Annotated in this window: 52 protein-coding genes and 3 tRNA genes (1 of these 55 only partly in view); 14 read left to right on the top strand and 41 right to left on the bottom strand. The window is 64.9% G+C overall.

Annotated features, from left to right (window positions below):
* Position 1: 1 nt before the first annotated feature.
* From OK351_RS04090 to OK351_RS04050, 9 genes are all read right to left on the bottom strand, one after another.
* Complete coding sequence (locus OK351_RS04090) at positions 2-1,420, bottom strand: hypothetical protein (protein WP_265156083.1); 1,419 nt, start codon at positions 1,418-1,420, stop codon at positions 2-4.
* A gap of 51 nt (positions 1,421-1,471) precedes the next feature.
* Positions 1,472-2,104, bottom strand: a complete 633-nt coding sequence (nadD, locus tag OK351_RS04085; RefSeq protein WP_265156082.1) for a nicotinate-nucleotide adenylyltransferase — start codon at positions 2,102-2,104, stop codon at positions 1,472-1,474.
* Positions 2,105-2,110: 6 nt separating this feature from the next.
* On the bottom strand, positions 2,111-2,320 hold the full coding sequence (locus tag OK351_RS04080) for a hypothetical protein (RefSeq protein WP_265156081.1): 210 nt from the start codon (positions 2,318-2,320) through the stop codon (positions 2,111-2,113).
* Positions 2,321-2,416: 96 nt separating this feature from the next.
* Positions 2,417-3,706 carry a glutamate-5-semialdehyde dehydrogenase gene (locus OK351_RS04075; protein WP_265156080.1) on the bottom strand — a complete coding sequence of 430 codons (1,290 nt, stop codon included), beginning with the start codon at positions 3,704-3,706 and terminating at the stop codon, positions 2,417-2,419.
* A 21-nt stretch (positions 3,707-3,727) separates the two neighbouring features.
* The gene (gene proB / locus OK351_RS04070) at positions 3,728-4,873 is read right to left on the bottom strand and encodes a glutamate 5-kinase (protein ID WP_265156079.1); all 1,146 of its coding nucleotides are present in this window, start codon (positions 4,871-4,873) and stop codon (positions 3,728-3,730) included.
* Positions 4,874-4,878: 5 nt separating this feature from the next.
* Positions 4,879-6,465 (bottom strand): GTPase ObgE, encoded by a 1,587-nt coding sequence (gene obgE, locus OK351_RS04065; RefSeq protein ID WP_265156078.1) that lies wholly within the window; start codon positions 6,463-6,465, stop codon positions 4,879-4,881.
* Positions 6,466-6,595: 130 nt separating this feature from the next.
* On the bottom strand, positions 6,596-6,850 hold the full coding sequence (rpmA, locus tag OK351_RS04060) for a 50S ribosomal protein L27 (protein WP_265156077.1): 255 nt from the start codon (positions 6,848-6,850) through the stop codon (positions 6,596-6,598).
* A 51-nt stretch (positions 6,851-6,901) separates the two neighbouring features.
* Positions 6,902-7,210: a 50S ribosomal protein L21 gene (gene rplU / locus OK351_RS04055; RefSeq protein WP_265156709.1), complete on the bottom strand. Its 309-nt coding sequence runs from the start codon at positions 7,208-7,210 to the stop codon at positions 6,902-6,904.
* 219 nt (positions 7,211-7,429) lie between these two features.
* Entirely contained in the window at positions 7,430-10,333 is a 2,904-nt protein-coding gene (locus tag OK351_RS04050) for an Rne/Rng family ribonuclease (protein WP_265156076.1), read from the bottom strand.
* Positions 10,334-10,820: 487 nt separating this feature from the next.
* Here OK351_RS04050 and OK351_RS04045 point away from each other — a divergent pair, with 487 nt between their 5' ends.
* The 6 genes from OK351_RS04045 to OK351_RS04020 all read left to right on the top strand — a co-directional run bounded on the left by OK351_RS04045 (position 10,821) and on the right by OK351_RS04020 (position 15,065).
* Positions 10,821-11,441 (top strand): vitamin K epoxide reductase family protein, encoded by a 621-nt coding sequence (locus tag OK351_RS04045; RefSeq protein WP_265156075.1) that lies wholly within the window; start codon positions 10,821-10,823, stop codon positions 11,439-11,441.
* Positions 11,442-11,445: 4 nt separating this feature from the next.
* Positions 11,446-11,841 carry a ribosomal maturation YjgA family protein gene (locus OK351_RS04040; protein WP_265156074.1) on the top strand — a complete coding sequence of 132 codons (396 nt, stop codon included), beginning with the start codon at positions 11,446-11,448 and terminating at the stop codon, positions 11,839-11,841.
* Between the two features lie 138 nt (positions 11,842-11,979).
* Positions 11,980-12,561 carry a GNAT family N-acetyltransferase gene (locus tag OK351_RS04035; RefSeq protein WP_265156073.1) on the top strand — a complete coding sequence of 194 codons (582 nt, stop codon included), beginning with the start codon at positions 11,980-11,982 and terminating at the stop codon, positions 12,559-12,561.
* Positions 12,554-13,111, top strand: a complete 558-nt coding sequence (locus tag OK351_RS04030) for a GNAT family N-acetyltransferase (protein WP_265156072.1) — start codon at positions 12,554-12,556, stop codon at positions 13,109-13,111. The genes OK351_RS04035 and OK351_RS04030 overlap by 8 nt, the downstream gene beginning before the upstream one ends.
* A gap of 140 nt (positions 13,112-13,251) precedes the next feature.
* Entirely contained in the window at positions 13,252-14,565 is a 1,314-nt protein-coding gene (locus OK351_RS04025; RefSeq protein WP_265156071.1) for an AI-2E family transporter, read from the top strand.
* A gap of 329 nt (positions 14,566-14,894) precedes the next feature.
* Positions 14,895-15,065, top strand: a complete 171-nt coding sequence (locus tag OK351_RS04020; protein ID WP_265156070.1) for a hypothetical protein — start codon at positions 14,895-14,897, stop codon at positions 15,063-15,065.
* Positions 15,066-15,147: 82 nt separating this feature from the next.
* On the opposite strand, the gene ndk is transcribed toward OK351_RS04020, so the two are convergent.
* The 6 genes from ndk to OK351_RS03990 form a co-directional block, all read right to left on the bottom strand.
* Positions 15,148-15,564, bottom strand: coding sequence for a nucleoside-diphosphate kinase (gene ndk, locus OK351_RS04015; protein ID WP_265156069.1), 417 nt, complete (start codon positions 15,562-15,564; stop codon positions 15,148-15,150).
* Positions 15,565-15,597: 33 nt separating this feature from the next.
* Complete coding sequence (locus OK351_RS04010; RefSeq protein ID WP_265156068.1) at positions 15,598-16,038, bottom strand: DUF4233 domain-containing protein; 441 nt, start codon at positions 16,036-16,038, stop codon at positions 15,598-15,600.
* Between the two features lie 5 nt (positions 16,039-16,043).
* Complete coding sequence (locus OK351_RS04005; RefSeq protein ID WP_265156067.1) at positions 16,044-17,393, bottom strand: bifunctional folylpolyglutamate synthase/dihydrofolate synthase; 1,350 nt, start codon at positions 17,391-17,393, stop codon at positions 16,044-16,046.
* Positions 17,390-20,629, bottom strand: coding sequence for an isoleucine--tRNA ligase (ileS, locus tag OK351_RS04000; protein WP_265156066.1), 3,240 nt, complete (start codon positions 20,627-20,629; stop codon positions 17,390-17,392). Before ileS ends, OK351_RS04005 begins: the two co-directional genes overlap by 4 nt.
* A gap of 339 nt (positions 20,630-20,968) precedes the next feature.
* The gene (locus OK351_RS03995; RefSeq protein WP_265156065.1) at positions 20,969-21,127 is read right to left on the bottom strand and encodes a hypothetical protein; all 159 of its coding nucleotides are present in this window, start codon (positions 21,125-21,127) and stop codon (positions 20,969-20,971) included.
* 41 nt (positions 21,128-21,168) lie between these two features.
* Positions 21,169-22,353, bottom strand: a complete 1,185-nt coding sequence (locus OK351_RS03990; RefSeq protein WP_265156063.1) for a hypothetical protein — start codon at positions 22,351-22,353, stop codon at positions 21,169-21,171.
* A 252-nt stretch (positions 22,354-22,605) separates the two neighbouring features.
* On the opposite strand from OK351_RS03990, the gene helR reads away from it, so the two are divergent.
* Entirely contained in the window at positions 22,606-24,774 is a 2,169-nt protein-coding gene (gene helR / locus OK351_RS03985; RefSeq protein ID WP_265156062.1) for an RNA polymerase recycling motor ATPase HelR, read from the top strand.
* Between the two features lie 74 nt (positions 24,775-24,848).
* Here helR and OK351_RS03980 read toward each other — a convergent pair whose 3' ends face one another.
* The 11 genes from OK351_RS03980 to OK351_RS03930 form a co-directional block, all read right to left on the bottom strand.
* Positions 24,849-26,303, bottom strand: a complete 1,455-nt coding sequence (locus OK351_RS03980) for an FAD-dependent oxidoreductase (RefSeq protein WP_265156060.1) — start codon at positions 26,301-26,303, stop codon at positions 24,849-24,851.
* A gap of 18 nt (positions 26,304-26,321) precedes the next feature.
* Positions 26,322-27,101, bottom strand: coding sequence for a uroporphyrinogen-III C-methyltransferase (gene cobA, locus OK351_RS03975; RefSeq protein WP_265156059.1), 780 nt, complete (start codon positions 27,099-27,101; stop codon positions 26,322-26,324).
* Complete coding sequence (locus tag OK351_RS03970; protein WP_265156058.1) at positions 27,094-27,954, bottom strand: ABC transporter permease; 861 nt, start codon at positions 27,952-27,954, stop codon at positions 27,094-27,096. The genes cobA and OK351_RS03970 overlap by 8 nt, the downstream gene beginning before the upstream one ends.
* Positions 27,929-28,669 carry an ABC transporter ATP-binding protein gene (locus OK351_RS03965; RefSeq protein ID WP_265156057.1) on the bottom strand — a complete coding sequence of 247 codons (741 nt, stop codon included), beginning with the start codon at positions 28,667-28,669 and terminating at the stop codon, positions 27,929-27,931. The genes OK351_RS03970 and OK351_RS03965 overlap by 26 nt, the downstream gene beginning before the upstream one ends.
* Positions 28,666-29,751: an ABC transporter substrate-binding protein gene (locus tag OK351_RS03960; protein ID WP_265156056.1), complete on the bottom strand. Its 1,086-nt coding sequence runs from the start codon at positions 29,749-29,751 to the stop codon at positions 28,666-28,668. Before OK351_RS03960 ends, OK351_RS03965 begins: the two co-directional genes overlap by 4 nt.
* Entirely contained in the window at positions 29,738-31,036 is a 1,299-nt protein-coding gene (locus tag OK351_RS03955; RefSeq protein ID WP_265156055.1) for a sulfate adenylyltransferase subunit 1, read from the bottom strand. Before OK351_RS03955 ends, OK351_RS03960 begins: the two co-directional genes overlap by 14 nt.
* A gap of 1 nt (position 31,037) precedes the next feature.
* Entirely contained in the window at positions 31,038-31,961 is a 924-nt protein-coding gene (gene cysD / locus OK351_RS03950; RefSeq protein ID WP_265156054.1) for a sulfate adenylyltransferase subunit CysD, read from the bottom strand.
* Positions 31,962-31,980: 19 nt separating this feature from the next.
* Positions 31,981-32,694: a phosphoadenylyl-sulfate reductase gene (locus tag OK351_RS03945; protein ID WP_265156053.1), complete on the bottom strand. Its 714-nt coding sequence runs from the start codon at positions 32,692-32,694 to the stop codon at positions 31,981-31,983.
* Positions 32,691-34,394, bottom strand: a complete 1,704-nt coding sequence (locus OK351_RS03940) for a nitrite/sulfite reductase (protein ID WP_265156052.1) — start codon at positions 34,392-34,394, stop codon at positions 32,691-32,693. Before OK351_RS03940 ends, OK351_RS03945 begins: the two co-directional genes overlap by 4 nt.
* 67 nt (positions 34,395-34,461) lie before the next feature.
* Positions 34,462-35,187, bottom strand: coding sequence for a sirohydrochlorin chelatase (locus OK351_RS03935; protein WP_265156051.1), 726 nt, complete (start codon positions 35,185-35,187; stop codon positions 34,462-34,464).
* Positions 35,184-35,960, bottom strand: a complete 777-nt coding sequence (locus OK351_RS03930; RefSeq protein ID WP_265156049.1) for an SDR family oxidoreductase — start codon at positions 35,958-35,960, stop codon at positions 35,184-35,186. Before OK351_RS03930 ends, OK351_RS03935 begins: the two co-directional genes overlap by 4 nt.
* Before the next feature lie 161 nt (positions 35,961-36,121).
* On the opposite strand from OK351_RS03930, the gene valS reads away from it, so the two are divergent.
* Positions 36,122-38,740, top strand: coding sequence for a valine--tRNA ligase (gene valS / locus OK351_RS03925; protein WP_265156048.1), 2,619 nt, complete (start codon positions 36,122-36,124; stop codon positions 38,738-38,740).
* Between the two features lie 608 nt (positions 38,741-39,348).
* Here valS and OK351_RS03920 read toward each other — a convergent pair.
* From OK351_RS03920 to OK351_RS03870, 11 genes are all read right to left on the bottom strand, one after another.
* A complete protein-coding gene (locus OK351_RS03920) occupies positions 39,349-40,443 on the bottom strand; it encodes a hypothetical protein (protein ID WP_265156047.1) in 1,095 nt (364 codons plus the stop codon).
* Positions 40,444-40,584: 141 nt separating this feature from the next.
* Positions 40,585-41,193 (bottom strand): mycothiol-dependent nitroreductase Rv2466c family protein, encoded by a 609-nt coding sequence (locus tag OK351_RS03915; protein WP_265156046.1) that lies wholly within the window; start codon positions 41,191-41,193, stop codon positions 40,585-40,587.
* Positions 41,194-41,238: 45 nt separating this feature from the next.
* Positions 41,239-42,531 (bottom strand): ATP-dependent Clp protease ATP-binding subunit ClpX, encoded by a 1,293-nt coding sequence (gene clpX / locus OK351_RS03910; protein ID WP_265156045.1) that lies wholly within the window; start codon positions 42,529-42,531, stop codon positions 41,239-41,241.
* A 170-nt stretch (positions 42,532-42,701) separates the two neighbouring features.
* Complete coding sequence (locus OK351_RS03905) at positions 42,702-43,358, bottom strand: ATP-dependent Clp protease proteolytic subunit (protein ID WP_265156044.1); 657 nt, start codon at positions 43,356-43,358, stop codon at positions 42,702-42,704.
* A 45-nt stretch (positions 43,359-43,403) separates the two neighbouring features.
* Positions 43,404-44,003 carry an ATP-dependent Clp protease proteolytic subunit gene (locus OK351_RS03900; protein WP_265156707.1) on the bottom strand — a complete coding sequence of 200 codons (600 nt, stop codon included), beginning with the start codon at positions 44,001-44,003 and terminating at the stop codon, positions 43,404-43,406.
* A gap of 255 nt (positions 44,004-44,258) precedes the next feature.
* Complete coding sequence (gene tig / locus OK351_RS03895) at positions 44,259-45,608, bottom strand: trigger factor (RefSeq protein WP_265156043.1); 1,350 nt, start codon at positions 45,606-45,608, stop codon at positions 44,259-44,261.
* Between the two features lie 93 nt (positions 45,609-45,701).
* Positions 45,702-45,776, bottom strand: a tRNA-Pro gene (locus tag OK351_RS03890).
* 160 nt (positions 45,777-45,936) lie between these two features.
* Positions 45,937-46,011 (bottom strand) — tRNA-Pro (locus tag OK351_RS03885).
* A 355-nt stretch (positions 46,012-46,366) separates the two neighbouring features.
* A tRNA-Gly gene (locus OK351_RS03880) sits at positions 46,367-46,440 on the bottom strand.
* Positions 46,441-46,578: 138 nt separating this feature from the next.
* On the bottom strand, positions 46,579-47,538 hold the full coding sequence (locus OK351_RS03875) for an Fpg/Nei family DNA glycosylase (RefSeq protein ID WP_265156042.1): 960 nt from the start codon (positions 47,536-47,538) through the stop codon (positions 46,579-46,581).
* A gap of 2 nt (positions 47,539-47,540) precedes the next feature.
* Positions 47,541-48,014, bottom strand: coding sequence for a ribose-5-phosphate isomerase (locus tag OK351_RS03870; protein ID WP_265156041.1), 474 nt, complete (start codon positions 48,012-48,014; stop codon positions 47,541-47,543).
* 243 nt (positions 48,015-48,257) lie between these two features.
* Here OK351_RS03870 and pepN point away from each other — a divergent pair, with 243 nt between their 5' ends.
* From pepN to OK351_RS03855, 3 genes are all read left to right on the top strand, one after another.
* Positions 48,258-50,804, top strand: a complete 2,547-nt coding sequence (gene pepN, locus OK351_RS03865) for an aminopeptidase N (protein WP_265156040.1) — start codon at positions 48,258-48,260, stop codon at positions 50,802-50,804.
* Between the two features lie 77 nt (positions 50,805-50,881).
* On the top strand, positions 50,882-51,367 hold the full coding sequence (locus OK351_RS03860) for an OsmC family protein (RefSeq protein ID WP_265156039.1): 486 nt from the start codon (positions 50,882-50,884) through the stop codon (positions 51,365-51,367).
* Positions 51,364-51,864, top strand: coding sequence for a globin (locus OK351_RS03855; RefSeq protein WP_306349465.1), 501 nt, complete (start codon positions 51,364-51,366; stop codon positions 51,862-51,864). Before OK351_RS03860 ends, OK351_RS03855 begins: the two co-directional genes overlap by 4 nt.
* A 49-nt stretch (positions 51,865-51,913) precedes the next feature.
* Here the strand turns inward: OK351_RS03855 and OK351_RS03850 are convergent, their stop codons facing one another.
* Positions 51,914-52,573, bottom strand: coding sequence for a DUF8185 domain-containing protein (locus tag OK351_RS03850; RefSeq protein WP_265156038.1), 660 nt, complete (start codon positions 52,571-52,573; stop codon positions 51,914-51,916).
* Between the two features lie 134 nt (positions 52,574-52,707).
* Between OK351_RS03850 and OK351_RS03845 the strand changes: the two genes are divergently transcribed.
* Positions 52,708-53,640, top strand: coding sequence for an acyl-CoA thioesterase (locus OK351_RS03845; RefSeq protein ID WP_265156037.1), 933 nt, complete (start codon positions 52,708-52,710; stop codon positions 53,638-53,640).
* Positions 53,641-53,698: 58 nt separating this feature from the next.
* On the top strand, positions 53,699-54,319 hold the full coding sequence (locus OK351_RS03840; protein ID WP_265156036.1) for a P-loop NTPase family protein: 621 nt from the start codon (positions 53,699-53,701) through the stop codon (positions 54,317-54,319).
* Positions 54,320-54,340: 21 nt separating this feature from the next.
* Here the strand turns inward: OK351_RS03840 and OK351_RS03835 are convergent, their stop codons facing one another.
* The gene (locus OK351_RS03835) at positions 54,341-54,847 is read right to left on the bottom strand and encodes a flavin reductase family protein (RefSeq protein ID WP_265156035.1); all 507 of its coding nucleotides are present in this window, start codon (positions 54,845-54,847) and stop codon (positions 54,341-54,343) included.
* 134 nt (positions 54,848-54,981) lie between these two features.
* Here OK351_RS03835 and soxR point away from each other — a divergent pair, with 134 nt between their 5' ends.
* Positions 54,982-55,452, top strand: coding sequence for a redox-sensitive transcriptional activator SoxR (gene soxR, locus OK351_RS03830; RefSeq protein WP_265156034.1), 471 nt, complete (start codon positions 54,982-54,984; stop codon positions 55,450-55,452).
* A gap of 60 nt (positions 55,453-55,512) precedes the next feature.
* Here soxR and ettA read toward each other — a convergent pair whose 3' ends face one another.
* Positions 55,513-57,195 (bottom strand): energy-dependent translational throttle protein EttA, encoded by a 1,683-nt coding sequence (gene ettA, locus OK351_RS03825; RefSeq protein ID WP_265156033.1) that lies wholly within the window; start codon positions 57,193-57,195, stop codon positions 55,513-55,515.
* Positions 57,196-57,307: 112 nt separating this feature from the next.
* A protein-coding gene (locus OK351_RS03820) for a single-stranded DNA-binding protein (RefSeq protein WP_265156032.1) crosses the window boundary here: on the bottom strand, positions 57,308-57,671 show its 3' portion. It continues 110 nt past the right edge of the window; only the last 364 of its 474 coding nucleotides appear in the window; the start codon falls outside the window, past its right edge; the stop codon is at positions 57,308-57,310.

Genomic DNA, 57,671 nt, shown 5'->3' with positions numbered 1-57,671 from the left:
GTCAGTTGCTGAGCATCATGATGATCCCCGCCACCAGGGCAATGCCACCGACTGCCAGGGCAGCGATCATGGCCAGGAACATGTTGTTCGCCCGGCGCACCCCGGCGGTCTGCGCATCCAATGGCTGCAGCCCCTGGGCCTGGACGGCATCAACACGTGGAAGATCCACTACGTCGAATGCGGCGTCCTCGGCTACCACGGCACTAGCCGTGGCAACCTGCGGCTTGCTGGCCTTCGGTGATTTCGCTGCCGCCTTGGACGCTGGTTGCACAGCAGGCTTGGGCGCAGGCTTGCCCGCTGGTTTAGGCGCAGGCTTACCCTGCGCCTTGCCCGCGGGCTTCGCCGCCGACTTATTCGCAGCTGGGGCCTTCTTCTTGGCTGCAGGACTCTTGGTACCGGCAGTGAAGTCCAGGGACACGCTCTCGGTCGGTGGGCCGGAAACGCCCGAGCGGGCGACCTTGTCCTCGAATTCGCGGATATTGCCCATGGCACCGGTGAAGGGGTCCGGTGAGGTGACTTCCTTGCCGGCCTTGACGTTTTCCTGGCGAATCCGCTCTCGCTCGGCCGCACGACGGGAAATGATGGCGGCACGCGCCGCCATTTCGCGCTGATGCGCCAGGACTTCCAGGTCGATTTCGTTGTCGTCATCGCGCAGCAGGTTTGGATCCACCGGCGGGGCCGGAGCAAGCTGGCGGCGCGCCGCCAGGGCCTCCTCGACACTCATCACGGTGGTTTCCGGCGCGTCTTCCTCAGCGGTAGACCGCGGCTTGGACACAGCCGCGCCCGGCTTCTTCACTGGCGATTGACCGCCGTCGTTTTTCTGTTGCTCGGCCAGTGCCTGCAAACGCAACTGGCGGCGGGTCAGTGGCTTGGGATCCTCGGCGGCTTCCACCGTCGGGACGTTGGTGGTCAGCTGCGAGACCTCTTCCTGAAGGCGCCGACGCTCCCGCAGTGCCTCGCGATCACGGGCACGACGCAGCGATGCCCGCTCCCCCAGTGCGGGTTCGGCCGGGTCGGATACCGGGACCTGTGCGGGCTTGGCTGCCGGTGCGGCGGGTCCTGGCTTCGCCTTGGACGGGGTTTGAGCGGTTGGCCGACTCGTCTCCGGCTTGGGCGCGGGAGGTGTTGCCTTGGCTTTGGCTGGTGCCGCAGGTTTGGCGGGGGCTCCGGTGGACGGCTTGGCCGACGGGGCCGATTTCTTGGCTGGGGTGGGGCTCTTCGCCGGGGCCGTGGCGGCAGGGGGCTGCGGCTTCGCTGCCGGCGGGTTCTCGGATGCCTCGGCCGGGGCCTTCTGCCCTCGGGCCGCTTGTTCCCGGGCTTCCTGTTCAGCCTTGCTGCTGGCCAGCAGGGCTTCCATTTCGGCCCGCCGCTTTTCACGCAGAGCTCGCCGGCTTGAAGCCGGCTGCGTGTTATCGCTCATCCTGTCCTTCTCCCGACCGCGTAGACGATTAACTGCACCCTTACCTAGTGATTATGCCGTGTTCGGGGTGTTCCCCTGGGGGTGCGACTCGGTATACAAGCCATATTTTGCAATGTACTGCACCACACCGTCCGGCACTAGATACCATACCGGTTTCCCTGCCGCGACGCGGGCGCGACAGTCGGTGGAGGAAATCGACAGGGCCGGGATCTCCAGTTCCGAGGCACTGTCCTGGGCGACTTCCGGCATCTGGTGTCCTGGCCGGGTCACCCCCACGAAATGCGCCAGCTCCCACAGCTGATCGGCATCCTTCCAGCTCATGATCTGGCTCATCGCATCGGCGCCGGTGATGAAGAACAGTTCCGCGTCGAGACGCTGGGCCTGCAGGTCACGCAGGGTATCGATGGTGTAGGTATCCCCACCCCGATCGATATCGACCCGGCTGACCGTAAAACGTGGATTGGAGGCGGTGGCGATGACCGTCATCAGGTAGCGCATTTCCGCCGGGGTGACGACACGGTCGGCCTTCTGCCACGGTTGGCCGGTCGGCACGAATACCACTTCATCCAGGTCGTACTCCGCGGCAACTTCGCTGGCTGCCACCAGGTGCCCATTGTGGATGGGGTCAAAAGTACCGCCCATGACGCCGAGGCGAAATGGGCGGTTCTGTGCTGGAGGATTCACTAGTGGCTAGTGCTTGGTCTCGTGCACCTTGGTTTGGCGGTGGATGTCATGCGGTTCGGGCTTCGCCACGTGGCGGTTGCCGACGTTGGTGTACGACAGGGTCACCAACAAGCCGATCATCAGCGCCAGGAAGATTCCGCCGCCAATGAGCAGGGCCCAGGTGTCGCCGGATAGGCCGGATTCGGTAGCTGCTACAGCCAGGTTCAGAGCGTTCAAGTAACTCTCCAGATACTCATTGTGATCAACGGCCGACCATCGATCAACCACTTACGATACGTTCTTCTACATCCTACCGAAAACGGTTGACAGAAACTATTTACGAATATGCCCGTCACCCTGTACAACCCATTTCGTGGTTGTCAGTTCGGCCAGGCCCATCGGACCGCGGGCGTGGATCTTCTGGGTCGAGATCCCCACTTCAGCCCCCAACCCCAACTGGCCGCCATCGGTGAAGCGTGTCGAGGCGTTGACGATCACGGCGGCGGAATCGATTTCCGCGATGAAACGCTCGGAACTTTGCAGGCTGCCGGTGATGATCGCCTCGGTATGGCCGGTGGAGTAGGTACGGATATGTTCCAGCGCCTCATCCATGTCGCTGACCAGCTTCACCGCGATATCCAGATCTAGGTATTCATTGGCCCAGTCGTTCTCATCGGCGGTGACCGGCTCCAAACCGGCGGCTAGTTCCCCGGCCCGCGCCTCGGTGTGCAAGCGCACCCCCGCCTTGCTCAGTTCCTTGAGTACCGGCAGCCCGGCCGCGGCATCCTGGTGGATCAGCAGGGTTTCGACGGTATTGCAGACGCTGGGCCGCTGGGTCTTGGCGTTGAGCAGGATGTCGATGGCCATCTCGGTATCGGCACTCTGGTCGATGTAGATGTGCACATTGCCTTCACCGGTTTCGATGACCGGAACCTTGGCGGTGGTCACCACCCGTTGGATCAGTTCGCGGCCGCCGCGTGGGATCAGTACGTCGATCTTGCCGCGCGCACCCATCATCGCGTCCGCCCCGGCACGCCCGAACTCGTCCACCGAGATCACCAGGTCGCGTGGCAGCGACACCTTCTCCAGCGCATCGCGGATCAGGCCGACCAGGGCCAGGTTGGAGTTCAATGCCGCGGAGCCTCCGCGCAGCAGCACCGCGTTGCCGCTCTTGAGCGAGAGCCCGGCAATATCAACGGTCACATTGGGGCGGGCCTCGTAGATGGTGCCGATCACCCCCATGGGCACGTTGACCTGGCGCATGCGCAGGCCGTTGGGCAGGGTTTCACCGCGCACCACCCTGCCCACGGGGTCGGGCAGTCCGGCCAGTTCCTCCAGCGCGCCAATCAGCCCGTCGATCCGGGCATCGTCCAGTTTCAGCCGGTCCAGCATGGCCTTGGAGGTGCCCTCGGCTCGTCCGGCTTCCAGGTCCTCGGCGTTGGCCTGCAGGATCCGTGACCGGTTCTCATCCAGGGTCTTGCCGATCTGGCGCAACGCCCGGTCCTTCCAGTCCCGGTTGGCCCGGGAAAGCACACGTGAGGCCTTCCGGGCGCGGGTCGCCAGGGTGCTGACGGCTTCCTCGGCGGACTGGGTGCTGGTGCTGCTGGATGCTTCGAGACTCATGTATCCATGATAGGAACAGGCCTACAGCAAGGCTAGATCATCGACATGTACCACGGAGCGTTCGTAACCTTCACCCAGCCAGGTGCTCAGCTGGTTGGTGGTGCGCCCCAGCATCGCCGGCAGTTCGTGGGAAGCGTAGTTGACCAGCCCGCGGGCGAAGACCTTGCCATGCTGATCGCAGATCTCCACCGCATCCCCGGCCTCGAATTCGCCTTGTACTGCCGTGATCCCGGCGGCCAGCAGGGAGTTCTGCCCGCTGCGCACGGCCCGGGTCGCCCCGGCATCGATGCTCAGCTTGCCGCGCGGCTTGGCCAGGTGTGCCAGCCACACATCGCGGGCGGAGCGGCGGGTGTTGCGGGCGGCAAACCAGGTGCCCACATCGCGTCCCCGCAATGCGGCGGCAGCGTTATCGGCGGAGGTGACCAGTGCCGGGATCCCCGAGGAGGAACTCATGACCGCGGCTTCCACCTTGGTGACCATGCCGCCGGTTCCCACTCCGGCTTCCCCGGCCGACCCCAGGTCCACCGCATCGAGGTCGGATGGATCCTGGATCACCGGGATCCGGGTTCCGCCATGGCGCGGATGGGCGTCGTACACCGAGTCGACATCGGAGAACAACAGCAGCGCATCGGCCTTGACCAGGTGGGCCACCAGGGAGGCCAGCCGGTCGTTGTCGCCGAAACGGATCTCGTGGGTCGCCACGGTGTCGTTCTCGTTCACGATCGGCAGCACGCCCAGGTTCAGCAGGCGCACCAGGGAACGCAACGCGTTGGTGTAGGTCTGCCGGCGGCGCAGGTCATCGGCGGTCAGCAACACCTGGGCCACGGTGATCCCATGGCCGGCGAACTCGGTGGTGTACTGGGCCAGCAGCAGGCCCTGGCCCACCGCCGCGGCCGCCTGCTGGGTGGCCAGGTCCCTCGGCCGCTTGACCAGACCCAACGGGGCCAGGCCGGCGGCCACGGCTCCGGAGGAGACCAGGATGATTTCCGTGCCGGTGCCCGCGGCAGCGGCCAGGGCATCAACCAGCGCCTTCAGCCGTTCGCGTGAGATGCCGCCGTCCATGGTGGTCAGCGAGGATGATCCGACCTTCACCACCAGACGCTGGGCCTTGGGCAGCTGGCTACGGGAGGTGATGGCCGATAGCGTCTTCGTTGCCCGTACGCTCATGGATCTCAGTCTTCCTTAGTCTCTTCCGGTTGCGCCTCGGTGGGCTTGGCCCCGGACCGTTGCACGCTTTCGGTCCAGATCCCGGCCTTGCGCTCGGCTTCCAGTTCGGCGCGCGCCGCGGCCTTGGCCGCCTTGCGCTCTTCGTGTTCGGCACGCTTCTGTTCGCGGGTGGGGCGGCTGCGGTCTTCCAGACGCACATCCTCGCCACGACGCCCACCACCGAGCAGTTCGGCCCCGGCGGCCATGGTCGGCTCCCAGTCGAAGACCACGGAGTTCTCTTCCGCGCCGATGACCACCGCGTCCCCGGGCAAGGCGCCGGCCTTGAACAGCCCGTCCTCCACCCCGAGACGGTTCAACCGGTCGGCCAGGTAGCCAACGGCCTCGTCGTTGGAGAAGTCGGTCTGCATGATCCAGCGTTCGGGCTTCTCACCGACCACCCGCCACAGCGGTTCCAGGTTCTGCTCCTCACGGCGAATCATGAATTCCTTCTTGTTCACCGAGCGGGGACGGATCACCGGGACATCGACCACCGGGGCGGCGTGCTCCACCGTGGAGCGTGCCTCGGTAACCAATTCAGCCATGGCAAAGGACAATTCACGCAATCCGTTACGCGACAGGGCGGAGATCTCGAAGACCCGGTAGCCGCGCTTTTCCAGTTCCGGACGCACGAATTCGGCCATATCGGCCCCGTCGGGCATGTCCACCTTGTTCAGTGCGATCAGCTTCGGGCGTTCGGTCAGCGGCACAATGGTCCCGTCGGTGCCGGCGAAGGAGGAGTCCACCGCGTAGGCGGCCAGCTCGGATTCGATGACTTCCAGATCGGTCAGCGGGTCGCGATCCGATTCCAGCGACGCGCAGTCCAGTACGTGCACGATCGCCGCGCAGCGTTCGACGTGGCGCAGGAACTCGTGCCCCAGGCCCTTGCCTTCGGACGCACCGGGGATCAGGCCGGGCACATCGGCCACGGTGTAGCGGACCTCGCCGGCCTGCACCACCCCGAGATTCGGGACCAGGGTGGTGAACGGGTAGTCGGCGATCTTCGGCCGTGCTGCGGACAGGGCGGCGATCAGCGAGGACTTGCCGGCCGAGGGGTAGCCGACCAGGGCGATGTCCGCCACGGTCTTCAGCTCCAGCACCACATCCTGCTCCTGGCCGGGAATACCCAGCAGGGCGAAGCCCGGCGCCTTGCGCTTGTCCGAGGAGATGGCGGCATTGCCCAGCCCGCCCTGGCCGCCGGCCGCGGCCAGGTACTCGTCCCCGGGGTTGACCAGGTCGGCCAGGATGTCCCCGTTCCGGTTCTTGACAATGGTTCCGGCGGGAACCGGCAACACCAGGTCCTCGCCCTGCTTGCCGGGGCGCAATCCGCCCTTCCCGGGCTCGCCGTTGCCGGCCTTGCGGTGCGGCAGGTGGTGGAAGTCCAGCAAAGTGGTCACCTGCGGGGAAACCCGCAGCACGATGTCTCCACCGTTGCCTCCGTTGCCGCCGTCGGGTCCACCTAGGGGCTTGAATTTCTCTCGGCGGATGGAAACACAGCCATGCCCGCCATTACCGGCTGTGACATGTAGTGTTACGCGATCAACGAATGCGGCCACGGGATTCTTCTCCTTGAATAAGGGGATGCGAGTGTTCCTCGCCATTAAGTCTAGCTAAACGCACGCAAGGGGTGGGCCGGAAACCCGGCCCACCCCTTGACGTACTAAAAGTTTTGCCTGATGCCTGGAATTAGGCGGCAGAAACCACATTCACCACTCGGCGACCACGACGGGTACCGAATTCAACCGCACCGGCGGTCAGGGCGAACAGGGTGTCGTCCTTGCCACGTCCCACGCCGGCGCCCGGGTGGAAGTGGGTGCCACGCTGGCGAACAATGATTTCGCCTGCGTTGACTTCCTGGCCACCGAAGCGCTTGACGCCCAGGAACTGCGGGTTGGAGTCGCGACCATTCTTGGTCGAGCTCGCACCTTTCTTACTTGCCATAGCTTAAACCTCTTTCGCTACAAATATTCTTGTCTAAACGATACGCCCGGACTAGGCGATCGAGGTGACCTTGACCTTGGTCAAAGCGGCACGGAAGCCCTGGCGCTTCTTGTAACCGGTCTTGTTCTTGTACTTCTGGATAACGATCTTCGGACCGCGAAGGTTTTCCACAACCTCGGCGGTGACCTTGACCTTGGCCAGCTCGGCGGCTGCGGAAGTTACCTTCTCGCCGTCCACCAGCAGCAATGCCGGAAGTTCAATGGAGCTGCCTGCGGCAGCCTTAAGACGGTCAACGGTGATGAGGTCTCCTACGGAAACCTTCTCCTGGTGGCCGCCTGCGCGGACAATTGCGTACACCACGTGGGTACTCACTTCTACTCGACGTTTATTGTCTTACCGGCGCAGAAATCGACCCTTATTCCTCCAGCGAGGGAACGATCCGGGGATCTCATGCGCTTGTGCCTTGACGCCGAGCGGAAAATCCGTGATCTTGGCGTTTAGCACCGATGAACCAGATTACGCTAGGAAACGCTGCCGGGGCAAATGGAAACCGCCCCGGCGCGCCCTGCGTGATCAGGATCATCTTTTCAGTTCGCGTACCGGAACCCCCACTCCGAGCATGACCGGCGCTGCGGTCGGCTCGGCGGAGGCACCGCTTGGCTTACTGGTTGTATCCATCTGCACCCGGTTTCCCGACGCAGTGGCTACCTCGCCCACGATGACTTCGGCGTTCGCATCCCCCTGAGCCGAGACGGCTCGGCGGCTGCGACGCTTGGGCTTCGTGGAACTCTGTGGGGCCGCGGCCACCGGTGCTGCCACCGGTTCCGCAGCGGGCTGGGCACCGCTGGAAGGCATCGCCAGTCCGGTCAGTACCGGCTGGTCCTGTTCCGCGGCCACCTTGCCGGTGTCGCGACTGGAGGCACGGCGTGGGCCGCGTCCTGCGCTGCGGGACTCGGCCGCGGGTTGCGCTGCGGCGGAGTCCTCGGACTGGTCCGGCGCGGGCTCGTCGTGCGTTGCACCGCTACGTGAACGAGAGCGCGAACGGCGACGCTGCTTGCGTGGACGTCCCCCCTCCGAGGAGTCCGCGGATGGCTCGGAAGCCCCCTCGCCCTGCGGGAGGACTGCTTCCAGCTCCTCCAGGCTCGCCGGAGCCTCGGCGCCGGCTGTGCCCTCGGCCGGATCGGCGGCCTCGGCAAGATGTGACGCGGCGGCGATACTGGCCAGCGCGCTGCGGGTCGCCTCGGTCTTCTGCGAGTCCTGCCCCTCGGCTGCCGGGCTCTCTGCCACCTTGGTCTCTTCCGGGCCCTGGCTGCCGCCACGACGGCGACGGCTGGACCGGCTCCCGGACTTGGAGTCCTGGGACTTCTTGGAGTGGACTTCGCCCTGGGAGCTGTAGCTCTTGCGGTGCTCCACGGGTTCTTCGTGGGTGATCACGCCGCTGCCGGCGCAATGTTCACAGGATTCGCCGAAAACCTCCAGCAGGCCGGTGCCCATGCGCTTGCGGGTCATCTGCACCAGCCCCAGGCTGGTTACTTCGGCGACCTGGTGCTTGGTGCGGTCACGGCCCAGGCACTCCACCAGACGACGCAGGACGAGGTCGCGGTTGGCTTCCAGGACCATGTCGATGAAGTCGATGACGATGATGCCACCGATATCGCGTAGCCGCAGCTGGCGAACGACCTCCTCGGCCGCCTCCAGGTTGTTCTTGGTCACGGTCTCTTCGAGGTTGCCACCCGAACCGGTGAACTTGCCGGTATTGACATCCACCACGGTCATCGCCTCGGTGCGGTCGATCACCAGCGAGCCACCCGAAGGCAGGAACACCTTGCGGTCCAGCGCCTTGTTGATCTGCTCGTCGATCCGGTACTTGGCGAAGATGTCCTCCTCGCCGGTCCACTGTTCCAACCGGCCCAGCAGGTCCGGGGCCACGTACATCACATAGGCCTCGATGGTGTCCCAGGCCTGTTCACCCGAGACGATCAGCTTGGTGAAGTCCTCGTTGAAGACATCACGTACCACCTTGATGGTCAGGTCCGGCTCGGAGTAGAGCAGTTCCGGGGCCAGCGTCTTGGTGGACGTGGCCTGCTGGTCGATGCCCTCCCACTGGGCGCGCAGCCGGTTGATGTCGTTCATCAACTCTTCCTCGCTGGCGCCTTCGGCCGCGGTGCGCACGATGACACCGGCGTTCTCCGGCAGGTGGTCCTTCAGGATCTTCTTCAGCCGCTGGCGTTCCACATCGGGAAGCTTGCGCGAGATCCCGGTCATCGAACCACCAGGCACGTACACCAGGTACCGCCCGGGAAGGGAGACCTGGCTGGTCAACCGGGCACCCTTGTGACCCACCGGGTCCTTGGTCACCTGGACCAGCACCGAGTCACCGGCCTTGAGCGCATTCTCGATGCGGCGCGGCTGGCCCTCAAGCCCGGCCACATCCCAATTGACCTCACCGGCGTAGAGCACGGCGTTGCGTCCACGTCCGATGTCTACGAACGCGGCTTCCATGGAAGGCAGCACGTTTTGCACCTTGCCCAGGTACACGTTGCCGATCAGCGAATCCTGCTGGGTCTTGGACACGAAATGCTCGGCGAGCACCCCGTCCTCCAGCACACCGATCTGGATCCGGTCCTCGCGTTGGCGCACAATCATCTGGCGCTCCACCGATTCGCGGCGGGCCAGGAATTCGGCCTCGGTGATCACCTGGCGACGCCGTCCGGTTTCCCGCGATTCACGGCGGCGCTGGCGCTTGGCTTCCAGACGGGTGGAGCCGCGTACGCTGGTGACCTTGTTCGACACGTGGGTCTCGGCACTGGCCCGTGGGGCGCGTACCCGGGTGACGGTGTTCGGCGGATCGTCGTGCGAGCCTCCGTCGAGTTCCAGGTCCACATCCCCGCGCCGGCGCCGCCGCCGGCGGCGCGAGGTGACCTCGTCGCTTTCCGACTCGTCGGTTGCCGCGGGGTCCGGGCGCTGCTCGGCTTTGGCCTTGGGCAGGGCGTGGCGCACCACGGTGTGGGCGGCCTCGGGCACCGCGAAGGGGTTGATCATCATGATGCTGCCATGTTCCGCCAGCAGCGCACCGGTGTGGTCTTCGGTTTCTTCGACCACTGGCTGCTGTTCATTGGCATTGGTTTCCTCCACCTGAGCGGTGGCCAGGTCCTTGGGTTCGGTTGCGGCCTCGGCAACTGGTGCCGGGTCCTTCACCTGCTCGGTTTCGGTGTGCGCCGTCCGTTGCGCCTGTTGGGCGCGGCGTTCGGCTTGACGGTTCATCCGCGCGGTGTCGGGGGTGCTCACTTGGGTCCGTCGGGTAACCCGCAACCGGTTGGTCGGGGGTTCCACGCCGGCTGCGGCGTTCAGTTCGGCCAAGGTCATGGCTTGGCGCAGTGGACGTGCAGGGGTTGTGGCAACGGTGGTGCGGCGGGCACGAGTCGAGCGATTGCCTCGTTTATTGCCCCCGGAACCACCCTTGCGTTCTTTTGATGCGCTCATCAGGTTCGCGTACTCCTCTAAAACATTCCGGCGCCGGCGCTTCCACAGACAGCGCAGCAGCCGAAACTCTATTCATTTATGCCTACGGCCGACCGGTGAAGGCCTGCCGGGCATCAAAGTCCTGTGTCATTCCGCCTGGCCTTATTTCCGTGGATGCATAATTGCACCGCGGAATTAAGGCACGGTCAACGGGGGTGCTTTAAAACCGGCTGTTTTCCTTTACAGCCCTTCGATCCGCGGTCTTCGTCCGGGAGGCGCACTTTAGGGGCACTCAACCGGAGCGATACATCGCCAGACGATCTGTCGTTCAAAGTCTCTCGTTGGGTTGAATACAGACTGTGGATCCGCGAACAACCATTTATATTCTCTCATATCCCAGTACAACACGGTTCACCGCTCCTATCTGACACACAGCAAACCCTTCTAGGATTATCAGGACAGCTGCGCTTTCCCGTGCAATTCCACGAACATATGGACTAGACAGAACATGGTTTCTTCCCAAGAGAATTCCTCTGCCCCGGGCGTGTTGCCCTGGTGGGCCACCCACCGCGGATTCGGTATCTTCGCCGTGTTGACGGCGCTGGTCTCCTTCATCGCCTCGGCGATCCTGGTCCTCGAGCGCCTGGCACTGTTCAAGAATCCGGATTACGTCACCAGTTGCGATTTCAGCCCTTGGGTCTCCTGTGGAACGGTGATGAAGTCCTGGCAGGCCGAATTGTTCGGCTTCCCGAACCCCCTGCTGGGGATTGTCGGCTTTGCCGTGGTGATCACCGTGGGCATGTCCGTGTTGGCCGGAGCCCGGTTCGCGCAATGGTACTGGCTGGGCTTCCAGTTGGGCATCACCCTGGCCATGGTGTTCATCGGCTGGTTGTGGTCCCAGGCGCTTTACGACATCAATGCGCTGTGCCTGTACTGCATGGTGGTCTGGGCCATGGTGATTCCGCTGTTTGTGCACACCACCGCGCGCAACATCATTCACGGGGTGATCCCGGCAGGTGACGGGGCCAGGAAGTTCGCGGCCGAATGGTCCTGGGTCATCACCGTTATCCTGTTGCTGCTCACCGCGGCAAGCATCGTGATGCGCTTCCCTAACGCCTTCTTCGGCTAAGGACGTGAATCGGCGACTGCGGATGGGGGTCACCGCACTGGCGGTGATCCCCCTCGGTCTGTTGCTGCGCTCCCTGCCGCTGGGGTTGGTTGCCGACCTGGCCGGCGGGGTGCTGTACGCGGCATTGATCTACCTGCTGGTGGCCTGCCTGGCCCCGCGCTGGCGCCCGGCAACCGTCGCCCTGTGGGCCATGTCCTGGTGTTTCGCGGTGGAGCTGCTGCAACTCAGTGGCCTGCCGGCGGATCTTGCCAGGATTTTCCCCCCATCCAGACTGGTTTTCGGTACCGGTTTCTCCGCACTGGACCTCGTGGCCTACGTGCCCGGCGTGCTGTTCCCCTGGCTGGTCGATCGGCGCCGCTCAGGAATCCTGTCGGGGGCCACCGCCCAGTGTCCCGATTAGGCCCCGGCGTGTCGGGCCCCGACCGGGAGCGTTTTCCCCCGGATTTTCCGCTTGATCCGATCCGGCCATTGCCCCGGCCATCCCCGCCGGTTGTGAGCTATCCCCCACTACGCGGCAAAAAACGACTAAGTTTAAACCATGGCCACTGAGAATTGGAATACCGAAACCGCGCAGGACTACGGCATCAATCTGCTGGTGTCCGAAACCATCAGGCTGCGCGAACTGCAGGAAGAGGACCTGCCGCTTCTGGCCGGCTGGTGGAACAGCCCCGAGTTCATGGCCCTGCAGGGCAACATCGTCCTGCCGCATCCGCGAACCGAAGCCGCGGAGATCTTCCGCACCTGGAGCCAGAACAAGGGGACCAAGGACGGGGTGGGCCTGTGCATCACCTTGCCCGATGACACCCTGGTGGGCCACACGGCCCTGTACAACTACCACACCTCGGCACGCAGCGCCGATCTGATGATGATGATCGGCGGCTCCTACGTCGGCCAGGGCTACGGCACCGAAGCCACCCGGATGATCGTCGACTTCGGGTTCCGGGAAATGGGCCTGAACCGGATCGGGTTGGGCGTGTGGGAGTACAACGAACGGGCCTTGCGCACCTACACGAAGGCGGGATTCCGCGAAGAGGGTCGGGCCCGGCAGGCCGGATTCCACAACGGAAAGTTCCACGACAAGGTGTTGATGAGCCAGCTGGCCGAAGAATACTTTGGCTAAAGCCACATCAGGCGGTGCAGATCGGCTGCGCCTGCGACCGTTGCGGGCCAGCGATCTGGACCCCTTGGCAGGCTGGTGGAACGACCCGCAGACACTGGCCAACCAGACCAACCTGGTGCTCCCGCAGCCGGTGATCCAGCTTCAGCGGCTCTTCGTTTCCTGGAGCGCCAACGAGCGGCACTCGCGCGATGCGGGATTGAGTATCGAGCTCGCCGACGGGCCGCTGATTGGCCATGCCACCCTGTACGGCGGCAATACCCCGGCACGTTCGGCCGAGTTCGCCCTCATCATCGGCCCGGGCTTCCGGGGCCAGGGGCTGGGAACCGCGGCAACCAGGCTGATGCTGCGCCACGGATTCCACCAGCTGGGCCTGAACCGTATCTTCCTGGGCGTCTACGCCTACAATGACCGCGCGCTGCGCACCTACACCGCGGCGGGCTTCCGCCGCGAGGGCCGCGAACGTGATGCGGTCTTCCACGACGGCCGTTTCCATGATCGTGTGCTGATGTCCGTGCTGGCCCGCGAGTTCCAGCCTCCCGCCACATCCTAGACCCCCTCCGGCCAATCCGATCTCCGGTCCGCCGCCGCGCAGTAGCCACATTTAATTCCATCCCTTGGACGTGTCACGGATGGCCGGGTCAACGCTAGCCTATTGTTTAAGTTACCAGTCGTCATTTAGTAGGAGCGAACATGGCTTTCTTCCGCAAGGCTTCATCCGCGAGGAAGGGCACAAGGCCCTCGCCCTCGCCCACCTTGGCTGCGGCCAGGGCCTCGAACCACCCCGAGTTCACGGTTCAGGGATTGTGGACCGATGTGGCCGGGCGCATGGGCATACGTTGCCTGCAGATCCTGATCATCGGCACCGTGGTCGCGTTCCTCGTCGTGGGCATGCTGCGCCTGACCATGATCGTCATCCCGACGCTGATCGCCCTGATCCTCTCCTGCGCCCTCTGGCCGCTGGTGGTGCGCCTACGCAAGGTGCTCTCCCCCATGCTGGCGGCCTGGGTGGTATTCCTCGGGTCCCTGCTGGTGCTCGGCGGTATCGGAACCGGGCTGGTCTTCTCGGTGATTCGCGAATGGCCGACCCTGGTTGACCAGGCCGTTGAGGGCTTCAACCAGCTCAATGAACTGGTCCAACGCCTGATCGGCGATATGCCGTTCACGGTGGACCAGGAACAAATCGACAGCGCCGTGGAAACGGTTACCTCGTTCATCACCAGCTCCCAGTTCGGTGCCGGTGCGCTGAACACGCTCACCGCGGCCGGCAGCTTCGTGACCGGGCTGATCCTGCTGCTGGTGATCCTGTTCTTCTTCCTCAAGGACGGGGACCGGATCTGGGCGTTCTTCATCTCCTGGACCCCGCAGCACTTCCGGCACAAGTGGATCACCTCCGGGGATCGGGCCCTGCACACCTTCGGCGGGTACATTCGCGGTACCGCCATTGTCGCGGCAGTCGACGCCATCGGCATCACCGCCACCCTGCTGATCCTCCAGGTCCCGCTGGCCTTGCCGCTGGGCGTGGTGGTATTCCTTGGTTCCTTCATCCCGATGGTCGGTGCCACCGTCGCCGGCATCCTGGCCACCCTGGTGGCGTTGGTGACCAACGGCCCGATCATCGCACTGATCGTGCTGGCCGCAGTCATCCTGGTCAACCAGCTCGAAGGCAACTTCCTGCAGCCGGTCGTCATGGCCCAGGCGCTGAACCTGCACGCGCTGGTCATCCTGATGGCACTGACCGCCGGTACCGTCCTCGGCGGTATTGTCGGTGCCGTCCTGGCGGTGCCGTTGACCGCTGTGGCCTGGGGCATCATCAAGGTGTGGACCGAGAGGGAAAACCCCGAGGCGGTGACCAAGGCCAAGGAGCAGATCCAGGAAATGGCCGAACTGCGCAAGGAGGATGCCGCACTCCAGAAGCTGGAGCAGAAGCAGGAGAAGGCCGCCGAGCTGGAGGAAGAGGCCGAACAGCTCGTCGAGGACGCCGATAGGCTCGAAGGCAAGAACTAACCCGAATGCCACGCCACCAGGCCCCGCACCCCGCGGGTTTGGTGGCTTTGGCTTTGCCGTCGGGAACTGCCCGGCAGCGGCGCGGGAATGTGACGAGTTAAGGACCCCGGGACAGTCACAACCTCACCCGCCCTTGCCTTTTATGCAGTTGATGAGGTTATTATGGCTCAAGCGCACTATTCTGCGGAAGATTGTACGGATTCGGGGTTTCGCTGCCCGGCGATGGCAACTGGCGGGCCGGGTACCCTGGACGAGTCCTTGGGGCGACCGGAAGCAGAGAAGAAGATGATGCCGCGGGCCCCTGGCCCGGCCGGCAGGAAGGTTACCCCATGCTGATTTCGAACTACGAGAACGCCCCGGAACACCAGGCAACCGGCATTGAAGCACTGGCCACCCGTTCCCCACAGGCCCGCTGCGGCAATGACTCGGACTGGGTTGACCCCGCAGGCCAGTTGCCGGCAACCACCGACCCGGGCAATACCCTCGGCGGATGGCTCTAGTCCTGCCGCACATCCAGCATTAAAGGCGAACGCCCGGCACCTTCCCTGGGAAGGGTGCCGGGCGTTCGCCTTGTCCAGCTGCCTAGTTGCCGAACCAGATGCCGATTTCGCGTTCCGCTGATTCCACCGAGTCGGAACCGTGGACCAGGTTCTGCTGGACCTTCAGCCCCCAGTCGCGGCCGAAGTCGCCACGGATGGTGCCCGGTGCTGCGGTGGTCGGGTCGGTGGTGCCGGCCAGGGAACGGAAGCCCGCGATCACCGCGTGCCCCTCGGCCACGATGGCCACGACCGGTCCGGAGAGCATGAACTCCACCAGTGGCTCGTAGAAGGGCTTGCCTTCGTGTTCCGCGTAGTGCGCGGCCAGCAGTTCGCGGGTTGCCTCCAGCTGCTGCAGCTTGGTGACCTGGTAGCCCTTGGCCTCGATCCGGGCCAGGATCTGTCCGGTCAGGCCACGCTGGACACCATCGGGCTTGACCAGGATCAGGGTGCGTTCAGACATGTATTTACCTCTTCACTTGAAGGATTGCTTCTCTTAGGATTCTACCGGCGGGTTCTTGCGTTCCCATTCGGCCTGTTCCGCCGCGCGGCGCTTGTTCTCCGCATCCATCTGGCCACCCTTGTACAGCGCATACCACCAGCAGGCGGCGAAGGCGGCACCGATGTAGAACATGTCGGGAAGGACGAAACCGCACAGGATGAACATCAGCTGGATGATCCAGCCCATGATCAGACCGGCGGGCTTGCGCAGGAACGCGCAGGTGATGATGCACAGGATCATCATCACCGCACCCCCGCCGAGGATGATGGCCGGGGACACCTCGGAGCGTTTGAGCCCGAAGGTGGCCAGGGTGAAGAACAGCGCGACAAACGCCTCGAGGCTCAGCACCGAGGAAGCCAGCATCACCTTCAGGGAGCGCTGCTTCTTGGGCATGCCCGGACGCCATTCGCGTTGGGCCTTGGTCAGACGTGCCATGGGTACTACCCACGTCCTTTCAACAACAGTGAGATCTCGCCCACCAGCGTAATCGAACCGGTGACCAGCACACCACCGGCCAGGTCCTCGCCGGCCTCGGCCCGTCCGACACTCCATTCGATGGCGTCTTCCAGGTTCTCGGTCACGTACAGGTCCTCTTCGGGCCAGCCGGCCTCGATTGCCAGGGTTGCCAGCTCACCGGCCGGGATCGCCCGCGGCGAGGAGGATTGGGTCAGGCAGAGGTCCTCGACCAGATCCCCGTATTCCTCGCGCATCTGGTAGAGCATCGCCGCGGCATCCTTCTCCTGCAGGATTCCCAGCATCAGCACCAACCGGCTGAATCCGAAGGATTCCTTCACCGCTGCGGCGGTGGCACTGATCCCGTCCGGGTTGTGCCCGGCATCGACCAGCACGGTCGGTGCGGTGCGCACCACCTCCAGGCGTCCTGGGCTGGTGGTTTCGGCGAACCCCTGGCGCACCAGGTCCGCATTCAGTTCGCGCTGCCCACCGCCGAGAAACGTCTCCACCGCGGCCAGAGCCACGGTGGCGTTCTGCGCCTGGTGGGCTCCGTAGAGGGGCAGGAAGATCTCGTCGTAGCGGGCGGCCTGGCCTTCGATCCGCAGCAGCTGCCCGCCCACGGCGACTTGGCGTTCCAGCAGCTTGAAATCCAGGGATTCGAACCCGAAGGGGATCTCCAATTCCCTGGCGCGCTCCAGCAGCACGTCCGCGGCATCCACCGGCTGGATCGCGGAGACCAGGTAGCCGCCGGGTTTGAGGATACCGGCCTTCTCCTCGGCGATCAGTCCCGGGCTGTCACCAAGCAGGTCGGTGTGGTCCAGGGAGATCGGCGTGATCACCGAAACGGCCCCGTCGGCCACGTTGGTGGCATCGGTGATGCCGCCGAGCCCGACCTCCAGGACCAGCACATCCACCGGGGCATCGGCGAAGATCGCGAACCCCAGGATGGTCACCGCCTCGAAGTAGGTCAGCCGGGTCTCCCCCTGCGCCGTCAATTCGGCATCCACCAGGTCCAGATAGGGGGAGATCTCGTCCCAGACCCGCACGAAGGTCTGCTCGTCCACCGGTTCCCCGTCGATGCTGATGCGCTCGGTGACCGAGACCAGGTGCGGCGAGGAGTAGCGGCCGGTGCGCAGGTCATGGGCACGCAGCAGCGATTCGATCATCCGTGCGGTCGAGGTCTTGCCGTTGGTGCCGGTGATGTGGATAACCGGGCAGGCCTTCTGCGGCTCGCCCAGCACCTCCATGGCCCGGAACATCGGGGCCATGCGCGGCTCCATCTTGTTTTCCGGGGCACGGGCCAGCAGCTGCGTATAGACGCGTTCCAGGTCGCTCACGCGTTGATCTCCACCTTCACGGTAGGTTCCTTGGCCGCATTGTCGGTGACCAGCGACAGGTCCACGGTCAGCGTCTCGGAACCAAGCAGTTCCCGGTTGGCTTCCAGGGCCGCGATGACCGTGTCGTTGCCGGAGATCGTGGTGCGGATCCGATCGGAGACCTGCAGGTCCGCGTCCTTGCGGGCGGCCTGGACCGTGCGGATCATGTCGCGGGCGATGCCTTCGGCGGCCAGCTCCTCGGTGACCTCGGTATCAAGCACCAGGAAGCCGCCGTCGATGACCGCGGCGGCGATATCCGCGTCCGCATCCACCACGGTGTCCAGGGTGTATTCCCCCTCCACCAGTTCCAGTCCTCCGGCGGTGACCACACCGTCGGTGACCGACCAGTTACCGGACTTGGCTCCCTTGATCGCCTGCTGCACGTTCTTGCCCAGCCGTGGGCCGGCCGCGCGGGCATTGACCACCAGCTGCTGGCTGATGCCGTAGCTGGCCGCATCCACACCCGCCGCGTCGACCAGGGTCACGGATTTCAGGTTCAGTTCCTCGGCGATGATCGAGGCGTAGGTGCCTTCCAGGCGTTCGGCGTTGACCAGCACCACCTTCAGCTCGGCCAGCGGCAGGCGTACCCGCAGGTTCTTGGCCTTGCGCAGCGAGGAGCCCACCGAGCAGATGCGCCGGGTGGTCTCCATGGTGTCGAGCATCCGCGCATCGGCCGGGAACTGGTCGGCGTCCGGCCAGTCGGCCAGGTGCACCGAGCGTTGCCCGGTCAGCCCGCGGTAGATTTCCTCGGTGGCCAATGGCAGCAGCGAGGCGGCCACCTTCACCAGGGTCTCCAGCGCGGTGTAGAGCGTGTCGAAGGCGTCGGTGTCCTCGTCGAAGAAACGCTGGCGCGAACGGCGCACGTACCAGTTGGTCAGCGTGTCCATGTAGTGGCGCACCGCCTCGGTGGCGTCGGAGACCTCGTAGGCATCCAGCGCCTCGGTGACTTCGCGCACCAGCTGGCCGGTGGCGGCCAGCATGTACTGGTCCAGCGGGTCGGTGGAGCTGAAGGAGAGCCTGGCCTCGTAGCCGGCCCCGCCGTTGGCGGAATTGGTGTACAGGTTGAAGAAGTGCCAGACATTCCACAGCGGCAGCAGCACCTGGCGCACCCCGTCACGGATCCCCTGTTCGGTGACCACCAGGTTGCCGCCGCGCAGGATCGGGCTGGCCATCAGGAACCAGCGCATGGCATCCGAGCCGTCACGGTCCAGTACCTCGGTGACATCCGGGTAGTTCTGCAGGGACTTGGACATCTTCTGCCCGTCCGAGCCCAGCACGATGCCGTGGGAGATCACGTTGGTGAACGCCGGACGGTCGAAGAGCGCGGTGGACAGGATGTGCAGGGTGTAGAACCAGCCACGGGTCTGGCCGATGTACTCCACGATGAAGTCGGCCGGGTGGTGGCCGGTGTCGAACCATTCACGGTTCTGGAACGGATAGTGCACCTGGGCGTAGGGCATCGACCCGGAGTCGAACCAGACATCGAGCACATCCTCCACACGGTGCAGCGTGCCGCCGGCTGCGCAGCCGGCATGGGCCTTGGACAGCTCGTCGATGAACGGGCGGTGCAGGTCCGGTTCGCCCTGGTGGTTCACCGGCAACCGGCCGAAGAAGTCCTTGAGCTCCTGCAGTGAGCCGAAGACCTCGCGGTGGGTGCACTCGACGCCGTCGCATTCCCAGACGGGGATCGGTGAGCCCCAGAAGCGGTTGCGGGAGATCGACCAGTCCCGGGCGTTTTCCAGCCACTTGCCGAACTGGCCGTGCTTGACGTTGCCGGGGATCCAGTTGATCTGCTCGTTCAGTTCGAGCATGCGGTCCTTGATCTTGGTGACTTCCACGTACCAGGAGGAGATCGCGCGGTAGATCAGCGGGGTGCGGCAGCGCCAGCAATGCGGGTAGGAGTGCTCGTAGGAGGCCTGCTTGACCAGCCGGGCGTCGTTCCTGAGCACGCTGGTGATGGTCTTGTTCGCGTCAAAGACCTGCACGCCGACGATGTCGTTCAGTGGTCCCCCGGCGAAGACCGGCAGGAACCTGGCGCCCTCGTCCACGGAGATGATCACCGGGATGCCGTTGTCCTCGCAGACCTTTTGGTCATCCTCACCGTAGGCCGGGGCCTGGTGGACCAACCCGGTACCGTCCGAGGTGGTCACGTAATCGGCGGTGACGATCTGCCAGGCGTTCTCGGTGCCGTACTTCTCGGTATCCGTGTAGGTATCCCACAGCGGTGCATAGCGCAACCCGGCCAGCTGCGAACCGGTGTAGCTGGCGCTGATCGCGGCCGCTGCTTCCCTGGCATCGCTGTAGCCCAGGTCCTTGGCGTAGGAGCCGAGCAGGTCCCTGGCCAGCAGGAACTTCCCGGTGGCTTCCGAGGCTTTCACTCCGGCTTCCCCGGCGGGCACGATGACGTACTCCACCTCCGGGTGCACGGCCAGGGCCTGGTTGGTCGGCAGCGTCCACGGGGTGGTGGTCCAGGCCAGCGCCTGCACTCCGGCCAGCTCGCGGGAGATGGCGCTCTCGCCCTGAAGGATCGGGAAGGTGACGGTCACGGTCTGGTCCTGGACGTTCTTGTAGACATCGTCGTCCATGCGCAGCTCGTGGTTGGACAGCGGGGTCTCGTCCTTCCAGCAGTACGGCAGCACGCGGAAGCCCTGGTAGGTCAGGCCCTTGTCGCTGAGCTGCTTGAACGCCCAGATCACCGATTCCATGTATTCGACGTTCAGGGTCTTGTAGTCGTTCTCGAAGTCGACCCAGCGTGCCTGGCGGGTGACATAGTTCTCCCACTCGTCGGCGTATTTCATCACCGAGGTGCGGCAGGCGTCGTTGAACTTGTCGATGCCCATCTCCAGGATGTGTTCCTTGTCGGCCATCCCGAGCTGCTTCATCGCTTCGAGCTCCGCTGGCAGGCCATGGGTGTCCCAACCGAAACGGCGCTCGACTCGCTTGCCGCGCTGGGTCTGGTAGCGGGCCACCAGGTCCTTGACATACCCGGTCAGCAGGTGGCCGTAATGGGGCAACCCGTTGGCGAAGGGCGGGCCGTCATAGAAGACGAATTCCTCGCCCTGACGCTGGTCGATCGAGGCCTGGAAGGTGTCGTCCTTCTTCCAGTATTCAAGGACGCGCTTCTCAATTTCCGGGAAGCGCGGTGAAGCCGGGGTCGAACCGGTGGGGTCTGTAGTGACCTTCGGATAGAAGCTCATCGAAGAGGCCGTCCTTCAAAGCGTAGGGTCGAAAAATCCTTGCCCACGAGGACGACACATGGCCGCGGTACCACCCCGCTTGCCCTTCCCCCACACCCTGGTGGTGTGCGTGGTCGGGCCGCTTCTCATCAGCTGTGACGGGCTGGTCCCGCTTGGTTCTACTACGCCATCTGCCAGCGGTTCTTCCAAGGACTCCCCGGTGATGGCCGGATCGCAGTCGTTCAGAGCCAAGTCTACCGTCTCCTGGGCAGCGGGGAAATCCAGCTGGCGGGCACCGCGCCGCACAGCCTGTGATCTTGCCCGCGTTCAGCAGGCGGTTCCGCCCCCGGCGGGCTTGGACTAGGAGTCCGAGTCCTTCTTGCGGGTGCCCAGTTCCCCGTCGACTTCGTCGGCGAACTTGGTGTGCGACGCCGTTTCGGGTGACTCCTCCTGCCAGACCTGCTCGAGGTCGGCGGCGAGGTTCGCTTCCTTCTGCTTTTTGTTCTGTTCATTGGCCATGGTGCCAGTCTATCTTCCCGTATGCGGTGGTGGGCAGCCAGTCAGAGGGGTGCTTCGTCTTCCGGGGGTCGGGCTGCCAGGTGATGGGAGGCGTACCTGATGGCCCCGCGGATGGCGGCACGCTCCTTGGCCGCGTGCTTCTTGCGCAGGAACAACATGTACCTGCGGTCGTACCCGGACACCGGGCGGAGGGGTTTGCCGTGGGCCACAAGCCACCGTTGGCCGGTCAGCTGGATCAGCCGCAGGAAGACCAGCAGGTCAAGCAGCAGGAATCCCAGATAGGGAACGGAAACCGGAGCGTTGTTCGGGGTGAACCACATGACCGGCAGGACCGCCAACGCGGCGCTGGCCAGCAGCTTGGCTCCGATCAGGACATAGGCGAAATAGGTTTCCGCGTGGGCGAAACGCGAGTCGAAACGCGCCCCGGCATTGTGCCGGGCAATCATGACCGAGAGCAGTTCCGCCTCATAGGCCCGCACCGTGACAAATCCGGCCATGACCGAGAGGAACGCGCTCACCAGCAGGTGTTGGAGCAGTCCCGTCGGCCCGTGCACACCCAGGAGGTAGAGCAGCAAGCTCACCAGGTAGATCAGGCAGAGCACCACCACCGCCACAAGGTGTTGCCTGCGGATCTGGTGGTGCCCGATGCCCGTTTCCTGCTGCGGGGTCACACCCCACTTGTGTCGGTACCAGCGGTCGTAACGCTCCAACGGGGCATCCATGACGCGTTCCAGGACCGGCTCGACCTGTACGGCGTTGACCTCATCGAGGTGTCCCAGCTGCAACAGCACCGCACCGATGCCCAGGCACACCAGGTGCTCAAGACGTTCCGTTCCCGTGGTGAAGACGATACCCATGGTGCTGAATCCGAGCATGGCAATCACGAAGAGCCGTGCGTTGAGGATGATCCGGGTCTTCACCGGCCGTTCCACCGGGTAGGGCGCCCGCGGGGCCAGGTTCACGGCCCCCGGTGGTGTCAGCGCCAGGGCGATGACGATCGCCACCACGACCCCGTAGGCCGCCAGCAGGATTCCGGCCGAGGGCACCACCACGTGCTCGATCCACCGGCCGACATCGGTCCACACACCGGTCGAGAGCAAGGGCAGCATCAATGGAATGTACAGGCTCAGGGCGAATATGCCCCAGGCTTGGCCGGGCTGGTCCCGGCCGTACAGCCTGGTACCCTCGGCCAGATGCCGAAGTGTGCCGAGAAACGGATTCTTCACCGCACCCCTCCAAGCCCTCGGCAGCACGCCGACTGTCGCGACAAGATGCCATTTGACCTGAGTGTAGGCGAAATTTTGCGGCGCATCCAGAAACCCTGCGGGAAACCGCACCCGGCAGGGGTGCCGGGGCCCGGTTTATCCCCGGTATTTTCAGGATAGCCCACCACCGGGGCCTTGCCGCAAGGCCCCGGGTAGGGCGCATAATCGATGCTTGCCCTTCCTTGGGCTGCCTCGATTCAGGGAGTTGCCGCCATGTCCACCAGCCGAACGACCACAACCTATTTTGATCTTGCCGCGCCCAACCGGCTGTTGCAGATCGTTGGTGACGAGCAACGGTTGCGGGCCGTCGACGAGCGCGTCGCGCAGCTGCGCCAGGAGGTTTCACGCAGGATCGCGGCCCGCGCCAGGGACCGTGCCGGGGTGCTTCAGCAGTCCCTGGAAAGGGATGCGGAACTGGAGCAATTGGGCCGACGGTTGCATCGGCTGCAGAAGCTGGGGGCCGATTCCTGCCTGGGCTTCATGGTGGAAGCGGCCACCGGGCAACGGTGCTATATCGGACGCTTCGGAGTCAGCGACCAGCAGGGTGACCGGCTGCTGGTCGACTGGCGGGCCCTGGCGGCCGAACCGTTCTTCGCCGCAACCCACCAGCATGACCACGGGTTGTCCATGCGCCGCCGGTACCGGTGGCGAGGCGGACGGATCGTGGATTTCTGGGACGAGGTGTTCGACCCGGGCCAGCTGGGCGGCAACCTGTCGCTGGATGGGCATTCGGCCTTCCTGGCATCCCTCGGTGAACACCGGACGGGCCGGATGCGCGATGTCCTGTCCACCATCCATGCGGACCAGGATGCGATCATCCGCAGCCCCTCGGCCGGCGCCCTGGTGGTGGACGGCGGTCCGGGAACCGGGAAAACCGTGGTGGCGCTGCACCGTGCCGCCTACCTGATGCACGCCGATCCCCGGTTGCGCAGTAGCGGCGGCCGGGTGCTGGTGGTCAGCCCGCACGACGCCTACACCAACTACGTCCGTGACATCCTGCCGAACCTGGGCGAGGAGGAGGTGCTGGTCTCGACATTGTCCGGCCTGGTCGCCCACACCGGTGGCCTCCGGGCGGAACCCGACCCGGAGATCCAACGGATCAAGGCGGCCGCGGTCATGGTGCAGGCGGTGGCCCGTGCGGTGGAGGTCTTCGAACAGCCGCCGGATGGGAACCTGCTGATCGAAACCCCGTGGGCGGATCTGCCCCTGGCTCCCGAGCAGTGGCGGATCGCGGTGGCGGGCATCACCCGCGGCACCAGCCACAATGAGGCCCGCACCCAACTGCGCGAGGAACTGGTCGGGCAGCTGCTCCCTTCCTTGCTGGCCAGGGAGCCGGACGGCGAGCTGGTACATGACGAACTGGCCTGCAACCCCCAACTCACCCGGGCCGTGGACGAGTACTGGCCGCTGCTTGATCCGGACAAGCTGTTGCGGGCCCTGTATTCCACCGAAGCCCTGCTGCGCTACAGCGCCCCAGGGCTCGCGCCGCAGGATATTGTCCGGTTGCTCGGTGGCGCGGGCGGCGCGTGGACCGAGGCGGACCTGCCGCTGCTGGATGCGGCCCGGACCCTGGTCGGGGATCCGGGGATAGAGCATCGGCGCAGGCGCCATGCGGCCCGCAGGGATTCGGAAAGACAGCAGGTCGTGCGGGTCATTGACGACCTGCTCGCGGCGGCCGACGACAAGGAGGACCTGGTCTCGCAGCTACTGAGCGAGGATCTGCAGGAACAGCTGTTGGCACAACATGTCGGGCAGGAACCGTGCACCGACCCGCTGACCGGCCCGTTCAGCCATGTGGTCATCGATGAGGCGCAGGATCTCAGTGACGCCCAGTGGGCCATGGTATTGCGCCGGTGCCCGTCCGGGAGCCTGACGATCGTCGGGGATCGGGCGCAGGCCGTCGCCGGGTTCAGCGGAACCTGGCAGCAGCGGCTGCAACGGGCGGGGATCGGGCAGCCGAGGATCGAGTACCTGAAGGTCAACTACCGGAGCACCGCGCAGATCATGAGGGCCGCGGCCGGACAGATCCGACCCTGGCTGCCCGATGCGAATATCCCGGTCTCGATCCGCACCGATGGCGCACCGGTACGCTACGCCTGCCCGCTGTCGCGCGAGCGGATCCTGGAGCGCTGGTTGGCCCGGAACCCGCAGGGCGTGGCCGCGGTGATCGGCCACGGCACGGTACCCGAACTCCCACGGGTCACCGGGCTGAGGCCATCCGAGGCCAAGGGGCTGGAGTTCGACCTGGTCATCGTGGACCGGCCGGAGGACTTCGGCATCGGGCCCGGTGCCGCCGTGCAGCGCTTTGTGGCGATGACCCGCGCCACCGCGCAGCTGGTGGTGCTCAGCACGACCGGCGGTCCGGACACCGACCGGCGCTAGAAGACCAGGCGGCCCGCACCGTACATGCTTCCATGTACGGTGCGGGCCGCCTACGTCAGAGCCTGGGGTGCAGGTTACAGGCTCTCAGCCAATTTTTTTGCCCGTGAGTGCTCCAGCATCTCCTGGCGCGAGACGACCTTGATCCGGTCACGGGTGACCTCGCCGAAGCGGGTCGCCACGGTGCCGGCGTCGGCGCCCAGCTGCTTTTCCTGCTGGTCCAGTTCCAGCCAGCCCTGCCAGTCGGCGAAGTCCACTCCGCGGTCGGCCAGCAGCTCGGCGATGGGCTGGTCCACGGCCGGCTCCGCCAGGGTGTCCAGGTCCGAAAGCAGGTGGGTGATGGTCTCCAGCGCGTCGCCCTTGGTGTGGCCGATCAGGCCCACCGGTCCGCGTTTGATCCACCCGGTGGCGTACAGGCCCGACACGTGCCGTCCATCTGCGTCCAGCACCCGGCCTCCCTCGTTGGGCAGCACACCGGCGGCCCCGTCGTACTCGATGCCGTCCACGGCCGAACCGAAGTAGCCCACCGCACGGTAGACCGCCTGGACCGGGTAGTGGACGAACTCGCCGGTGCCCCGGACATTGCCGGTCCCGTCCAACTCGTTGCGTTCCATTTTCAGTCCGCAGACCTTGCCGTCCTCGCCCAGGATTTCCACCGGCGACTGCAGGAAATGCAGGTGCAGGCGGCGTGAGGCGCTCGGCGCCTCTTCGCGTTCCTCCTGCTCGATCAGCCAGTTGGTCAAGGTGGAGACCATGGTCTTGGTCTGGTTGTTGGACTTCATCGCTTCGTCGGAGGCGGCATCGAATTCGAAGTCCTCCGGGTACAGCACGATGTCCACGTCCTTGGAGTGCGAGAGTTCGCGCAGTTCCAGCGGGGTGAACTTCACCTGGGCCGGACCGCGGCGGCCGAAGACGTGCACGTCGGTGACGGCCGAATCGTTCAGCAGCCGGTAGATATGCTCCGGGATCTCGGTTTCCAGCAGCTGGTCGGCGTGCTTGGACAGGATGCGGGCCACGTCCAGGGCCACGTTGCCGTTGCCGATGACCGCGACCTCGCGGGCGCTCAGGTCCCAGTGTCGGTCGGCATCCGGGTGGGCGTCATACCAGGAAACGAAGTCCGCTCCCCCGTAGGAACCTTCCAGGTCCACACCGGGAATGTTCAGGTCCGCGTCCTTCTGCGCACCGGTGGAGATGATGACCGCGTCGTAGCGTGCCTTCAGCTCCTCCAGGCTCACATCCCGGCCCAGGCCCACGTTGCCGTAGAAGTCGATCCAGTCGTTGTTCAGCACCTTGTGCAGGGCGGTGATGATGCCCTTGATGCGCGGGTGGTCCGGGGACACGCCGTAGCGGATCAGGCCGAAAGGTGTGGGAAGCTCGTCGAAGAGGTCGATCTTCAACTGCAGGGCGCCGGAGGAGACCGCCTCGCTCTTGGCGAGCATGTCGGCCGCATAGATCCCGGCCGGCCCGGCGCCGACAATGGCAACGCGCAGTGCCCGGTTGGACAGGTGCTCTGGAATGCTTAGTTCACTCATCAAACAACTTCTACTTTCTTAGTCAACGAATAGGGCCGGCACCGCAGTATCGGTGTGGGTCAGCGGCTGGTATTCAGCCAGCTGCACTGCAGCATCGGGGGCCAGTCGAACCACGTCACCAATCACAATGACGGCCGGATTCGTTACTGCGGCCTTGCGGGCGCGCACTACGATCTCTTCTAGAGTACCGATAGTTGTGCGCTGCGTCTGTGAGTAACCTCGCTCAATTATCGCAATGGGCGTATTTCCCGGCATGCCACGGCCGGTGAGCGAGCCCACGGTGGCGGCCAAATGGGCCACCCCCATCAGGATCACCAGGGTGTGGTCCGCGCGCAAGGGCAGCTGGGCCAGGTCCTGGTGGCCGGTCACCACGGTGAACCCGGTAGCCAGGCCGCGATGGGTCACCGGGATGCCGGCGGCGGCCGGTACCGAGACGGCGCTGGTGATTCCCGGGATCACCCGGGCGGTGATCCCGTGGGCGGCGGCATAGGCCACCTCTTCCCCGCCGCGGCCGAGCACAAACGGGTCCCCGCCCTTGAGCCGGACCACGTGCTTGCCGAGTTTCGCCTCTTCCACCAGCAACCGGTTGATCTCGTCCTGGGTGGCCACATGGCATCCCGGGGCTTTGCCGACGTCTATGATCTTCACCTCATCGGACAGTTCCTCCAGCAGCGCGGTGGGACCCAACCGGTCGGCCAGCACCGTGTCCGCCGCCAGCAGCGCCTTGTAGCCGGCCACGGTGATCAGTTCGGGGTCCCCCGGTCCGCCGCCGATGAGGGTGATAGTTCCCTTATCCATTGTTTTCTCCAGTTCGACTCATTCCGCGGTCACGCAACAGCTTGCGTTCCAGCGGGGCAAAGCACAGTAGTTCGATCAGCACGCCGACCAGCAGGATCACCAGGATGACCAGCATCACCAGTGGCAGGTCGGCCAGGTCGCGTCCGCGTTGCAGCAGTGAACCGACGCCCAGGGCCAGCGATCCGCCGACCGCGATCAGTTCCGCGGCCATCAGCGAACGCCAGGCGAAGGCCCAGCCCTGGCGCAACCCGGAAACGTATCCGGGCAGCGCCGCGGGAAGTTCCACATGCCAGATGTGCTGGCGCTTGTCCGCCCCCAGCACCTGTGACAGCGCCCGGTACTGCGGCGGGATCAGGTCGATCCCGGCCAGCAGGCCGTTGATGATCGAGGGGATCGCCCCGAGCAGCAACACCGTGTAGATGGTGGCGTCGCTCAGCCCGAAGAGGATGATCGCCGCCGGCACCCAGGCGATGGAGGGCAGGACCTGCATCGCCGAGACCAGTGGTCCCAGGCCCTTGCGCAGCAACGGCTGGTGGGCCAGGATCAGCGCCAGCGGGGTGGCGATGAGCACCGCCAGGGCGAACCCGCTGACCGCCCGCCACAGCGAGGTGCCCACGGCAGCGGCCAGCGATCCGTCGGCCAGCAGCTGCGGAAGCTTCGCAGCCACCGCCCCCGGCCCGGGGAACAGGTCCTCGCGGATCGGGACGATCCAGGCGGCGATCTGCCACAGGCTGACCAGCACGATCACGGTGATCACCGGGGCGACCACCGAATCGAGGTTCACCCGGCGCAGGCCGGCAGGCGTCACGGCCGGTGCGATCCGCGGCTCAGGTCGCGATTCCAGAACGCTCATGTTTGGCCTGCTCCTTCCTGAGTATCGTTGTCAGCTCATCGGCCAGCGCCGCACAGCGTGCCGGGTCCCGGCGCAGCCCGTCAGTGATCTGCCGGGTTTCCAGGATGCGCCCGGGATGCGATGAGAGCACCAGGATGCGCCCGGCCAGCCGGATCGCCTCACGCACATTGTGGGTGACGAAGACGATGGTCTTGCCGGTGCTTTCCCACAGCTGGCGTAGCTGCTCGTGCAGCATGTCCCGGGTGATCGCATCCAGTGCCGCGAAGGGCTCGTCCATCAGCAGCACCTGCCGGTCCTGGGCCAGTGAGCGGGCCAGGGCCACGCGTTGGCGCATGCCTCCGGAGAGTTCATGCGGCTTGCGGTGCCCGGCGTGGCCCAGCTGCACCAGTTCCAGCAGCTGCTCCACCCGTGCGGCGCGTTGCGCCTCGGGGAATCCGCCCAGTTTCAGGGCCAGTTCGATATTCTGCGCGGCGCTGAGCCAGGGCAGCAGGTTCGCGTCCTGGAACATGAACGCTGCCCCGTCGGCCGGGACATCGAGCCATCCGTCGCTGGGCTGCAGCAGCCCGGCGATCATGTTCAGCAGCGAGGATTTGCCGCAACCGGAGGCCCCGAGCACGGCAATGAACTCGCCCTGGTCGATGCGGGTGCTCAGCCGGTCGATGACCAGGTCGGTTCCCGGGTAGCGCAGGGAGACCTCATGCAGTTCCACGCTCATGGCCGCTCCCGGATCCAGCGGTCGTCAACCAGCCCGCTCACGTCCCCTGTGTCCCCGATGCCCACACCGGCGGCGTGTTCCACCAGTTCGCCGAAGGTGCCGCTCAACGGCTGCTGGCTGAAGGAGACCTCCTGCAGGGCCGAGGCGATGACCTCGTCGGACAGGCTGGATCCGTTGATATCCACCAGTGCCTGCTGCACCGCGTCCAGCCGTTCGGTGTCGCTGGCCGATTCCAGCCAGTCGATGGCCTGGGCGTTGGCCCTGACCAGTGCCTCCACTGTGTGCGGGTGGGCGGCGATGAAGTCCTGGGTGGCGACCAGCACGGTGGTGGGGAAACGCCCCTCGGGCCACAGCTCGGCCTCGTCCACCAGCCGGTGCGCCCCGTACTCCTGTACCAGCAGCGAGGCGTGCGGTTCGGGCAGCCAGGCCCCGTCAATGGCCCCGCGGGCGAAGAGCTGGGGCACGGTGCCGTTGGAGCTCGGGGTGACCGTGACACTCCCGTCCAGCTCGCGTTCGGCCAGGAAGTGGCGCAACGCCACATCCTGGGTGCCGCCGTACTGCGGGGTGGCCAGTTCGGTTCCGGGCAGGTCCGCGAGCTCGGTGATCTGCGCGGAAACCACCAAGCTGGCCCCGCCCTCGGCGACCCCGGCCACGATCCGCAGCGAGCTGCCGCCGCTGGCCAGGTAGCTGTTCAGTGCCGGGCTGGGGCCGATGTAGGCGGCGTCCAGCGCCCCTGAGTTCAGCGCCTCGATGGCCGAGGGGCCGGCGTTGAAGACCTGGGTTTCCAGTGCGGTGCCCGCCGGTTCCAGTTCCTGCCGGAGCAGTGAGCGGGACTCGGCGACCAGCGCCGGGGCGTGGGTGACGTTGGCGAAATAGCCCAGCCGCAGCGTGGCGGCGGCGGAGGGTTCGGCCGTGCTGCCGGTGGCCCCGGTGGGGCTGGGCACCACGGTGGTCAGCACCGCGGTGCCGGCCAGCAGGGCGACCAGCACCCCGCCCACTAGCCGCACCCGGTGGTTGGATCCGGCCGCCTGGGCGGTGATCCGCTTGCGTGCGGTGTTTCGCCCGGTGTCAGGCGGGGACATGTTCTTCCTCCTTGACGATTCCGGCGGCCAGGGTGGCCCCGTCGCGCGGGTCGATCAGCAGCAGCGATCCGGCGCTGCGTGAGAGCGCGTAGTCGGTGGCGGCCAACGGGGCGGCGCTGCGCAGCCGGATCCGGCCCAGGTCGTTCAGTTCCAGCGCCCGGGCCGGGATACGGGTGTAGTCCTCCACCTGCAGCACGTGCTCGATCGCCTCGATCCTGGCCTGGGCAACCCGGGTGCCGTGCTTGAGCAGCACCCGGTCCCCGGCGGCCAGCCGGCCCGGGGAGAGCACGCACACGTCGGCGGCCAGGGACTTGACCGGTTCGGGCAGCTGCCCGGCCACCACGGTGTCCCCGCGGGCGATGTCGATCTCGTCTTCCAGCAGCAGCACGATCGCCTCGCCGGCTTCGGCCTGCCGGACCGGTCCGGAGGGGGTGCGGATGCCGCTGACCCGGCTGGCGGCCGGTTGCCCGTTGGACAGCACCTGTACAGGATCCCCGACCGCCAGTCTCCCGCCGGTGAGGCTGCCGGCGTAGCCGCGGAAGTCGCGGTACTCCTCGGCGTCCAGGCCCGGGGCCAGGGCCCCCTGCGGGCGGATCACGTACTGCACGTCCAGCCGGGCGGTGCCGTGCTGTTGCGGTTCGGGGAGCTCCTCGAGCAGCTGCAGCAGTGTGGGACCGGTGTACCACCGGCTGTTCGCACCGCGCTCCACCACATTGTCCCCCTGCAGCGCGGAGACCGGGATGACGTGGGTCTGGCCCACCCCCAGCTGTCCGGCCAGTTCATGGACCTGGGCCTCGATGGCGGCGAAGCGCTGCTCGTCCCAGTCGATCAGGTCCATCTTGTTCACCGCGATGACCAGGTAGGGAACACGCAGCAACCCGAGCACCCCGAGGTGCCGACGGGTCTGTTCCTGCACCCCGTACCGGGCGTCGATCAGCACAATCCCGGCGTGGGCGGTGGAGGCGCCGGTAACGGTATTGCGGGTGTACTGCACATGGCCCGGGCAGTCGGCCAGGATGAAGGAGCGCTTGTCGGTGGAGAAGTAGCGGTAGGCCACATCGATGGTGATGCCCTGTTCCCGTTCGGCGCGCAGCCCGTCGGTGACCAGCGCCAGGTCCAGGGCCGGCTGTTCGCCGCCGAAACCGCGTTCGGCGCTGGTGCGGGCGATCTCGTCCAGCGAATCGGCCAGGATGGACTTGGAATCATGCAGCAGCCGGCCCACCAGGGTGGATTTGCCGTCGTCCACCGATCCGGCGGTGGCGATGCGTAGCAGTGTGTGTGGCATTTTAGAAGTACCCTTCCTTCTTGCGGTCTTCCATGGCGGCGGAGGAGATCCGGTCATCGGCCCGGGTGGCCCCGCGCTCGGTTAAAGTGCTTAATGCCAGTTCGTCCAGCACCTTGGCCACGCTGTCCGCCTCGGAGAGCACCGCGCCGGTGCAGCTGGCGTCCCCGACGGTGCGGTAGCGCACCTTGCGGATGCTGACCTTTTCACCGCTGGCCGGTTGGCTGACGGAAGTCACCGCCCGCCACATGCCGTCGCGTTCGAAAACCTGGCGGCGGTGGGCGAAGTAGATGTTCGGCAGCTCGATGCCCTCGCGGTCGATGTACGCCCAGATATCCGCCTCGGTCCAGTTGGAGATCGGGAAGGCGCGCACCGACCAGCCGGCCTCGTGGCGCCCGTTGTACAGGTTCCAGACCTCCGGGCGCTGGTTGCGCGGGTCCCAGACCCCGAACTCGTCGCGCAGCGAGAGGATGCGTTCCTTGGCCCGGGCCTTGTCTTCATCACGGCGTGCCCCGCCGAAGACCGCATCGAAACCGTGGGCTTCCAGGGTGTCGAGCAGCACCCGGGTCTGCAGCCGGTTGCGGGTGCCGTCGGCCGGTTGCACCAGCTCGCCGCGGTCGATGTAGTCCTGGACGGAGCCGACGACCAGGTTCAGCCCGTAGCGGGCCACGGTGGTATCGCGGAAGTTGATGACTTCCCCGAAGTTGTGTCCGGTGTCGATGTGCACCACCGGGATCGGGACCCGGGCCGGGGCGACGGCCTTGGCCAGCAGGTGCAGGACCACGACCGAGTCCTTGCCGCCGGAGAACAGCAGCGCCGGCTTCTCGAATTCGGCCAGCACCTCGCGGATGATGTGGATGGATTCGGCTTCCAGGGCGTCCAGGACGCTGCGTGTGGTGCCGGTGGGTGTGGTGGCGGTCAATGTCATGGGTTGTCCTTAAAGCTTCCTAGAGGTGGATGCCGCATTCGGTTTTGGCCAGCCCGGCCCAGCGTCCGGCGCGTGGGTCCTCGCCCGCGGCGACCGGGCGGGTGCACGGCGCGCACCCGATGGAGGGGTAGCCGTGGGCCAGCAGCAGGTTCACCGGCACATTGTGTGCCGCGGCGTAGTCGGTCAGTTCCTCGAAGGTCCAGGGGGCCAGCGGGTTGAATTTCAGCAGCCCGTGCGATTCGTCGAAGCTCACCAGCGGGGTGTTGGCCCGGGTCGGGGCCTCTTCGCGGCGCACCCCGGTGAACCATGCTGAATACCCCGACAACGCCTTTTTCAGCGGGTCCATCTTGCGCAGCTGACAGCAGGCGGCCGGATCGCGGGAAAACAGCTCCTTGCCGTGGGTGGCGTCCTGTTCGGCCACCGTCTGCTCGGGCAGCACGTCGATCACCCGTACCGGCAGGGCGCGGGCCACCTCGTCGCGGGTGGTGTGGGTTTCGGTGAAGTGGTATCCGGTTTCTAGGAACAGCACGTCCACCTCGGGAAGCCGGGTGCTGACCAGGTGCGGCAGCACCGCGTCGGCCATCGAGCAGGCCACGGCCACCTGGCGCACCGAGAAGTGCCGGGCCGCGAAGTCGATAACCGCTGCGGCCGGGGCATCCCAGCCCAGTTCGGCGGTGCCGGCCTCGGCGATGGAACGCAACTGGTCCTCGGTGTGGATGGTGATATGGCTCATGACAGGTTCTCCTCATCGCTGCGGTGGGCCCAGGCGGCGAAGGATTCGCCCTGATCGGCATGGGCCGAGTAGCTCTTCACAACCCGCTCGACATAGTCCGGCAGTTCATCGGCGGCGACCTTCAGGCCGCGTACGGTGCGCCCCAGTCCGGCCTCGCCGTTTTCGTATCCGGCCAGGGTGCCGCCCAGGTGGACCTGGAACCCCGGAACCTGTTCCCCCTCCTCGTTGGTGATCAGCTGGCCCTTGAGCCCGATATCCGCGGTCTGGATCCGGGCGCAGGAGTTGGGGCAGCCGTTCACGTGCAGGGACAGCGACCGGGGCAGTTTCCCGTCATGGCCGGCCAGCCGTTCCTCGATCTGCCGGACCGCGTCGATGGTGGTGTCCTTGGTGTCCACGATCGCCAGCTTGCAGAATTCGATCCCGGTGCAGGCGATGGCCGAGCGCTTGAGCAGGCCCGGGTTGGCGTCCAGGCCGATCCGGGCGGCGGCGGCGGTGAACTGCGCGACCCCCTGGGCCGGGATGTCCAGGGCGATGATCTTCTGGTGCGGTGTGGTGCGCAGCCGGGTGGAGCCCTGGGCCTCGACCAGGTCGGCCAGGGCCAGCAGGATGCTGCCCGAGACCCGGCCGGCCGGTGCGGTGAGCCCGATGTAGAATTTTCCGTCCTTCTGCTCGTTGACCCCGGAGTGGTCCCCGGCCTGTTCGGGTTTGGGTGCCGGCGGGCCGTCGGGCAACTGGTAGCCCAGGTACTCGTCCTGCAGCACCTGGCGGAATTTCTCCGGCCCCCAGTCGGCCAGCAGGAACTTGAGCCGGGCGCGGTTGCGCAGCCGGCGGAATCCGTAGTCGCGGAAGATCGAGGTGACCCCCTGCCAGACATCGGCGGCCTGCTCCTGGGTGACGAAGGCGCCCAGGCGTTCACCCAGTCGCGGGTTGGCCGACAGCCCCCCGCCGACCCACAGGTCGTAGCCCACCCCGTGCTCGGGGTGTTCCACGCCCACCAGGGCGAAGTCGTTGATCTCGTGGACCACGTCCTGGCTGGGATGCCCGGTGATCGCGGTCTTGTACTTTCGTGGCAGGTTGGAGAATTCGGGGTTGCCCACGTAACGGCGGGCGATCTCGGCGATCACCGGGGTGGGGTCGATCAGTTCGTCCTTGGCGATTCCGGCCACCGGGGAGCCGAGGATGACACGGGGCACATCCCCGCAGGCCTCGGTGGTGTTCAGCCCCACCGCCTCCAGACGCCGCCAGATCTCGGGGACGTCGACAATGTCGACCCAGTGCAGCTGGATGTTCTGTCGGTCGGTCAGATCCGCCGTGTCGCGGGCGAAGTCCTTGGAAATCTGTCCGATGACGCGCAGCTGCTCGGTGCTCAGCGCCCCACCGTCAATGCGCACCCGCAGCATGAAGTACTTGTCTTCCAGCTCGTGGGGTTCCAAGGTAGCGGTCTTGCCGCCGGGGATCCCCTGGGCACGCTGGGTGTACAGGCCCCACCAGCGGAACCGGCCGTGCAGGTCGTCGGGGTCGATCGAATCGAAACCCTGATGTGCGTAGATCCTCTCGATGCGTTCACGCACGTTCAGGCCGTCATCGGCCTGCTTCAGTTCCTCGTTGGCGTTCAGTGGTGCGGTGCCGTCGACCTTCCATTGTCCGTTGGGCTTGGCGGCCCGGGCCGGTCGACGGGACGGTGTGGTTGTCTGCGTCATGGTTGCCAGCGTAGGAAACACCCCCCACCGGCTGGCAACCGCAGCCTGTCACATGTCTACCCGCGACCTAGAAACCGTCGGGTTTGTCATATTTCGTCACGCCCGGGTGTTCATCCAGCGCCTCAAAGAGTCTTTCGAGGAAACATTGCGTGATCGTGACGTCGGGCAACAGCGGGCTTGTCACCTGCCATGCCCCGGTGCTACGCAGGGTGCCCTGGAAGTACCCTTCGGCCAGCAGGGCACTGAGCACCAGTACCTGCCCGTCGGCCTCGGCGACCAGCTGGCCCACCCGCGGCTGGGCCCCGGCGCAGTAGCCGGTGAGAACCGGGCGGCCCAGTAAACCGGCCAGCAGGGCGCCCAGTTCGCGGATCTGCCGCTGCCCGATGTCCAGGCGGGTTCCGGCCGCGGCCAGCACCACGTTTCGGGCCCGGTCCAGGTGCGGGGCCGCCCGGGCCGCCAGCACTCGGGCCAGGGCCGGCAGCGCCCCGAGCGGGGCGGCGGCGATGGTGTTGGCACGCCCGCCGACCGCCTCGCTGATGTCTTCGGTGGTGTGCACCCCGTCGGCCACCAGCAGGGGCAGCACCACCGCCGGTTCGCCGGCCGGCAGGGCGGCCAGCACCTCGGGCAAACGGGGTTGCTGCACATCCACGTAGGCCTCGTGGAAAACCAGCTGTACCCCGGGCCGGTGGGTGCCGGCCAGCCGTTCCAGTTCGCCGCGCAGCCGGTGGATCTGTTGTTGGCCGTGCGGGCTGTCGGTGCCGTGGGAGGCGGCGAGCACATGCACCGGGGTCATTTCCCGGACTCCTGGGCGCGGATCAGCTTGTGGTTGGCCGCCTGCGCCTGCGGACGCATGACGATCTCATCGAGGTTGATGTGGTGCGGAAGGCTCACCGCATAGCGGATCACTTCGGCCACGTCCGCGCCGGTCAGGGGCTCGGCGACCCCGGCGTAGACCCCGGCGGCGGCATCGGCGCTGCCCAGCCGGCGTAACGCGAACTCCTCGGTGGCCACCAGCCCGGGCAGCACCTCGATCACCCGGATGCCGTGTTCGACCTCCTCCAGCCGCAGCGCCTGGGTCAGCGCGCGTTGGGCGGCCTTGGCCGCGTTGTAGCCGCTGCCCCCTTCGTAGCTGGCCAGGGCGGCGGTGGAGGTGACGTTCAGGATGGTGCCGCGCACCCGGCGTAGCTGTGGCAGCAGGGCGCGGGTCAGCCGCATCGTTCCCATGACATTGGCCTGGAACATGAACTCCCAGTCATCGTCCTGGGCCTCGGCCAGGTAGTCCGCCCCGCGGGCACCCCCGGCACAGTTGACCAGGGTATCGACCCCGGTGGCCTGTTCGGCCAGCTGCTCGACATGCTGCTGGTTGCTCACGTCCGCGGCCAGGGCGATCGCCCCGGTCTGCTCGGCCAGCCTTTCCAGGCGTTCGGCGCGGCGGGCCACGGCGTACACCGTCCAGCCCTGGGTGCGCAGGGCGCGAACGGTGGCTTCACCGATACCGCTGGAGGCACCGGTGACCAGGGCGGTACCGGTGGCGGCGGAGTTGCTGGGATTTCTCTCTACAGTCATGTCACCACCTTAGAACCTGGATGTGCCCGGTGCGAAGGACCGGGTGTTTCCCTTACGTCGCGGCAGGTGCAGGTGCCCGGCGCCCGGGCCACGGACCGGGGTGTCCCAGGCCATGGGCAACAATGCCGGATGCGACAGCGAAACATGAAACAATGGCGTACATGGCTAAAGAAGACTTGGGCACAGACACGCCCATCACGGTTTCGGTCCCCGACAAGCCCGCATTGGAAGGCCTGGAGGACCGTCTGTCGTCCCGGTGGCGCACCGAGGGCACCTATCACTTCACCGAGGACACCACCCGCGACGCGGTGTACTCCATTGACACTCCCCCGCCCACGGCTTCCGGGTCGCTGCATGTGGGACACATGTTCTCCTACACGCAGACCGATGTGCTGGCCCGCTACCAGCGGATGAGTGGCAAGAACGTGTTCTACCCGCTGGGCTGGGATGACAACGGGCTGCCCACCGAACGCCGTGTGCAGAACTACTATGGCGTGCGGTGCGACCCGGTCAAGCCCTATATCGCCGGCTACCAGCCGCCGGCCACCCCGGCGAAGAACCAGCGCGACTGGGACGTGGTCAGCCGCAGGAACTTCATCGAGTTATGCGAACAGTTGGCGGTCGAGGACGAGAAGGTCTTCGAGCAGCTGTTCACCACCCTGGGCCTGTCCGTGGATTGGCGGATGACCTACCGCACCATCGACGATAATTCCCGGGCCGTTTCGCAGCGCGCCTTCCTGGAGAACCTGGCCGCCGGCGATGCCTACATGGCCGAGGCCCCCACCTTGTGGGATGTCACCTTCCGCACCGCGGTGGCCCAGGCCGAGCTGGAGGACCGCGAGGTCACCGGCGCCTACTACCGCTACCCGTTCAGCACCGCCGACGGCGAGCAGGTCTTCATCGAGACCACCCGTCCGGAGCTGCTGGCCGCCTGCGCTGCCCTGGTGGCGCATCCGGATGACGAACGCTACCAGCACCTGTTCGGCACCAAGGTCACCTCCCCGGTCTTCGGGGTCGAGGTCGAGGTCCGCGCCCATCCGCTGGCCCAGGCCGACAAGGGCTCGGGTATCGCCATGGTCTGCACCTTCGGCGATTTGACCGACGTGACCTGGTGGCGTGAACTGCAGCTGCCCACCCGCGCCATCGTCGGCCGTGACGGCCGGATCCTGTCCGAGACCCCGGACTGGATCACCTCCGAGGCCGGAACCGCCGCCTACGCGCAGATCGCGGGCAAGACCGTGTTCTCCGCCAAGGAGACCGTGGTTCAGCTGCTGACCGAAGCCGACCTGCTGGACGGGGAGCCGAAAAAGGTCACCCGCCCGGTGAACTTCTTCGAAAAGGGCGACAAGCCGCTGGAGATCGTCTCCTCCCGCCAGTGGTACATCCGCAACGGCGGGCGCGACGAGGACCGCCGCAAGCAGATGATCGCCCGCGGCGAGCAAATCGATTTCCATCCCTCGTTCATGCGCTCGCGCTACGAGAACTGGGTCTCGGGCCTGAACGGCGACTGGCTGGTCTCCCGCCAACGCTTCTTCGGCGTGCCGATCCCGGTCTGGTACCGGCTGGATGAAAACGGCGAACCGGACTACGACGCACCGCTGCTGCCCGCGGCCGAGGCGCTGCCGGTCGACCCGGCCGCCGATGCCCCCACCGGGTACACCGAGGAACAGCGCAACCAGCCCGGGGGGTTCACCGGGGATGCCGATGTGCTCGATACCTGGGCCACCAGCTCGCTGACCCCGCAGATCGCCGGGCGCTGGAACACCGACCCGGAGTTCTTCTCCAAGGTCTACCCCTTCGACCTGCGTCCGCAGGGCCACGACATCATCCGCACCTGGTTGTTCTCCACAGCGGTGCGCGCCGATGCGCTGCACGGTAACGCCCCATGGAAGCATGCGGCGATCTCCGGGTGGATCCTGGACCCGGACCGCAAGAAGATGTCCAAGTCCAAGGGCAACGTGGTGGTCCCGACCGAGGTGCTGGAGAAGTTCGGGGCCGACGCGGTGCGCTACTGGGCCGCCAGCGCACGTCTCGGCGCGGACACCGCCTACGAGATCAACCAGATGAAGATCGGTCGCCGGTTGGCGATCAAGATCCTGAACGCCTCCAAGTTCGTCTTGAACCTGGGGGCCACCGAGGCGAACATCATCACCGATGACGCCTCGGTGATCGGCAACGGGCTGGACCGTTCGTTGCTGGCCCGGCTGGCCAGGGTCATCGAGGACGCCAAGCGGGCCTTCGATTCCTACGACTACGCCCGGGCGCTGGACATCACCGAGTCGTTCTTCTGGTCGTTCACCGACGACTACGTGGAACTGATCAAGGACCGCGCCTACGGCGGTCACGGGGAGGCGGAACAGGCCAGCGTGCTCGCGGCCCTGGCCACCACCCTGGACTCGGTACTGCGCCTGTTCGCCCCGTTCCTGCCCTTCGCCACCGAAGAGGTCTGGGGCTGGTGGCGTGCCGGGTCGGTGCACCGCAGCGAGTGGCCCACCGCCGCTCACCTGTCCCGTGCCTTGGAAGGTGCCGACACCGCGGTGCTGCCCACCGTGGGCCAGGCGCTCTCCGGGATCCGCAAGGCCAAGAGTGATGCCAAGGTCAAGCAGCGCACCGAGGTGCTCACCGGCGAGATCCATGCCCCGGCGGTGCTGCTGGCGCAGTTGGAGCTGGGCTTCGCGGACCTGAAGTCCGCGGGCAACGCCCGCGAATTGGTGCTGATCCAGAGCGAGGGTGAATTGACCGTGGCCAACGTCGCGTTGGCTCCGGCCGAGGACCAGTAGCCGGCCGTACGCCCTGCCCCCCAGGCGGGCCATGACACCGTTGCCGGTGTCATGGCCCGCCTGGTCGTTAACGGCCACGGGATGTCGCGGACCAGGCGTTCGCGCAGCAGTTCCTGCAGCTCCCGGCTCAACGGTGTCGGCTCATGGGCCACCGGATGCACCTTGGAGGCGTAGTCCATGGTGTCCGGCACCTCCAATGCCAGCTCACCGGAGGGTGGCAGATTGCCGGCAGCCAGTGAGGCCAGGGTGAAGTCACGCGGAAGGGACGGGTATTCCCCGGGCTCCTCCGCGAGGTTCGTCACACGGATCTCGCGAACGCCCAACCGGTCAAACCCGTGGCCGGGACGGGCCAGTGCCGCGTCACGTTCAGCCGCCGCGTGGAGGATGCGCCGGGACACCGTGTGGTCGGTGATGATCCGTTGCGGATTCGGTCGCCCGGAAAGATCTCGAGGTCGATTTTCCGCATGAGGACCATCTCGGGGGCTTCGGGAGCTACCGATGTTCGGTGGTGCTTCCCGCGCCGGTACCACCTGGCGGCACGGGAAGGACCACAATGGGCCAGCAGGCGTCACCCTGACATTGCCGCCCGTTGGGTTCCCCGGGTCCCGCTAGCGGGCGTCCAGGCGGTGCACGGTGACCAACCCGGTACCGGCGGCGGCCGTGAGCAACAGCAGCAGTGGCAGCGGGCTCGGCACTCCCAGCAGGAACCCCAGCCCGACAGCCAGCAATACGGCATATCCGAGGGCCCTGGTCAGTAATCTCCGCCGTACGGCGCCCTGGGCGCGCAGCGTGCGGAGCAGTAACACGATTACGGCCAGCACCGCGGCGATGACCGCGATACCTACCAGTTGTTGCCGCAGGGGCAGGGTGAGGCGCTCGAACAGCAGGTCCGTGAACTGCGCAGGCTGTCCCGAGGCGATCGCCCACTGGGCAATCCAGCGCCCGCTCCAGTCCACCAGCCCGGCGCCCAAGGCGGTGACCAGGCCGAGCAGGCCCAGGGACAATGGCAGGATGCCGCGGTAGAGCAGCACCCCGGCCAGCAGCAGTGCGCCGCTGGCCCAGGGTAGCCACCAGGAGACCGCGTCGATATAGCCCACCCATTGCCTGGCCGTATCCAGCCCCGAGTACTCCAACAACACGATCTCGTGCTCGATCTCGGGAATCATTCTCGCCCATGGCAACTGTTCCCCGGAGCTGTCCGAGGTGAGCTGTTCGAGCAGGGTTCCGGTATCCAGGCTCAGCCTGCCGGCCTGGTCGACCGCCACGGTGGGGCTTTGGCTCCGCAGCACCCGTACCGCGTGTTCGTGACTGGTTTGGATCCCGCGTTCCCAGACCGTGGCGAAAGCCCGGGACTCGACCACACGGGAGATCGCCTCACCCAGCACGGCGGTGAATCGTGCCTCCAGCCGGTCGCTGGCGGCTCCCGGCAACCAGCCCGGTAGCAGGGAGCCCAGCGTACCGGGCTCCACCCGTTCGAGGATGGAGGTGGTGGCCTGTTCCACCACGAAGTCCTGGACCTCGGGTTCACTGGCCAACGGGCCCAGGGTATTGGTGAAGTTCGAGTTATCCAGCACCTGTGTGGAGGCCCAGTTCCCGGCGATGGCCAGCGGCGCACTGAGCAGCCCCAAAATGACCAGGATGGCAGCTAGCACCGGCAGGTACCCCGGCCGGGTAGTGCCGTGTCCGGCTACCGGTTGTGACACGGTACGACCTCATTTCTGCATTCGTGCGCTTGACCCAAGACTAGGGTATGACATGGCTCGCTGTCCGCGTGGGCACAAGTTCTACGTTTTAAATACCACAGGCGGCCACCGTCGGTGGCCGCCTGTGGTCCCGGAGGTGTCCTAGCCGAATGTCGGGCTCTCGCTACGGGTGCGTTTCATCTCGAAGAAGTACGGGAAGGAGGCAAGTTCAACCGCGGCGTCGAACATGCGCCCGGCGTCCTCTCCGGTTGGGATGCGAGTAATCACCGGACCGAAGAAGGCGGTCCCGTTGACTTCCACGATCGGGGTTCCCACATCCTGTCCGACCTTCTCGATTCCCTCGCGGTGGCTGGCACGCAGGGCCTCGTCGTTGGCGTCGCTCTGGCCCGCCTCGGCCAGGGTGGCCGGAAGTCCGACCCTATCCAGTGCCAGGCGGATCACCTCGCTACGGTCTTCGACCTTTTCGTAGTGGAACAGCTCCCCCATGGCGGTGTACAGCTTGTCCCGGTATTCCTCGCCGTGCGCTGCAGCGGCTGCCATGATCACGCGCACCGGTGCCCAGGCACGATCCATTGATTCACGGTAATCCGCCGGCAGGTCGCGTCCTTCGTTCAGGACGGCCAGGCTCATGACATTCCAGCTCACATCGATATCGCGAACCTTCCCGACCTCCTTGATCCACCGGCTGGTGGCCCAGGCGAAGGGGCAAATCGGGTCGAACCAGAAACCAACTTGGGTACGATCAGCCATGGATGTGGTCCCGCTTTCTCTCGGAATTGACTAGGTGCTTGACGCTCAGGCGGTTTTCTTGCCACGCTTGTCGGTCACGGCGGCCGATACCAGGGCCGGCTCGGCCTTGTTGATCACGACTTCGCGGGAGATCACGACTTCGCCAATGCCTTCCAGGCTTGGCAGGTCGAACATGATGGAGGCCAGCGTTTCCTCCAGGATGGCACGCAATCCACGTGCACCGGTTTCCCGTTCGATGGCCAGGTCGGCGATGGCTTCCAGGGCGGGCTGTTCGAAGCTCAACGCCACCCCGTCCATCTGGAACATCTTCTGGTACTGCTTGACCAGGGCGTTGCGAGGTTCGGTCAACACCCTGACCAGCGCGTCACGGTCAAGGTGCTCTACCGTGGTGATCACCGGCAGGCGGCCGATGAATTCGGGAATCAACCCGAACTTGAGCAGGTCCTCGGGGCGGACATCGGAATAGGAGGCGGTTTCCGATTTCAGTGCGGTCAATGGTGCGCCGAAGCCGATGCCCTTGCGTCCCGCGCGGGAGGAGATGATCTCCTCCAGTCCGGCGAACGCGCCGGCGACAATGAACAGGATATTGGTGGTGTCCAGCTGCAGGAAATCCTGGTGGGGGTGCTTGCGTCCGCCCTGCGGCGGAACCGCGGCGACGGTGCCTTCAAGGATCTTCAGCAGCGCCTGCTGAACGCCTTCACCGGACACGTCCCGGGTAATGGACGGGTTTTCGCTCTTGCGCGAGATCTTGTCGATTTCGTCGATGTAGATGATCCCGGTTTCGGCCTTCTTCACGTCGTAGTCCGCGGCCTGGATCAGTTTGAGCAGGATGTTTTCCACGTCTTCACCGACATAACCCGCTTCGGTCAGGCTGGTGGCATCGGCGACCGCGAAGGGAACATTCAGTTTCTTGGCCAAGGATTGCGCCAGGTAGGTCTTGCCGCAACCGGTGGGACCGATCAACATGATATTGGATTTGGAGACCTCGACCTCGCCCAGCGGGTCGTCATTGGTCAGCGCGGCGATCGGGGCTTTCTCCTGGTTGCCGTGGATCCGCTTGTAGTGGTTATACACCGCCACGGACAGTGCGCGTTTGGCCGCTTCCTGGCCGATCACGTACTCTTCCAACGAGTCGAAAATCTCCCGGGGTTTGGGAAGCGAAAACTCCTCGCTGGTCAGCTCCTCGGCGAACTCCTCGGCGATGATTTCATTGCACAGCTCGATGCATTCCGTGCAGATGTACACCCCGTGGCCGGCGATCAGTTTCTTGACCTGCTTCTGGCTCTTTCCGCAGAAAGAGCACTTGAGCAGGTCCGAACCTTCTCCCATTCGTGCCATCGCGTTGGTCTCCCCTTAGTTGCGTACCTTGGTCCTCGCTCAATTCTAGGACAGGTTACCTACGGTTTAGCTGAAGACGGCGGTCTACCGGTGGTGCGCCCCGGTTTCACACCGGGGCCCACCTTCTGGTAAACCGCCATCTTCCGCGACTTATTCCCCGTCCAGGCCCTTTAGTGCTCGACCTGGCGGATGACCTTGCGTGAAGTGAGCACCTCGTCCACGATGCCGTATTCCTTGGCCTCGGCCGCGGTCATGAACAGGTCACGTTCCACGTCGTTGCGTACCTTCTCCACCGTCTGCCCGGAGTGGCCCGAAATGGTGGTTTCCAGCCATTCGCGCATGCGCATGACTTCCTCCGCCTGGATCTGCAGGTCGGTGGCCGTGCCGCGCTCACCGCCGCCCATGGACGGCTGGTGGATCAGTACCCGGGCGTTGGGCAGGGCCAGGCGCTTGCCCGGGGTTCCCGCAGCCAACAACACTGCGGCGGCGGAGGCCGCCTGGCCCAGGCACACGGTCTGCACTTCCGGGCGGATGAACTGGATGGTGTCGTAAATCGCGGTCATTGCGGTAAACGAGCCACCGGGCGAGTTGATGTACAAGGTGACATCGCGCTCGGGGTCCATGGACTCGAGCACCAGCAACTGGGCCATGACATCGTCGGCCGAGGCGTCATCAACCTGTGCACCAAGGAAAATGATCCGGTCCTCGAACAGCTTGGCGTACGGGTCCTGGCGCTTGAACCCGTATGGGGTGCGCTCCTCGAACTGCGGCAGGATGTAACGGGCCGACGGCAGGGAGCCAGCGGTGGCTTCAGGATTGAACTGCATGGTATCTCCTACGAAAAATCTAGTGGGTCTCGAATGGGGCGGGGCCTAGGACTCGGAGCCTACGCCGCCTCCACCGCTGACGCTTCCCGCGTGCAAGGCGATCTTGTCGAAGAAGCCGTATTCCAAGCCGTCCTCCGCGGTGAACCACTTGTCACGTTGGTTATCGAGCAGGATCTGTTCCAGGGTCTGCCCGGTCTGCTCGGCGGTCAACTCGCTCATGACCTTCTTCATGTGCATGATCAGTTCGGCCTGGATCTTGATATCCGATGCGGTACCGCCGATGCCGCCGGACGGCTGGTGCATCAGGATACGCGCATTCGGGGTGGCGTAGCGCTTGCCCGGGGTACCGGAGGACAGCAGGAACTGTCCCATCGAGGCGGCCAAGCCGGTGGCCACGGTCACCACGTCGTTCGGGATGAACTTCATGGTGTCGTAGATGGCCATCCCCGCGGTGATCGATCCACCCGGGGAATTGATGTAGAGGTAGATATCGGCTTCCGGGTCCTCGGCCGAAAGCAACAGCAACTGCGAGCAGATCGCGTTGGCGTTCTCGTCGCGCACCTCGGAACCGAGCCAGATGATGCGTTCCTTGAGCAGGCGGTTGTAGATGTAATCCTCACGGGCGGCCGGGTCAACGCTGGCCATCGTGGGAGTGCGCGAATCATTTGACATGTTCTCTACCTCTTCCGAACGTGTAGATCAGATCGGGAAAACCCGGTACGGGTCTGCTGCCGATGCGACTGGTTATCTTTGAGATTACTGACTTCAACCGCCTCTTGGCGTGTTTCATGCCCCTGTTTCGCTCACGGCGCATGCGTACAGCCGTGGGCGAAACGCAAGAGGCCGCCGGCCAGCTGGTTTCCCAACTGTCCGGCGGCCACTTCGCATCCCCGGGGGGACTTACTTGGCTTCTGCCTCGGCTGCTTCCTCGGCGGCTGCTTCCTCGGTGGCTTCTTCCTCACCGGCAGGCTTCACGAAGGACGTCAGGTCGACCTTGTCACCGTTGGAGTCGGTGACTACGGCGTATTCCAGGACCTTGGCCAGGGCCTTGCGGCGGCGGACCTCACCCATCAGCATCGGCACCTGGCCGGCGCCGTCGAGCATCTGGGCGAACTGGTTCGGATCCATGCCGTACTGGCCGGCGGTCTGCACGATGTAGTCGATCAGCTCGGACTGCTCCACGCCGACTTCCTCGGCGTCTGCCACGGCGTCCAGCACCAGCTCGTTGCGGAAGGCACGCTCGGTGTTCTCGCGCACCTCGGCACGGTGGTCCTCGGTGTCGTGGTCTTCTTCGGCATTCGGGTTGTCGAAGTGCTGCTCGATCTGCTCGTCGATGACCGACGCGGGCACCGGCACCTCAACCAGTTCCAGCAACTTGTCCAGGACCAGTTCGCGGGCCTCAACACCCTGCTCCACGATCTTGCCCTCGGCGGCGTCCTTGGACAGCGACTCGCGCAGTTCGGCAATGGTGTCGAATTCGGAAGCCAGCTGGGCGAAATCGTCGTTGGCCTCCGGCAGTTCGCGTTGCTTCACGGCCGAGACGGTAACCTTGACGACAGCGTCCTTGCCAGCGTGTTCGCCACCGGCCAGCTTGGTTTCGAAGGTGGCGTCTTCCCCGGCGGACAGGCCGGTGACGGCCTCGTCCATGCCCTCAAGCATGTTGCCCGAGCCGACCTGGTAGGAAAGGCCCTGGGCGTTGTCGACCTCTTCGCCATCCACGGTGGCAACCAGGTCGATGGTGATGAAGGAATCGGCGGCCGCAGGTGCCTCGACCTCCTTCAGGGTGCCGAAGCGGCCGCGCAGGTCCTCAAGGGCCTTCTCGATATCCTCGTCGGCAACTTCCTTGGCCTCCACGGAAACTTCCAGACCCTTGTAGTCGGGCAGTTCGATGGTTGGGCGGATGTCGACTTCCAGGGTGAAGACCAGCTGGCCTTCGCCTTCCTTCTCGATCGAAGGCAACTCGGTGATGTCGACCTCCGGGCGGGACAGCGGGGTCAGCTCGTTTTCGACCATGGCCTGCTGGTAGTAGTCGTTCAGGCCCTCGTTCACGGCGGTCTCGATGACATAGCCACGGCCAACGCGCTGGTCGATCAGCCGGGAAGGAACCTTGCCCTTGCGGAAACCCGGAACCTGGATCTGCTGTGCGATGGTCTTGTAGGCCTCGTCGACGCGGGGCTTGAGTTCCTCGAAAGGAACTTCAACGGTGAGCTTCACCCGGGTCGGGTTGAGGTTTTCGACGGCGCTCTTCACAGCGTTGTACTCCTGAAGTTATCTAAGAATTAGGTCTTTATCTGCAAAAAAACCCCGCAACAAAATATTTGTTGCGGGGTTCTTCACACAGAGTCGGGGTGACAGGATTCGAACCTGCGACCTCACGCTCCCAAAGCGCGCGCTCTAGCCAAGCTGAGCTACACCCCGATTAGCAGTGACCAGTCTAACCGCAGTCGGTACCGATCCACTAATCGTTCGTGATTCCTTCCGGCAACCTGATGAGTTTCCGCTGATCACAAGAGCTAAATGAATTAGTTCTCTGTCCGCCGTGGAACCGAGCACCCATGGCGTCGTTTCCCGTACGGCGTCGGGGTGACAGGATTCGAACCTGCGACCTCACGCTCCCAAAGCGCGCGCTCTAGCCAAGCTGAGCTACACCCCGAAAAGTAAATATCCAACTTTTCAAGAAGTCTGAAACTTACTAATCACATGGTTTTTTGCAGTTGCCTTTCGGGCATTTCCGCCGTTGACCACAAGAGACAAATTTACACTGGTTCAAATCGAAAGCAAAATCGGTGGGAATGTCCCGCAGCAACGGCCGGACCAAAGGCAGGATTCGTTGATTTACCGGTGAAAATCCATGGCCAGAGGGCCGCGGGACCCGCTGTTTCGAGGGGTCCGGAGCGGCATTCGCACCCGTTTGCGTGATGTGACAACCACAACAGCCGGATATGCCCGCCGCGAGGAACCCCGCAACGCGAAAAAGACCCCGTCTTGCGACGGAGTCTTTTCGTTCCTGGAGGGGATGACGGGAATCGAACCCGCGTCATTAGTTTGGAAGACTAAGGCTTTACCATTAAGCTACATCCCCAGATTTCCCGGCTTCGTTGCCGTGAACAGGATTCAGTCTAGAGCATTGTTCCAGCCCAGTGCAAATCGACCAGATCCCGCTCCGACTAGGATGCTCTTTGGTACGGCAATTTCGCCTGACCGGCGCGACGCCCCGGCCTCATCCGCGTTTGCGCGGTGGACGCTGGCAGCGTGAACACCAGTACAGCTTGCGGCCGGCAACTTCAGCCAATGACACCTTGGCATTGCACCGGCGACACCCCAACCCCTGCCGCTGGTAGACGTAATAGGCGTTCTCCGGCCAGAGCGGTCCCGTGGGGTCGCGGTCCTCCTGCCGGGTGGTGATGATCCGGCCATCACGCACCCCGTCCTCCATGAGCCCGACGATATCCCACCACAGCCTCTTGGCCGTACGCGTCGACAACTCGTTGGCCGGAAGCTGCGGATCGACGCGCGAGCGGAACAGCGCCTCGGCACGGTAGATGTTGCCCACCCCCGAGATCAGCGCCTGGTTCATCAGCACGATGCCGATCGGCGTCCTGGTGCGCTCCAGATTCCGGCGGAAGTGCAGGTAGCCGCGTTCAAGTTCCGCGCTAGGGTCCTTGTCGGTTTCCCGCCCCTTGGACTGGCTGAAGCGCACAGCGGTTCCGACCAACGGATCGGGTCCGAGCTTGGCCAACTGGGTGTTCACCTGGTCCCAGTCCAGCACCTCACAGGCGCTCGGGCCGCGCAGGTCGGCCCATCCGTGCCCGGTCACGAACCGGGCACGGACCTGTCCCACCGGTGCCGGCGGCCCGGCATACTCCCCCGTGGATTCATCGTCCAGTTCGCGTTCGCCGATACGACGCGGTGCGCCAATGGAGGAGGCTCCGCGGAAATGCTCGTCTCCCCCGAAATCGACGGCACCATAGAGGCCCAGGTGGACACGCAGGTACAGGTCGTTGGAGAAGCGGGCGAACAATTGCTTGCCCTTGGCCCAGGAGCTTTCAAGCCGATGCCCGTCCAGACGCGCGGCATCGGAGGCGAACCGGCCCTGGGGTGATGAGACCCGCACGGTCTGACCGCCGAAGGCATCGTCGAATTGCCGGGACAGGCGGTGCAGGGAATGTCCTTCTGGCACGGCTAGTCGATGACCTCACCGGTGGTTTCGTAGGTCGCGATCTTGCCGATACGCCGTTCATGGCGCTCGGCTTCACTGAACGGCTCGGCCAGGAAGGCCTCGATGATTTCGGCGGCCTCCTCCACCGAGTGCTGGCGCCCACCCACGGCCACCACGTTGGCATTGTTATGCTGGCGGGCCAGCTTGGCGGTGTCCAGGTTCCAGGCCAGGGCCGCGCGAATCCCCTCGACCTTGTTCGCCGCGATCTGCTCGCCATTGCCCGACCCGCCCAGCACGATCCCCAATGCGTCGATACCATTACGCTGGTCGGCGATCACGGCCTTGGCGGCATTGATGCAGAACGCCGGGTAGTCGTCCTCCGGGTCGTAGGAGCCCGGGCCGTGGTTAACCATGTCGTACCCCTTGGCCGACAAATGCTTGACCAGGTGATCGCTCAATTCCAGACCTGCGTGGTCGGTGGCAATGTGCACGCGCATGTGAATTCCTCTTCTGTTCAGGTGCTCGTCAAGGCTGACACCACCAGCTTAGCGACCAGTGGCCGGGGTCCTTGAATCGTGCGCACACGCAGGGACGGGGCACCGAAGCAAGCCGGGGAGGAAATACGGCGAAAAGACTTGCATGACCCCCGGCCTGCAGTGGCACAATGGACGCAGTTGTTCAATAAATATTTCATATCTGCAGAATGCGGTACCAGCCCGCATGGATTCGGAGCCCAGACCATGCCCGGAATGAACCTGACTCGCCTCGAGGCGATCGAACGCGCCGACCTGATCGATGTCGACAGCTACCAGGTGGAGTTGGACCTGACCACCGGGGACAAGGTCTTCTCTTCACGAACCACCGTGCGTTTCACGGCCACGGCCGGGGCCTCGACCTTTATCGACGCCGTCACCGACACGGTCCGATCCATCACACTCAACGGACGCGAACTGGATCCGGTCGTACACAGCGACGGGATCCGGATCACCCTACCTGAGCTGGAAGCGCAGAACCTGCTGGTTGTTGACGCCGACGCCCTGTACATGAATACCGGTGAAGGCCTGCACCGCTTCGTCGACCCGGTGGATGACGAGGTATACCTGTATTCGCAGTTCGAAGTGGCCGATTGCCGCAGGATGTTCGCGGTGTTCGAGCAACCCGACCTGAAGGCGAGCTTCCAGTTCACGGTCACCGCGCCCAGGCACTGGAATGTGGTGTCCAATGCGCCGACCCCGCAACCGCTGACCGTGGACGAGGCGACGGCCCGCTGGGAGTTTGCGCCCACGCAGCGCATCTCCTGCTACATCACCGCACTGATCGCCGGCCCGTACCGGGTGCAGCGCGATTCGTTGGTCTCGTCCGATGGGCGCACCATCGAACTGGGCGTCTTCGCCCGGGCCTCGATGATGGAGTACCTGGACTTCGAGAACATCATCACCATTACCCGGCAGGGTTTCGAATTCTTCGAGAAGAACTTCGCGGTCCCCTACCCGTTCGAGAAATACGACCAGCTGTTTGTCCCGGAGTTCAACGCCGGGGCCATGGAAAACGCCGGGGCCGTGACCTTCCTGGAAAGCTATGTCTTCCGCTCCCGTCCCACCAACGCCATGGTGGAGCGTCGGGCCATCACGATCCTGCATGAACTGGCGCATATGTGGTTCGGCGACCTGGTCACCATGAAGTGGTGGAACGACCTGTGGCTCAACGAGTCCTTTGCCGAATTCATGTCCACGCTGGCCGCCGCGGAGAACACCGAGTTCACCGGCTCCTGGACCACCTTCAACATGCTGGAGAAGAACTGGGCCTACCGGCAGGACCAGCTGCCCTCCACCCATCCGGTGGTCGCCGAGATGAACGACCTGGCCGATGTGGAAGTGAATTTCGACGGCATCACCTACGCCAAGGGCGCCAGTGTGCTGCGCCAGCTGGTGGCCTTTGTGGGACAGGACGAATTCATGGCCGGGGTGCGCAGCTACTTCGCCAAGCACGCCTGGAAGAATACCGAGCTGCCCGATCTCCTGCGCGAACTGGAGACGGCCTCCGGACGCGACCTGAGCAACTGGTCCGGCCAGTGGCTGGAGACCGCCGGGGTCAACACCCTCAAGGCTCAGATCGACACCGATCGGCAGGGGACGATCACCTCCTTCGGCATCAGGCAAAGCGCCGTCGCCGAGCACCCCACGATCCGTGAGCACCGGCTGGCCGTGGGCTTCTATTCCCTGGATGAGAATGGGCGGCTGGTGCGCACCCACCGCGAGGAGCTTGATATCCGTGGAGCGCACACCCCGGTTCCGGGGTTGGTGGGCCTGCCCCGCCCCGATCTGGTGCTGCTCAATGACGATGACTTGACCTATGCCAAGATCCGGCTGGACGAGCAATCGCTTCAGACCGCCACCGGACACCTGAAGGACTTCATCGACACATTGCCACGCACCCTGGTGTGGAGCGCCGCCTGGGACGCGGTCCGCGATGCGGAAACCGGGGCCAGCAGCTATGTCGAGCTGCTGCTGAACAACATCGGCCACGAGGACGATTCCTCGGTGATCATGGTGCTGCTGCGCCAGCTGAACACGGCGCTGGATTTCTACGTCGATCCCTCGCGCCAGCAGCAGGCGGGCATCCAGGCCGCCGACCGGCTCTGGGAGCTGGCCGAGGCCGCCACGGCGGCCTCGGATGAGCAACTGCAGTTCACCCTGGCATTCGCCAACAGGGCACGAACCGGTGCCCAGCTGGACCGGCTGGAGGCGTTACTGGGCGGCGAACCGATCCTGCCGGGGCTTGAACTGGATACGGACCTGCGCTGGTCGCTGGTGATCGCCCTGGCGGCCGGTGGGCGCACCTCCGATGCCGATCTGGATGCCGCGCTGGCCGCCGATGCCACGGCCAAGGGCAAATCGAGCTGGTACACCGCACGCGCCGCCCGGCCGACCACCCACGCCAAGGACGAGGCCTTCGAGCTGGTGCTCTCGGGCAGCTTGTCCAACGACAACCACGCAGCGGTGATCGCCGGGTTCAACAGGGCCCATGACACCACGTTGATCGCCGGGTACGCCGATCGCTATTTCGCCGCCATCCCGGACAAGTGGCAGGCCCTGTCCCATGAAATGGCCAAGCAGATCGTCATCGGGCTCTACCCCAGCGCCTCGGTCAGCAATGCCACCGTGCAGCGAACCGACGACTTCCTGGAGGAACTGGGCACCGAACAGCCGGCCCTGCGCCGCCTGCTGTCCGAAAGCCGGGCCGATGTGCTGCGGGCACTAGACGCCCAGGCGGCAGATCGCCGCTGATCCCATGGCGTGGTCCACCGCCTCGGCTGTGGACCACGCCATAGCACTTTGCCTCCCAAACATGGGAGAATCAGCCCATGGACCTCTCACGACACAACTACCAGATCTCCATGCGGTGGACGGGGAACCGTGGTGAGGGTACCCGTAGCTACCGCGGCTACGGAAGGGAACACATTATCAGTGCCGCCGGCTTGCCGGACATCGCCGGAACCGCCGATCCCACCTTTCACGGCGATGCGCAGCGCTGGAATCCCGAACAGCTGTTGCTGGCTGCCCTCAGCCAATGCCATATGCTCTCCTACCTGCACATGGCGGTAAAACACGGGCTGGTGGTCACCAGTTACCAGGACCATGCCCGGGGAACCCTGAAGCTGAACTACGACGGCAGCGGGCAGTTCACCGAGGCCACCCTGCGCCCCGAGGTCGGGTTGCTGGACGAGGCGCAGCGCGAGCTGGCCGATGCCCTGCACGCCCAGGCCAACAAGGTCTGCTTCATTGCCCGGTCGGTTAATTTCACGGTCCATCACGAGCCCACCACCCCGCGTCCAGGAAAGAAACCATGACCGAAGCGAATCCACTGTCCCACCGGGTCGTCAACGATCCCCTGAGCAATCCGGTGGTCACCGGCCCGTCCACGACCGAGTTCCTCGAACTGGCCAGCGCCGAGGTCGACCTGTCCGACTTCTCCGGGACCTTATATGCAGAGGTGGGCGGGCGTCCGGTCTTCGCGGAGCTGGCACGTTTGTTCTACGCCTCGGTTGCCCAGGACGAGGAATTCCGCAGCATGTACCCGGAGCAGGACCTCTACCCGGCCCGGATCCGCTTGCAGTTGTTCCTTGAACAGTACTGGGGCGGGCCGAGCACCTATTCGCAACACCGTGGCCACCCCCGGCTACGCATGCGCCATATGCCCTTCCACGTGGATGCGCACAACCGGGATGTCTGGCTGGGTCACATGAACAAGGCCATCGGGCAGATGGACCTGTCCCCCTTGCACGCCGAAACCCTGCGCGACTACTTCGACCGGGCTGCGCATTCGCTGGTGAATCGTCCGGGATAGGCCCGCACCACGGGTCCGGGGCAATCGTGCGCCCGGGGCGGGCACCGGCCTAGATCAGCGCGGCATCCCGGCGCACCAGCACATGGCCGCGCGAACTGGTCAAACGCAGCCAGGAGCCGCTGCGGTACACGGTGCTGTGCCCGTCGGCTGTCAAAAAACCGAGGGTTTCCATTGCGAAGGACGCGCCGAGTGGCAGCTTGGGATCGGTATCGGGTTGGATCGAGGACCAGATACGCTGGCGTACCTGGCTGATCACCGGTTTACCCGGGTTCTCCGGCAATGCGTCGGCCACGGCGTTGATCCCGCTTCGGGCAGCCTCGGCCAGGACCCGGTCCTCGATCTGCGCCACGGATTCCCACCCCGAGACCGGAACCTGGATTCCGGCCCATTGCGGATGCGCCTGGACCGGGGGAAGCGCGAACTGTCGCGAGCTATCGCCCATGCGGGCCAGTCGATCCTGGATCGAGGCCAGCGAATAGCAGGCGGTCAATGTCGCAGGCTCGGCCAACCGGTGTACCCGCATCCCCAGAATGGTGAATTCTCCACTGCCCAGGCTGGCCGGAACCAGCACCGGAACATAGACGGCCAGGGCATGTGAGCGTGCCATCAGCTGGGCCGAATCGTCTTCGATGCTCTTGGCCCGGCTGATCAACTTCGCCAGATCCTGCACGGAGGTCGTATCATCAAAAATCAAGGCTTCACTAGACATAAGATCATCGTCTCACGTCCGGCGAAGCGTACGAGCGCAGGTGTGATAATTTCGTCATCTCCCGGTTCTGTTGCAAGATGTACTGCAGAGAACGACACAAGCGGTCACACTGGAAGTTACCACCAGGTAACGGTATGGTTTTTCCACATGTGGCACAGACCAAGGGAGCACGCATCGTGACCGATTCCGCGCAGAACACCCAACGGCTGATCGACCTTCTGGACCTCAGCGGAAACCTGCAGGCGCGGACGGACGAGGACATTTTCGTTGGCCACACGCCCAAGCAGAGCCGTCCGCGGGTCTTCGGCGGGCAGGTGCTGGGCCAATCGATTATCGCCGCGGCCCGGACCGTCGCGGAGGAACGTGGCATCCATTCGATGCACGGTTATTTCCTGCGCCCCGGGGATCCGCACCAGCCGATCACTTTCGGTGTGGAACGCATGCGTGATGGCCGCTCCTTTTCGGCCCGGCGTGTCCATGCCTACCAGGATGGCAAGCCCATTCTGTCGATGATTGCTTCCTTCCAGGAATCGGCCACGGGGCTGGATCACCACGACCCGATGCCGCAGGGGATCCCGGATCCCGACCAGCTGCCTACCACCGCCGACGTGCTGGGAGATATCGACCACCCGGTGGCACAGGAATGGGCCTTCGAACGTCCGTTCGATGTCCGTCATGTCTCGGATCCGATTTACCTTCGCGCCTCCGGGGAACGCACCGCCGAGAGCGCGGTCTGGCTCAAGACCACCGCGCCCATGCCGGATGACCAGGCGGTGCACCGTGCGGCACTGGCTTATGCCAGCGACTACACGCTATTGGAACCGATTCTGCGCCGCCATGGTATCGAATGGGTCAGCCGCGACATGAGCGTGGCCAGCTTGGACCATGCCATGTGGTGGCACCGCGACTTCCGGGTCGATGAGTGGTTGCTTTACGTCCAACGTTCGCCGTCGGCTTCCTCGGCCCGGGGTCTGGGTACCGGCAGCATCTACAACCGCCAGGGCGTGCTGGTGGCCAGTGTGGCGCAGGAAGGCATGGTCCGTCTGCCCGATGGGCGACTGGGCTAGGACCACCACCGGTTTCCCGTCCCCGACCAGCCAGCACCATCCGGAACAGGATCTTTGCGTGAACCACACCGAACCAGGGAACCAGCCTCCGCAAGACACCGGGCGTTATCTGGATACACGCAACGCGCTACCCCAGCGTCCGCAACGCGTCCTGGTCTGTGGGGTTACCGGCGTGGGGAAAACCACCCTGGCCGGGCGGCTGGGGCGGCTGTGGGATCTGCCGCACACCGAATTGGATGCCCTGCACCATGGCCCGGAATGGACCGTGCGGCCCACCTTCGCACAGGACGTGGCCCGGCTGGCCGCCACCGAACGCTGGATCACCGAATGGCAGTACCACAGCAAGGGCCAGGGGCCGGTCCTCGGTCATCGGGCCGACACGTTGATTTGGCTGGATTTTCCGCGTTGGATTGCCCTCGGGCGCCTGGTGAGAAGAACACTGCGCCGGCGGTTACGCCGCGAACGCCTCTGGAACGGCAATGTCGAGCCGCCCTTGCATGTGTTCTTCACCGACCCGGAGGAAAGCATCCTGCGTTTCGAGATGCTCACCCATGACAAATGGCGCGAGCGCATGCCGCGGTTGCTCCGCGAGTACCCGCATTTACAGGTCATCAGGTTGACCTCACCCCGGGAAGCCAGACGCTGGCTGGCCGGCCCTGCAAACCAGCTGAACGGCTAGGCAATCCCCAACCGGCAGACGCTAACCCTTGGCCGGGTCGAGGCGCCTGGCCCCGGATAGTCCCAGATAGGTGCGATCCTGGTACAGCAGATGCTGGCTGGCCGGCCCATGGTGGATGTCAATGACTTCGGCCGCGATCAACCGCGAGGGACCCACCTGCAGCGAGCTGTGCATCCGGGCCCGGAAAGCGACCGGTGCCAGCGGGAAATAGGGTTCACCGTTCTCCAGTTCCCGCCAGTTCTGCCCGGCGGTGAACCGTTGCCCGTCGGGGCGCGCGAAGGCATCGGCCAGCTCGCTATGCTCCTCCCCCAACAGGTGGATCATGAACGTTGGTGCCTGCAGCACGGCTCCGGCCGAGCCCGAGGATCGAGTCAATGAGAATGAGACGGCCACCGGATCGACGGATAGCGATGCCAGACTGGAAACCGTGAGCCCCACGGGACGTCCGTGCGGGTTCGCTGTAATCAGGGCAACCCCGGCCGGATGGGCTCGGAATGCTGCACGGAAGTCATCGGCTACGTCGCTCATCGATACCGCTCTCTGTTCTACGCTCTTTAATGGCCACCAGGCCGCTTGCGGACACGGCGTGGAAACCACTCACTGACTTGATCCTAGAACCTCAAGTAGACTTGAGGTCAAGACGGTACGCAAGGAGGTGTCCAATGTCACCGGATTCGCGGGAGTTGGATGGGTTGGCCGATGACCTGCTAACCATCGGACAGGTCAGCGACCGTACCGGGGTACCCCGGTCCGCACTGCACTACTACGAGGAGATCGGACTGGTCGGCTCGTTACGTACGCCGGGGCGGCAACGCCGCTATCCGCGACATATGATCCGGCGGATCACGCTGATCTCGGTGGGCCGAAACCTGGGTATCCCGCTGGCCGACATCGCCCGGGCGCTGGAACCGGTCCCGTTGGATCACCGCCCCTCGGAAATGGACTGGCAGCGCGCCTCACAGGAGTGGATCAGGGTACTGGAGCAACGGCGCAGGACAATCGAGCAATTGGAGCAGCGCCTCACCGGCTGTATCGGTTGCGGTTGCCTCTCCTTGGAAGCCTGCCACCTGCTCAATCCCAGTGACCAGCTGGGCGACGGGGGCATTGGCGCTCGTCGCCTGGAAGGCCAGTAGAGCACGACAGCCCGCCATTCCGGGAGGGAATGGCGGGCTGCCACCGGGTGAACGCGGAAACTAGTCGCGGGTCAGGCGGCGGTGGGTAACACGGTGCGGCTTGGCTGCATCCGGCCCCAGTCGTTCGACCTTGTTCTGCTCGTAGGAATCGAAGTTGCCCTCGAACCAGTACCAGTTCGACGGATTCTCCTCGGAGCCCTCATAGGCCAGGATGTGGGTGGCCACGCGGTCCAGGAACCAGCGGTCGTGCGAGACGACCACGGCGCAACCCGGGAATTCAAGCAAGGCGTTTTCCAGCGATGACAGCGTCTCGACATCCAGGTCGTTGGTGGGTTCGTCAAGCAGCAACAGGTTGCCGCCCTGCTTCAGGGTCAGCGCCAGGTTCAGGCGGTTGCGCTCACCGCCGGAGAGCACACCGGCCTTCTTCTGCTGGTCCGGGCCCTTGAAGCCGAAGGCTGACACATAGGCGCGGGACGGCATTTCGACCTGGCCGACCTGGATGTAGTCCAAGCCGTCGGAAACGACTTCCCACAGGCTCTTTTCCGGGTCGATGTTTTCGCGGTTCTGGTCAACGTAGGAGATCTTGACGGTGTCGCCGATCTTAAGGTTGCCGCCATCAAGTTCTTCCATGCCAACAATGGTCTTGAACAGGGTCGACTTACCCACACCGTTCGGACCGATCACGCCGACGATGCCGTTGCGGGGCAGGCTGAAGGACAGGCCATCGATCAGCACACGGTCGCCAAAGCCCTTCTTCAGGTCGCTGGCCTCGATGACGACCTGACCCAGTCGCGGGCCCGGTGGAATCTGGATTTCCTCGAAGTCCAGCTTCCGGGTGCGCTCGGCCTCGGCGGCCATTTCCTCGTAGCGGGCCAAACGGGCCTTCGACTTGGTCTGGCGGCCCTTGGCGTTGGACCGGACCCATTCCAGTTCCTCGCTCAGCCGCTTGGCCAGCTTCTGGTCCTTCTTGCCCTGGACTTCCAGGCGTTCGCGCTTTTTCTCCAGGTAGGTGGAGTAGTTGCCCTCATAGGGGTGCAGCCGACCACGGTCAACTTCACAGATCCATTCGGCGACGTGGTCAAGGAAGTAACGATCGTGGGTCACTGCCAGGACTGCGCCCGGGTAGGCGGCCAGGTGCTGCTCAAGCCACAAAACCGACTCCGCGTCCAAGTGGTTGGTTGGCTCGTCCAGCAGCAACAGGTCGGGTTTCTGCAGCAGGAGCTTGCACAGCGCGACACGACGGCGCTCACCACCGGAGAGGTGGGTCACCGGTTCATCGCCCGGCGGGCAGCGCAAGGCATCCATGGCCTGCTCGAGCTGGGAATCGATGTCCCAGGCGTCTGCGGCATCGATGGCTTCCTGCAGTTTGCCCATTTCTTCAAGCAGAGCGTCGAAGTCGGCGCCATCCTGGGACATTTCCTCGGAAATCTGGTTGAAGCGCTGGATCTTCTGGTAGATCTCCCCGACGCCCTCCTGGACGTTGCCCAGCACGGTCTTCTCTTCGTTCAGGGGCGGTTCCTGTAACAGGATCCCGACCGAGTAACCCGGTGAAAGACGTGCTTCACCGTTGGACGGGGTATCGATCCCGGCCATGATCTTAAGGATTGTGGACTTACCAGCACCGTTTGGTCCCACGACGCCGATTTTGGCCCCTGGGAAGAACGACATGCTGACATCGTCAAGAATGACTTTGTCGCCAACGGCCTTGCGAGCCTTGGTCATCGTGTAAATGAATTCCGCCATGCCCTTAAGGCTAGTCGGTACACGGTGTCAAAACCGAATTCTTCGGTGTTCTGTTGCCGTGGCGGTGCGCAGATTCACACTTGTCACCGAGCACCGCCACATCTGCTTCCATTCACGCCGCTTCGGTATCGCCTTCGGGCCAATGCGTGACCACGGGGGCATCCGACTTATCCTCGGCCGTCGCCGTTGCTTCCGGGTGAGCCGAGCGGGACGCAGGGGTGCCCTCGTGCCGCACTCTGGTGAAGCTACCGGTACCGAATTTCAAGTCATGGCCTAACCCGTAGGCTTCCAGATCGGCACTGGTCCCGGTGCTACCGTCGGTACGTTCGAACTGCCTGATCTGCAATTTCCCATAGATGATCACCCGGTCACCACGCCGCAGGCTCTCCATCGCATTTTCGGCCAACCCCCGGAAGCAACTGACCGAAAACCAGTTGGTTCCGGCATCTGACCACTCCCCGCTTTGCGGATCACGT

The organism is Glutamicibacter sp. MNS18 (assembly GCF_026107515.2).
Lineage (GTDB): Bacteria > Actinomycetota > Actinomycetes > Actinomycetales > Micrococcaceae > Glutamicibacter.
This window is presented reverse-complemented; position numbering and strand designations above follow the sequence as displayed.

Bases quoted from the DNA above. Each gene is read 5' to 3' on its own strand.
- OK351_RS04090 (WP_265156083.1), bottom strand. From the start codon at position 1,420: ATGAGCGATAACACGCAGCCGGCTTCAAGCCGGCGAGCTCTGCGTGAA.
- OK351_RS04075 (WP_265156080.1), bottom strand. From the start codon at position 3,706: ATGAGTCTCGAAGCATCCAGCAGCACCAGCACCCAGTCCGCCGAGGAA.
- proB (WP_265156079.1), bottom strand. From the start codon at position 4,873: ATGAGCGTACGGGCAACGAAGACGCTATCGGCCATCACCTCCCGTAGC.
- rpmA (WP_265156077.1), bottom strand. From the start codon at position 6,850: ATGGCAAGTAAGAAAGGTGCGAGCTCGACCAAGAATGGTCGCGACTCC.
- OK351_RS04050 (WP_265156076.1), bottom strand. From the start codon at position 10,333: ATGAGCGCATCAAAAGAACGCAAGGGTGGTTCCGGGGGCAATAAACGA.
- OK351_RS04045 (WP_265156075.1), top strand. From the start codon at position 10,821: ATGGTTTCTTCCCAAGAGAATTCCTCTGCCCCGGGCGTGTTGCCCTGG.
- OK351_RS04035 (WP_265156073.1), top strand. From the start codon at position 11,980: ATGGCCACTGAGAATTGGAATACCGAAACCGCGCAGGACTACGGCATC.
- OK351_RS04025 (WP_265156071.1), top strand. From the start codon at position 13,252: ATGGCTTTCTTCCGCAAGGCTTCATCCGCGAGGAAGGGCACAAGGCCC.
- OK351_RS04020 (WP_265156070.1), top strand. From the start codon at position 14,895: ATGCTGATTTCGAACTACGAGAACGCCCCGGAACACCAGGCAACCGGC.
- ndk (WP_265156069.1), bottom strand. From the start codon at position 15,564: ATGTCTGAACGCACCCTGATCCTGGTCAAGCCCGATGGTGTCCAGCGT.
- OK351_RS04010 (WP_265156068.1), bottom strand. From the start codon at position 16,038: ATGGCACGTCTGACCAAGGCCCAACGCGAATGGCGTCCGGGCATGCCC.
- ileS (WP_265156066.1), bottom strand. From the start codon at position 20,629: ATGAGCTTCTATCCGAAGGTCACTACAGACCCCACCGGTTCGACCCCG.
- OK351_RS03995 (WP_265156065.1), bottom strand. From the start codon at position 21,127: ATGGCCAATGAACAGAACAAAAAGCAGAAGGAAGCGAACCTCGCCGCC.
- helR (WP_265156062.1), top strand. From the start codon at position 22,606: ATGTCCACCAGCCGAACGACCACAACCTATTTTGATCTTGCCGCGCCC.
- OK351_RS03980 (WP_265156060.1), bottom strand. From the start codon at position 26,303: ATGAGTGAACTAAGCATTCCAGAGCACCTGTCCAACCGGGCACTGCGC.
- cobA (WP_265156059.1), bottom strand. From the start codon at position 27,101: ATGGATAAGGGAACTATCACCCTCATCGGCGGCGGACCGGGGGACCCC.
- OK351_RS03970 (WP_265156058.1), bottom strand. From the start codon at position 27,954: ATGAGCGTTCTGGAATCGCGACCTGAGCCGCGGATCGCACCGGCCGTG.
- OK351_RS03965 (WP_265156057.1), bottom strand. From the start codon at position 28,669: ATGAGCGTGGAACTGCATGAGGTCTCCCTGCGCTACCCGGGAACCGAC.
- OK351_RS03960 (WP_265156056.1), bottom strand. From the start codon at position 29,751: ATGTCCCCGCCTGACACCGGGCGAAACACCGCACGCAAGCGGATCACC.
- OK351_RS03955 (WP_265156055.1), bottom strand. From the start codon at position 31,036: ATGCCACACACACTGCTACGCATCGCCACCGCCGGATCGGTGGACGAC.
- cysD (WP_265156054.1), bottom strand. From the start codon at position 31,961: ATGACATTGACCGCCACCACACCCACCGGCACCACACGCAGCGTCCTG.
- OK351_RS03945 (WP_265156053.1), bottom strand. From the start codon at position 32,694: ATGAGCCATATCACCATCCACACCGAGGACCAGTTGCGTTCCATCGCC.
- OK351_RS03940 (WP_265156052.1), bottom strand. From the start codon at position 34,394: ATGACGCAGACAACCACACCGTCCCGTCGACCGGCCCGGGCCGCCAAG.
- OK351_RS03935 (WP_265156051.1), bottom strand. From the start codon at position 35,187: ATGACCCCGGTGCATGTGCTCGCCGCCTCCCACGGCACCGACAGCCCG.
- OK351_RS03930 (WP_265156049.1), bottom strand. From the start codon at position 35,960: ATGACTGTAGAGAGAAATCCCAGCAACTCCGCCGCCACCGGTACCGCC.
- valS (WP_265156048.1), top strand. From the start codon at position 36,122: ATGGCTAAAGAAGACTTGGGCACAGACACGCCCATCACGGTTTCGGTC.
- OK351_RS03915 (WP_265156046.1), bottom strand. From the start codon at position 41,193: ATGGCTGATCGTACCCAAGTTGGTTTCTGGTTCGACCCGATTTGCCCC.
- clpX (WP_265156045.1), bottom strand. From the start codon at position 42,531: ATGGCACGAATGGGAGAAGGTTCGGACCTGCTCAAGTGCTCTTTCTGC.
- OK351_RS03905 (WP_265156044.1), bottom strand. From the start codon at position 43,358: ATGCAGTTCAATCCTGAAGCCACCGCTGGCTCCCTGCCGTCGGCCCGT.
- OK351_RS03900 (WP_265156707.1), bottom strand. From the start codon at position 44,003: ATGGCCAGCGTTGACCCGGCCGCCCGTGAGGATTACATCTACAACCGC.
- OK351_RS03870 (WP_265156041.1), bottom strand. From the start codon at position 48,014: ATGCGCGTGCACATTGCCACCGACCACGCAGGTCTGGAATTGAGCGAT.
- pepN (WP_265156040.1), top strand. From the start codon at position 48,258: ATGCCCGGAATGAACCTGACTCGCCTCGAGGCGATCGAACGCGCCGAC.
- OK351_RS03860 (WP_265156039.1), top strand. From the start codon at position 50,882: ATGGACCTCTCACGACACAACTACCAGATCTCCATGCGGTGGACGGGG.
- OK351_RS03855 (WP_306349465.1), top strand. From the start codon at position 51,364: ATGACCGAAGCGAATCCACTGTCCCACCGGGTCGTCAACGATCCCCTG.
- OK351_RS03850 (WP_265156038.1), bottom strand. From the start codon at position 52,573: ATGTCTAGTGAAGCCTTGATTTTTGATGATACGACCTCCGTGCAGGAT.
- OK351_RS03845 (WP_265156037.1), top strand. From the start codon at position 52,708: ATGGTTTTTCCACATGTGGCACAGACCAAGGGAGCACGCATCGTGACC.
- OK351_RS03835 (WP_265156035.1), bottom strand. From the start codon at position 54,847: ATGAGCGACGTAGCCGATGACTTCCGTGCAGCATTCCGAGCCCATCCG.
- soxR (WP_265156034.1), top strand. From the start codon at position 54,982: ATGTCACCGGATTCGCGGGAGTTGGATGGGTTGGCCGATGACCTGCTA.
- ettA (WP_265156033.1), bottom strand. From the start codon at position 57,195: ATGGCGGAATTCATTTACACGATGACCAAGGCTCGCAAGGCCGTTGGC.